58 protein-coding genes and 1 pseudogene (1 of these 59 running past the window's edge) are annotated in these 57,218 nt (G+C 50.7%); 38 read left to right on the top strand and 21 right to left on the bottom strand.

All coding sequences use genetic code 11. The annotated features are described in order from the left end of the window. A protein-coding gene (gene ompR / locus D9T21_RS05310; protein WP_123324054.1) for an osmolarity response regulator transcription factor OmpR crosses the window boundary here: on the top strand, positions 1-696 show its 3' portion. The gene continues 30 nt to the left of window position 1, outside the view; 696 of the gene's 726 nt are visible here — the last part of the coding sequence; its start codon lies off the left edge, out of view; it ends in the stop codon at positions 694-696. An 8-nt stretch (positions 697-704) separates the two neighbouring features. After that, positions 705-2,045: a two-component system sensor histidine kinase EnvZ gene (envZ, locus tag D9T21_RS05305; protein ID WP_123324053.1), complete on the top strand. Its 1,341-nt coding sequence runs from the start codon at positions 705-707 to the stop codon at positions 2,043-2,045. 8 nt (positions 2,046-2,053) lie between these two features. Here the strand turns inward: envZ and D9T21_RS05300 are convergent, their stop codons facing one another. The 4 genes from D9T21_RS05300 to hslR form a co-directional block, all read right to left on the bottom strand. Then, positions 2,054-3,229 (bottom strand): MFS transporter, encoded by a 1,176-nt coding sequence (locus tag D9T21_RS05300; RefSeq protein ID WP_123324052.1) that lies wholly within the window; start codon positions 3,227-3,229, stop codon positions 2,054-2,056. Positions 3,230-3,417: 188 nt separating this feature from the next. Beyond that, positions 3,418-3,660, bottom strand: coding sequence for a hypothetical protein (locus D9T21_RS05295; protein ID WP_123324051.1), 243 nt, complete (start codon positions 3,658-3,660; stop codon positions 3,418-3,420). Positions 3,661-3,671: 11 nt separating this feature from the next. Then, the gene (gene hslO, locus D9T21_RS05290) at positions 3,672-4,571 is read right to left on the bottom strand and encodes an Hsp33 family molecular chaperone HslO (protein ID WP_123324050.1); all 900 of its coding nucleotides are present in this window, start codon (positions 4,569-4,571) and stop codon (positions 3,672-3,674) included. Positions 4,572-4,598: 27 nt separating this feature from the next. Beyond that, positions 4,599-4,997, bottom strand: a complete 399-nt coding sequence (gene hslR, locus D9T21_RS05285; RefSeq protein WP_123324049.1) for a ribosome-associated heat shock protein Hsp15 — start codon at positions 4,995-4,997, stop codon at positions 4,599-4,601. A gap of 139 nt (positions 4,998-5,136) precedes the next feature. Between hslR and gspC the strand changes: the two genes are divergently transcribed. The 13 genes from gspC to D9T21_RS05220 are packed head-to-tail and all read left to right on the top strand — an operon-like array spanning position 5,137 to position 17,506. After that, positions 5,137-6,105 carry a type II secretion system protein GspC gene (gene gspC / locus D9T21_RS05280; RefSeq protein WP_123324048.1) on the top strand — a complete coding sequence of 323 codons (969 nt, stop codon included), beginning with the start codon at positions 5,137-5,139 and terminating at the stop codon, positions 6,103-6,105. A gap of 34 nt (positions 6,106-6,139) precedes the next feature. After that, on the top strand, positions 6,140-8,200 hold the full coding sequence (gene gspD, locus D9T21_RS05275) for a type II secretion system secretin GspD (protein ID WP_123324047.1): 2,061 nt from the start codon (positions 6,140-6,142) through the stop codon (positions 8,198-8,200). Beyond that, complete coding sequence (gene gspE / locus D9T21_RS05270) at positions 8,197-9,756, top strand: type II secretion system ATPase GspE (protein WP_123324046.1); 1,560 nt, start codon at positions 8,197-8,199, stop codon at positions 9,754-9,756. The genes gspD and gspE overlap by 4 nt, the downstream gene beginning before the upstream one ends. Next, complete coding sequence (gene gspF, locus D9T21_RS05265) at positions 9,756-10,979, top strand: type II secretion system inner membrane protein GspF (RefSeq protein WP_123324045.1); 1,224 nt, start codon at positions 9,756-9,758, stop codon at positions 10,977-10,979. The genes gspE and gspF overlap by 1 nt, the downstream gene beginning before the upstream one ends. Next, positions 10,979-11,416: a type II secretion system major pseudopilin GspG gene (gspG, locus tag D9T21_RS05260; RefSeq protein WP_105933058.1), complete on the top strand. Its 438-nt coding sequence runs from the start codon at positions 10,979-10,981 to the stop codon at positions 11,414-11,416. The genes gspF and gspG overlap by 1 nt, the downstream gene beginning before the upstream one ends. A 15-nt stretch (positions 11,417-11,431) precedes the next feature. Continuing rightward, positions 11,432-12,094, top strand: coding sequence for a type II secretion system minor pseudopilin GspH (gspH, locus tag D9T21_RS05255; RefSeq protein WP_123324044.1), 663 nt, complete (start codon positions 11,432-11,434; stop codon positions 12,092-12,094). Then, complete coding sequence (gspI, locus tag D9T21_RS05250) at positions 12,085-12,471, top strand: type II secretion system minor pseudopilin GspI (protein WP_123324043.1); 387 nt, start codon at positions 12,085-12,087, stop codon at positions 12,469-12,471. The genes gspH and gspI overlap by 10 nt, the downstream gene beginning before the upstream one ends. Then, a complete protein-coding gene (gene gspJ, locus D9T21_RS05245; RefSeq protein ID WP_123324042.1) occupies positions 12,471-13,085 on the top strand; it encodes a type II secretion system minor pseudopilin GspJ in 615 nt (204 codons plus the stop codon). Before gspI ends, gspJ begins: the two co-directional genes overlap by 1 nt. Continuing rightward, the gene (gspK, locus tag D9T21_RS05240; RefSeq protein ID WP_123324041.1) at positions 13,082-14,065 is read left to right on the top strand and encodes a type II secretion system minor pseudopilin GspK; all 984 of its coding nucleotides are present in this window, start codon (positions 13,082-13,084) and stop codon (positions 14,063-14,065) included. The genes gspJ and gspK overlap by 4 nt, the downstream gene beginning before the upstream one ends. Then, complete coding sequence (gene gspL / locus D9T21_RS05235) at positions 14,065-15,270, top strand: type II secretion system protein GspL (protein WP_123324040.1); 1,206 nt, start codon at positions 14,065-14,067, stop codon at positions 15,268-15,270. Before gspK ends, gspL begins: the two co-directional genes overlap by 1 nt. Continuing rightward, positions 15,267-15,743 (top strand): type II secretion system protein GspM, encoded by a 477-nt coding sequence (gene gspM, locus D9T21_RS05230; RefSeq protein ID WP_123324039.1) that lies wholly within the window; start codon positions 15,267-15,269, stop codon positions 15,741-15,743. The genes gspL and gspM overlap by 4 nt, the downstream gene beginning before the upstream one ends. Next, positions 15,740-16,501 (top strand): type II secretion system protein N, encoded by a 762-nt coding sequence (locus D9T21_RS05225; RefSeq protein WP_241155631.1) that lies wholly within the window; start codon positions 15,740-15,742, stop codon positions 16,499-16,501. Before gspM ends, D9T21_RS05225 begins: the two co-directional genes overlap by 4 nt. Before the next feature lie 57 nt (positions 16,502-16,558). Next, positions 16,559-17,506, top strand: a complete 948-nt coding sequence (locus tag D9T21_RS05220; protein ID WP_164464583.1) for a sulfotransferase — start codon at positions 16,559-16,561, stop codon at positions 17,504-17,506. Here the strand turns inward: D9T21_RS05220 and yjjX are convergent. Then, positions 17,478-18,008: an inosine/xanthosine triphosphatase gene (gene yjjX / locus D9T21_RS05215; protein WP_123324037.1), complete on the bottom strand. Its 531-nt coding sequence runs from the start codon at positions 18,006-18,008 to the stop codon at positions 17,478-17,480. The two genes, D9T21_RS05220 and yjjX, sit on opposite strands and share 29 nt — an antisense overlap. Before the next feature lie 14 nt (positions 18,009-18,022). Further along, positions 18,023-18,709: a GMP/IMP nucleotidase gene (gene yrfG / locus D9T21_RS05210; RefSeq protein ID WP_123324036.1), complete on the bottom strand. Its 687-nt coding sequence runs from the start codon at positions 18,707-18,709 to the stop codon at positions 18,023-18,025. Positions 18,710-18,777: 68 nt separating this feature from the next. Here yrfG and nudE point away from each other — a divergent pair, with 68 nt between their 5' ends. Genes nudE through D9T21_RS05195 form a run of 3 tightly spaced genes read left to right on the top strand, consistent with a single transcriptional unit; the run spans position 18,778 to position 20,749 of the window. Continuing rightward, positions 18,778-19,350 carry an ADP compounds hydrolase NudE gene (gene nudE, locus D9T21_RS05205; RefSeq protein WP_123324035.1) on the top strand — a complete coding sequence of 191 codons (573 nt, stop codon included), beginning with the start codon at positions 18,778-18,780 and terminating at the stop codon, positions 19,348-19,350. Further along, positions 19,343-20,161, top strand: coding sequence for a 3'(2'),5'-bisphosphate nucleotidase CysQ (gene cysQ, locus D9T21_RS05200; RefSeq protein ID WP_123324034.1), 819 nt, complete (start codon positions 19,343-19,345; stop codon positions 20,159-20,161). The genes nudE and cysQ overlap by 8 nt, the downstream gene beginning before the upstream one ends. Positions 20,162-20,176: 15 nt before the next feature. After that, a complete protein-coding gene (locus D9T21_RS05195; protein WP_123324033.1) occupies positions 20,177-20,749 on the top strand; it encodes a YceI family protein in 573 nt (190 codons plus the stop codon). A gap of 52 nt (positions 20,750-20,801) precedes the next feature. Here D9T21_RS05195 and D9T21_RS05190 read toward each other — a convergent pair whose 3' ends face one another. Continuing rightward, entirely contained in the window at positions 20,802-23,999 is a 3,198-nt protein-coding gene (locus D9T21_RS05190; RefSeq protein ID WP_123324032.1) for a M1 family aminopeptidase, read from the bottom strand. After that, positions 23,999-24,850, bottom strand: coding sequence for an ABC transporter ATP-binding protein (locus D9T21_RS05185; protein WP_123324031.1), 852 nt, complete (start codon positions 24,848-24,850; stop codon positions 23,999-24,001). Before D9T21_RS05185 ends, D9T21_RS05190 begins: the two co-directional genes overlap by 1 nt. Before the next feature lie 303 nt (positions 24,851-25,153). Here D9T21_RS05185 and D9T21_RS05180 point away from each other — a divergent pair, with 303 nt between their 5' ends. From D9T21_RS05180 to D9T21_RS05170, 3 genes are all read left to right on the top strand, one after another. Beyond that, complete coding sequence (locus D9T21_RS05180) at positions 25,154-26,644, top strand: sensor histidine kinase (protein ID WP_164464582.1); 1,491 nt, start codon at positions 25,154-25,156, stop codon at positions 26,642-26,644. Further along, positions 26,638-27,333, top strand: a complete 696-nt coding sequence (locus D9T21_RS05175) for a LytR/AlgR family response regulator transcription factor (RefSeq protein WP_123324029.1) — start codon at positions 26,638-26,640, stop codon at positions 27,331-27,333. The genes D9T21_RS05180 and D9T21_RS05175 overlap by 7 nt, the downstream gene beginning before the upstream one ends. Before the next feature lie 65 nt (positions 27,334-27,398). Continuing rightward, entirely contained in the window at positions 27,399-27,620 is a 222-nt protein-coding gene (locus D9T21_RS05170; protein ID WP_123324028.1) for a VF530 family protein, read from the top strand. A gap of 53 nt (positions 27,621-27,673) precedes the next feature. Here the strand turns inward: D9T21_RS05170 and nhaC are convergent. The 3 genes and pseudogenes from nhaC to D9T21_RS05155 form a co-directional block, all read right to left on the bottom strand. After that, positions 27,674-29,161: pseudogene (gene nhaC, locus D9T21_RS05165) on the bottom strand (Na+/H+ antiporter NhaC). A gap of 228 nt (positions 29,162-29,389) precedes the next feature. Beyond that, the gene (gene mdoH / locus D9T21_RS05160) at positions 29,390-31,357 is read right to left on the bottom strand and encodes a glucans biosynthesis glucosyltransferase MdoH (protein WP_123324027.1); all 1,968 of its coding nucleotides are present in this window, start codon (positions 31,355-31,357) and stop codon (positions 29,390-29,392) included. Further along, positions 31,338-32,969, bottom strand: coding sequence for an OpgD/OpgG family glucan biosynthesis protein (locus D9T21_RS05155; protein WP_241155629.1), 1,632 nt, complete (start codon positions 32,967-32,969; stop codon positions 31,338-31,340). The genes mdoH and D9T21_RS05155 overlap by 20 nt, the downstream gene beginning before the upstream one ends. 408 nt (positions 32,970-33,377) lie before the next feature. Here D9T21_RS05155 and D9T21_RS05150 point away from each other — a divergent pair, with 408 nt between their 5' ends. Then, complete coding sequence (locus D9T21_RS05150) at positions 33,378-33,926, top strand: outer membrane beta-barrel protein (RefSeq protein WP_123324026.1); 549 nt, start codon at positions 33,378-33,380, stop codon at positions 33,924-33,926. Between the two features lie 120 nt (positions 33,927-34,046). On the opposite strand, the gene D9T21_RS05145 is transcribed toward D9T21_RS05150, so the two are convergent. The 6 genes from D9T21_RS05145 to D9T21_RS05120 form a co-directional block, all read right to left on the bottom strand. Next, a complete protein-coding gene (locus D9T21_RS05145; protein WP_123324025.1) occupies positions 34,047-35,432 on the bottom strand; it encodes a M16 family metallopeptidase in 1,386 nt (461 codons plus the stop codon). 2 nt (positions 35,433-35,434) lie between these two features. Further along, positions 35,435-36,907 (bottom strand): M16 family metallopeptidase, encoded by a 1,473-nt coding sequence (locus D9T21_RS05140; RefSeq protein WP_206427236.1) that lies wholly within the window; start codon positions 36,905-36,907, stop codon positions 35,435-35,437. Positions 36,908-37,075: 168 nt separating this feature from the next. After that, positions 37,076-37,306, bottom strand: a complete 231-nt coding sequence (locus D9T21_RS05135) for a YheU family protein (RefSeq protein ID WP_123324023.1) — start codon at positions 37,304-37,306, stop codon at positions 37,076-37,078. Further along, a complete protein-coding gene (locus D9T21_RS05130; RefSeq protein ID WP_123324022.1) occupies positions 37,303-38,328 on the bottom strand; it encodes a hydrolase in 1,026 nt (341 codons plus the stop codon). The genes D9T21_RS05135 and D9T21_RS05130 overlap by 4 nt, the downstream gene beginning before the upstream one ends. After that, positions 38,325-38,798 carry a TIGR02444 family protein gene (locus D9T21_RS05125; RefSeq protein ID WP_164464581.1) on the bottom strand — a complete coding sequence of 158 codons (474 nt, stop codon included), beginning with the start codon at positions 38,796-38,798 and terminating at the stop codon, positions 38,325-38,327. Before D9T21_RS05125 ends, D9T21_RS05130 begins: the two co-directional genes overlap by 4 nt. After that, complete coding sequence (locus D9T21_RS05120; protein ID WP_123324020.1) at positions 38,782-40,695, bottom strand: ATP-binding cassette domain-containing protein; 1,914 nt, start codon at positions 40,693-40,695, stop codon at positions 38,782-38,784. Before D9T21_RS05120 ends, D9T21_RS05125 begins: the two co-directional genes overlap by 17 nt. A gap of 119 nt (positions 40,696-40,814) precedes the next feature. Here D9T21_RS05120 and D9T21_RS05115 point away from each other — a divergent pair, with 119 nt between their 5' ends. The 5 genes from D9T21_RS05115 to D9T21_RS05095 all read left to right on the top strand — a co-directional run bounded on the left by D9T21_RS05115 (position 40,815) and on the right by D9T21_RS05095 (position 44,671). After that, entirely contained in the window at positions 40,815-41,018 is a 204-nt protein-coding gene (locus D9T21_RS05115; protein ID WP_123324019.1) for a YheV family putative zinc ribbon protein, read from the top strand. Positions 41,019-41,045: 27 nt separating this feature from the next. Then, positions 41,046-41,570 (top strand): YgjV family protein, encoded by a 525-nt coding sequence (locus D9T21_RS05110; protein ID WP_206427235.1) that lies wholly within the window; start codon positions 41,046-41,048, stop codon positions 41,568-41,570. 98 nt (positions 41,571-41,668) lie between these two features. Further along, complete coding sequence (locus D9T21_RS05105) at positions 41,669-42,298, top strand: OB-fold-containig protein (protein ID WP_123324017.1); 630 nt, start codon at positions 41,669-41,671, stop codon at positions 42,296-42,298. 24 nt (positions 42,299-42,322) lie between these two features. Next, the gene (locus tag D9T21_RS05100) at positions 42,323-44,095 is read left to right on the top strand and encodes a flotillin family protein (RefSeq protein ID WP_123324016.1); all 1,773 of its coding nucleotides are present in this window, start codon (positions 42,323-42,325) and stop codon (positions 44,093-44,095) included. A 63-nt stretch (positions 44,096-44,158) separates the two neighbouring features. Then, positions 44,159-44,671: a DUF1294 domain-containing protein gene (locus D9T21_RS05095; RefSeq protein WP_123324015.1), complete on the top strand. Its 513-nt coding sequence runs from the start codon at positions 44,159-44,161 to the stop codon at positions 44,669-44,671. Between the two features lie 18 nt (positions 44,672-44,689). Here the strand turns inward: D9T21_RS05095 and D9T21_RS23215 are convergent, their stop codons facing one another. Both D9T21_RS23215 and D9T21_RS05090 read right to left on the bottom strand, forming a co-directional pair. Continuing rightward, positions 44,690-44,890, bottom strand: a complete 201-nt coding sequence (locus D9T21_RS23215) for a Tn3 family transposase (RefSeq protein WP_338134010.1) — start codon at positions 44,888-44,890, stop codon at positions 44,690-44,692. A gap of 82 nt (positions 44,891-44,972) precedes the next feature. Next, positions 44,973-47,492, bottom strand: coding sequence for a Tn3 family transposase (locus D9T21_RS05090; protein ID WP_206427234.1), 2,520 nt, complete (start codon positions 47,490-47,492; stop codon positions 44,973-44,975). A 180-nt stretch (positions 47,493-47,672) separates the two neighbouring features. Here D9T21_RS05090 and D9T21_RS05085 point away from each other — a divergent pair, with 180 nt between their 5' ends. The 6 genes from D9T21_RS05085 to D9T21_RS05055 all read left to right on the top strand — a co-directional run bounded on the left by D9T21_RS05085 (position 47,673) and on the right by D9T21_RS05055 (position 52,505). Beyond that, positions 47,673-48,911 carry an ATP-binding protein gene (locus D9T21_RS05085; protein ID WP_123324014.1) on the top strand — a complete coding sequence of 413 codons (1,239 nt, stop codon included), beginning with the start codon at positions 47,673-47,675 and terminating at the stop codon, positions 48,909-48,911. Next, positions 48,908-49,312 (top strand): Hg(II)-responsive transcriptional regulator, encoded by a 405-nt coding sequence (merR, locus tag D9T21_RS05080; RefSeq protein ID WP_123324013.1) that lies wholly within the window; start codon positions 48,908-48,910, stop codon positions 49,310-49,312. Before D9T21_RS05085 ends, merR begins: the two co-directional genes overlap by 4 nt. A gap of 76 nt (positions 49,313-49,388) precedes the next feature. Beyond that, entirely contained in the window at positions 49,389-49,748 is a 360-nt protein-coding gene (locus tag D9T21_RS05075; protein ID WP_015485718.1) for a mercuric transporter MerT family protein, read from the top strand. 17 nt (positions 49,749-49,765) lie between these two features. Continuing rightward, positions 49,766-50,053 (top strand): mercury resistance system periplasmic binding protein MerP, encoded by a 288-nt coding sequence (merP, locus tag D9T21_RS05070; RefSeq protein ID WP_050660120.1) that lies wholly within the window; start codon positions 49,766-49,768, stop codon positions 50,051-50,053. After that, on the top strand, positions 50,050-50,286 hold the full coding sequence (locus D9T21_RS22925; RefSeq protein ID WP_427616048.1) for a GDCCVxC domain-containing (seleno)protein: 237 nt from the start codon (positions 50,050-50,052) through the stop codon (positions 50,284-50,286). The genes merP and D9T21_RS22925 overlap by 4 nt, the downstream gene beginning before the upstream one ends. Positions 50,287-50,516: 230 nt before the next feature. Then, the gene (locus D9T21_RS05055; protein ID WP_105935173.1) at positions 50,517-52,505 is read left to right on the top strand and encodes a cytochrome c/FTR1 family iron permease; all 1,989 of its coding nucleotides are present in this window, start codon (positions 50,517-50,519) and stop codon (positions 52,503-52,505) included. Here D9T21_RS05055 and cadR read toward each other — a convergent pair. Continuing rightward, complete coding sequence (gene cadR, locus D9T21_RS05050; RefSeq protein WP_105935174.1) at positions 52,483-52,890, bottom strand: Cd(II)/Pb(II)-responsive transcriptional regulator; 408 nt, start codon at positions 52,888-52,890, stop codon at positions 52,483-52,485. The genes D9T21_RS05055 and cadR overlap by 23 nt on opposite strands. Positions 52,891-52,967: 77 nt before the next feature. On the opposite strand from cadR, the gene D9T21_RS05045 reads away from it, so the two are divergent. From D9T21_RS05045 to D9T21_RS05025, 5 genes are all read left to right on the top strand, one after another. Continuing rightward, positions 52,968-53,867 (top strand): cation efflux transmembrane domain-containing protein, encoded by a 900-nt coding sequence (locus D9T21_RS05045; RefSeq protein ID WP_105935175.1) that lies wholly within the window; start codon positions 52,968-52,970, stop codon positions 53,865-53,867. Between the two features lie 81 nt (positions 53,868-53,948). Next, entirely contained in the window at positions 53,949-54,521 is a 573-nt protein-coding gene (locus D9T21_RS05040) for a Spy/CpxP family protein refolding chaperone (protein ID WP_105935176.1), read from the top strand. A 10-nt stretch (positions 54,522-54,531) separates the two neighbouring features. After that, positions 54,532-54,813, top strand: a complete 282-nt coding sequence (locus D9T21_RS05035) for an SHOCT domain-containing protein (RefSeq protein WP_105935177.1) — start codon at positions 54,532-54,534, stop codon at positions 54,811-54,813. Between the two features lie 210 nt (positions 54,814-55,023). After that, positions 55,024-55,380 (top strand): hypothetical protein, encoded by a 357-nt coding sequence (locus tag D9T21_RS05030; protein WP_037431561.1) that lies wholly within the window; start codon positions 55,024-55,026, stop codon positions 55,378-55,380. Between the two features lie 83 nt (positions 55,381-55,463). Then, complete coding sequence (locus D9T21_RS05025; RefSeq protein WP_241155628.1) at positions 55,464-56,249, top strand: TolC family protein; 786 nt, start codon at positions 55,464-55,466, stop codon at positions 56,247-56,249. Here D9T21_RS05025 and D9T21_RS05020 read toward each other — a convergent pair. Further along, on the bottom strand, positions 56,163-57,215 hold the full coding sequence (locus D9T21_RS05020) for an ISAs1 family transposase (RefSeq protein WP_105933364.1): 1,053 nt from the start codon (positions 57,213-57,215) through the stop codon (positions 56,163-56,165). The genes D9T21_RS05025 and D9T21_RS05020 overlap by 87 nt on opposite strands. Positions 57,216-57,218 lie beyond the last annotated feature (3 nt).

The following is a 57,218-nucleotide window of genomic DNA, read 5'->3' as shown; positions in this document are numbered from 1 at the left end:
GTCGATGACGATATGCGGTTACGTAGCTTGCTTGAGCGCTACCTGGTGGAGCAGGGCTTTCAGGTAAGAAGCGCGGCGAATGCCGAGCAGATGGACCGCCTGTTAGAACGTGAAAACTTTCATTTGATGGTCCTTGATCTGATGCTGCCCGGTGAGGATGGCCTGTCTATCTGCCGCCGTATGCGTCAGGCAGAAAGCAAGATGCCAATTATTATGTTAACCGCTAAAGGCGATGAGGTAGACCGCATTATCGGGCTGGAAATGGGCGCCGACGACTACCTGCCAAAGCCATTTAATCCGCGGGAGTTGCTTGCCCGGGCGAAAGCTGTGCTGCGTCGTCAGACACATGAGGCTCCCGGCGCGCCATCTATGGAAGAGCAAATTGTCGAGTTTGGCACTTACCGGTTAAACCTGGCTACCCGCGAGATGACCGACGACGGCAAATCCCTGTCACTCACCAGCGGCGAATTTGCGGTATTAAAATCACTGGTTACTCACCCCCGAGAGCCGTTGTCCCGCGATAAGCTGATGAATCTGGCCAGGGGCCGTGACTATAGCGCCCTGGAACGCAGCATCGACGTTCAGGTATCACGCCTGCGCCGCATGCTGGAGGAAGATCCGGCCAATCCACGTTACATCCAGACGGTATGGGGTTTAGGATATGTGTTCGTGCCGGACGGCGCGGTTGCCCAGTAACTTAACCAGTGCGATTACTCCCTAAAAGCGCCTTTGGCCAAACCGTACTGCTGATTGGCGTTTTGTTGTTGATCAATCAGGTAGTCTCTTACCTGTCGGTCACCATGTATTTTATCCGGCCCAGTTACGAGCAAATTAACAGCCTGATTGCCACTCAGACTGCCACACTCAAAACCCACGTGGACGAACTCGACGACCCGGAGTACCTGCGTACCTTAAAAGCACAAACCGGCATTCGCATTTTTACTGATACCGAGGCCAAGGCTGCCAGACTGGGGCAGGCTACCTTTTATCAGTTTATGTCTGCCCAGGTTACCGAGCAGCTGGACGAAAAAGCCGAAGTACGCATTAGTGCGCCCCAGCTTGATCAGCAATCCACGCCCTATTATGTCTGGATCAAAATCGCCAGCCTGCCAGACAATTGGATCCGCGTGCCGGTGTACGGCTTAAGTGAAGCCAATATCTTCCCGTTAACCCTGTATTTGTTGCTGATTGGTATTTTAAGTGTGGGTGGTGGCTGGCTGTTTGTATTTCGCCTCAACCGGCCATTGAGCGCACTGCAACGCGCCGCAATCAAAGTGGGCCGGGGGCAGTTCCCGCCGCCGCTGAAAGAAGATGGCACCAGCGAAATGATTGAGGTAACCAAAGCGTTTAACCGCATGAACCAGGGGATAAAGCAGTTAGAGCATGATCGCATGGTAATGACGGCGGGGATATCCCATGACCTGCGCACCCCACTTACCCGTATTCGCCTGGCCACCGAAATGCTGCCCGAGGATCAGGATTGGGTGAAAGAAGGCATCGTCAGCGATATCGAAGACATGAATGCGATTATTGATCAGTTCATCGAGTACGCCCGGCAGGAGCAGCAAGAACGTCAGACCATTGCCAACCTGAACCCGTTAATTACCGAATTAACCGATGCTCGTAATACCAATCAGCAGTTTAATCCTTCCGCGGAAGACCGTCAGTCCATTCACCTGGAGCTCAACCCACTGCCGAATATTCCATTGCGTAAAGTCGCCCTCAAACGGGTGCTGGATAATCTGATTGAAAACGCCTTCCGCTACGGCAGTAACCATATAGAAATCACCACCTATTTTGACAAGAAGCAAAACCGGGTGGTCTGTAAAGTTCGGGACTTTGGTCAGGGCATTCCTGAGGATAGTCTGGAAAACGTCTTCCGCCCATTCTCTCAGGGCGACTCAGCGCGCAATTCCGGTGGTTCAGGACTAGGACTGGCCATCACCAAGCGTATTATCGAGATGCATGGCGGGCAGATTAACCTGCGCAATCACCCCGAAGAAGGTCTGATTGCTGAGTTCTGGCTGCCCAGCGAGGGGCTGTAATATACGGCCTAGCCTCGCTTAATAATGCGGCTGTAAAACCAGGTGGCACTCCAGAGTAGCACCGCCGCCATCGGCACAGCCCAGTAAGCCACTTCAATAGAAGCGATCCCGGCCCAGGCACCGGTACCAAGCGACACCAGTTGCACCCCCATGGCATTCCCTAGAATGGTTATTCCTGATAACAGCGGGCCTTTTTCGCTGTCGATATTCATGGCGGCAGAGAGGATTAACGGAAAGAGCCCGCCAAGTCCCAGACCTAACAGGAAGTTACCCAGCATTATCGGCATAAAGGTATCGCCCAGCTTGGCAATAATGGCACCGGCCAGAAGCATGGTGACCAACACCACCATTAACCGGTGCACGCTAAACCAGCGCAAAAAATACGCAAAGGTCAAACGACTCAACGCCATTCCACCGGTAAAACCAGCTAGCAGCAAGCGGGCGGCATCACCATCAAAGCCCAGGCCCTGCTGTGCGTAACTCACAAACCAGTTAACCGTACCAAATTCCACCGCTCCATAGCCAAAACTGGCAACCGCCAACAATAAAAACACCGGCTGACGCACGATAGTGGCAAACGCCAGGGTTTGTTTAGGCGCCGACTCCTGCTGTTTCTCAACCGGTAATTTTGCATTGGCATTGCGCACACTTAGAAAAGTAAACAGCGCCAGAATAACCCACAAACCGGCCAGAAAGTGCAGCGGCAAGCGCCAGTTAGCCTGCCACAAGAAGATAAGCGACACATAGAAAGACGCCACCAGCGTGCCCAGGCTAAACATAAAGTCCATAATGCCCATCATGGCAAAGCGCTTTTCCACATAAAGCTGAGCGATAACGGTATGACCAATGGTAATTTTACAGGAACTCAGTACGCCAACAATAAACACAATCACCAGCAATCCCAGCCAGTTTGGCATTAAGCCGGCGATAACGATGAACAGGGCATTCACCAGCGACAAACCGGCAAACAACGGCAAGAACTCAAATCGCGACGCATATTTGCCACCAATAATCGCGCCCATCATCATGCCCAGTGAAAACAACGTAAACAATGCTCCGCTGACAAAACTGCTCATAGTCAGCTCTGCCGCCATTCGAGGCAACAGGATCCCCCACATCAGCAACAGGATGCCGAGCAGAAAAAAGCCGCTGAATATTACGGTGGTGGCCAGGGTTCGATTCATTGTTTCTCCGTAAGACGCATCAGTCCGGCTCTCAGGGACGAGCCGGCTACGCTAGCAATAACATCGAAACTGTGGGCACATCAACAAGAATTCGTATGCAGCGAGTGATTTCGTTAATGTACTTAACAAATCTGGTAATCACCGCCGCATGCAAAAGAAAGTATGAGAAAAGGGTTAACTACGCTCGGCTAGCCGTTGCCGCGCACCAGGCTTTCCAGGCGCGCCAACTCTTGTTCCAGTGAATTCGCCGGCATTGTAGTGCCAGCCCGGGTATACCAATAACGGGCATTAAACTCATCCCCCTCAACCCGGTGCAGGTAGCCGTGGATCAGGCAGGAAAATTCATCGTTATAGTCCTGAACCAGATCGTGAGAGCCATCCCAGTCACCGGCTCTGGCCAGCTCAAGCGCTCTAATGTGAAAATCAGCCATCAATAAACCGCTTACTGTGAGGCTTCTGGTGCACTGTTATAGCCGCTCTTTAACGCTTCCACGTCAATTTCATCAAAGCAATACTCTGTATGGCAGTACTGACAGTTCATGTTAATCGAACCTTCTTCTTTGATAATCGCCAGCAGTTCGGCTTTGTCGATGTTGCGCAATGCTTCGGCGCTACGTTCACGTGAGCAGGTACAGGCAAAGGTCACCGCTTCCGGCGCATACACTTCAACGGTTTGTTCATGGTACAAACGGTGCAATACATCCTGTGCAGGCAAAGCAAACAACTCTTCGGGTGTCATGGTTTCAGTTAAGGTGCAGAGATGCTCAAATTCACTGTCAGCGGTCACGTTAGTGGCTTCACTGCTGGTTGGCACTACCTGCAAAAACATCCCGGCCACTTTAGGCGCGTTTTTGTCTGCTAAGTCAGTGTGAATAAACACGCGGGTTGCCAATTGTTCTGAGCGTTCAAAGTAATCTTCAATACAGCCGGCCAACGAGCCTTTATCAAGCGCTACAACGCCCTGATAACGCTCTCCTTCGGTAGGCGTAATGGTAATAACCAGCACAGCGTTAGCCACCAGATCGGCAAAGCTGGCAGTCGATAAATCGGCTTCCTCGTCCCAGCGTGCCACGCCCCGTAATGTCTGTTCGTGGGTGGCATTGACCACGGCATAACGCACTTTACCCTGACTTTGAATTTGTAACCCCACTTCGCCCTCAAATTTGAGGGTAGCGGTTAACAAACTGGCAGCTGCGGCCATCTCGGCCAGCAGTTGCTGTATCGCCAGCGGGTAGTCGGTGCTATGTACGATTGGCTTTAAAGTGTCCTGCAATCTAACCAATTCACCGCGCACGCTGGCATCAGTGAATAAATAACGATGTAACTGATCAAACTGATTCATGGTTTTTCCTGTCTTTCATCAGTGTTATCACTGATGTTTAAATTTAATAAGTTCGCGACGCTGCTTTTTGTCGGGGCGGCTTTCCGGTCGCGGATTATGAAAGCTTTGCGATTTTCGGGCGGCCTGATTCTCTTCCCTTTTAGCGATGCTTTCCGGCGTCTCTTCATATAATAGCTGAGCGTCTTTCGCCGGCAGGCGTTTTTCAGAAACGTCCTGAATTATGAGCTCTTTTACATCCCAGCCGGCGGGCACCCGAATGGCCGCGCCGGGCTCAACAATTTTACCCGGCTTGCTTTTTTGCCCGTTGTAGTGAACTTTTCCGGCCTGAATCAGGTCTCTTGCCAGTGCACGGGTTTTGGTTAACCTCGCTGCCCAGAGCCATTTGTCCAGCCGGACCTTTAGTTCATTGGTTGCATCATTAGCCATTGGTTTTTCTCATGCGTTTAATTACTAAACTGTAATATAATTTTAACCTGATCGGATTAATGTTGTTGCCCCCGCGCAGACTAGGCTATGATGGGAACGTTTTTTCGCGGTTATTTGTTCACCAATTAGTTGTTTTCAGATGATATTAAATCACACCAGCTTACAAAATTTACCGGCCTTTTTTAGCGCCCACCAACCACGCATTCGACTCGCGGTGGTGGTGTTATTGTGCCTGTATCTCATCGCTTTCGCTGCTGAAATCACCTGGAAACTGATCCCCGAGCCAGGCAACAATGCCAGTTTATCAGGGCTTAACACTGCTGGAGCCCGCCCCACAGGTACGTCGTCAAACTCCCAACGTGGGGTCGATATTAATCAAATACAACGCCTGAATTTATTTGGCGAAGTAAATAAAGCCGCACCACCACCGGTACAGGAAACCATTACCGATGCACCGGAAACCCAGCTTAATCTGGTGCTCTCCGGTGTCGTATCAACCAGCGCTGAAGATCAAGGTACCGCCATCATAGAAAACCGCGGTAAACAAGCCACCTACGCCATTGGCGAAAAAATTGACGGTACCAATGCTACGCTTTCTCAGGTTCATACCGACCGCGTGATTATTAAAAATGGCGGCCGTCACGAAACCCTGATGCTCGATGGTCTGGATTTTACCAAGCGCCGCGCTGCACAACAATCAGCGGCGACCGGCAGAATTACCCGCGGCAATAGTCAGAACAGTACGACCATGGGCAGAATTGATAACAGTCCGCAGCCGGCTCGCGAGTTAAGTGACGAAGCCGTGGCAGCCACCGAGACGCTGCGTGAGAGCCCATCCAGCTTTATTGATTTTATTACCGTGACCCCGGCACTCGAAGGCGGCCAGATGGCCGGCTATAAAGTGAAGCCGGGTAAGAACCCCAGCTTGTTTGAGTCGGTGGGGTTACAAAACGGCGATATTGTGATCCAGATAAACGGATTGGACTTAACCGATCCGGCTCAGGCCAGAGATGCCATGGGCGAATTAAGAACAGCGCAGTCCATCGAGCTGACGGTGGCCCGCGAAGGCGAGTACATTACACTGTATCTGGACATGCCAGAGCAATAATTTAAGCAAGTAAAATACTAAACAGGAATAAAACATGAGGCGAGTTGGTCGAACCTGGTTGACCCGAATGAGCGTAGCAATCTGCACCACACTATTATGTGTGCAGGCAGCGGCAATCGATCGTATGCCCAAATTTCAGGATACGGATATCAACGAATTTATTACGATTGTTGGTAAAAATCTGCAAAAAACCATCATTGTAGACCCCAATGTAAGAGGCAAAATCAGCGTCATCAGCTACGACATGCTGAATGAGGAACAGTATTATCAGTTCTTCTTAAACGTGCTGCAGGTGTACGATTTTGCCGTGGTTGAAATGCCCAACGGTATTTTAAAGGTAGTCCGCTCCAAAGACGCCAAAACCTCCAATATTCCGGTGGTGGAAAACGCGAATCTCGACGGCGACGAAATGATCACCCGCGTAATCCCGGTGTATAACGTGCCAGTACGTCAGCTTGCACCGATTTTACGCCAGCTCAACGATCAGGCCGGTGGTGGTAACGTGGTGAGCCACGACCCGTCGAATGTAATGATGCTGACCGGCCGTGCAGCCGTAGTAAACCGTCTGGTTGAAATCATTGAACGGGTTGACCGCGCCGGTGACGAAGAAGTCGACATTGTGAAGCTGCAATTTGCCTCAGCCTCAGAAATGGTGCGCATCATTGAAAGCATCAACAAATCCCAGGGTAAGCAAGCTGCGGGCGGTAAAAGTGAACCCCGCGTAGTAGCCGATGACCGCACCAACAGCATTATCGTAAGCGGCGACTCCAAAGCCCGCAAACGCCTGATTAACCTGGTACAGCGCATGGACCAGGAACTCGAAACCAACGGCAATACCCGGGTTATTTTCCTCAATTACGCCAAAGCCGAAGATCTGGTGAAAGTGTTGCAGGGCGTAAGTGACAGTATACAGGCAGAAGAAACCGCCGGCGCCGGCAATGCCAGACGTACTTCCTCTAATCGTAATGTCAGTATCGATTCACACGAAGACTCCAATGCACTGGTGATCACCGCAGAGCCGGATATGATGCGCTCACTAGAAGAGGTGATTCGCCAGCTGGATATTCGCCGTGCTCAGGTACAGGTTGAAGCCATTATTGTTGAAATGTACGAAGGCGACGGTACGTCTCTGGGCATGCAATTTGTGTCAGAAGCCGGAGGCGGTACGCAGTTTAATAACGGCGTGGTACCGGTAGGCGCGCTGGGTGTAGCCTTGCGTCAGGCAGAAGATCAGACAACTCAGTCAACCTATGTCACCGCAAACGGTGAGGTAGTAACAACTCAGGATACCACCCAGGGCGATTTCACCACCCTCGCCAACCTGCTTGGCGGTGCTAACGGTTTGATCGCCGGGATTGTGGAAAATGGCTGGGGCGCAGTGGTGCAGGCCGTTAGTAACGATACCAACTCAAACGTTCTGGCGACCCCGCATTTAACCACCATGGATAACGAAGAGGCATTCTTTATTGTGGGTCAGGAAGTACCGGTGATCACCGGCCAGACTACCGGCGACAACAACTCTAACCCGTTCCAGACCGTCGATCGTCAGGAAGTGGGTATTAAGCTGCAGGTTACCCCGCAAATCAACGAAGGTAACGCCATTCAGCTAACCATCGAGCAAGAAGTCTCGAGCGTATCCGGTGCCACTTCGGTGGATATTTCAATTAACAAACGTCAAATCAAAACCACGGTTATCGTGGATGACGGCGGCACCATCGTGCTGGGTGGTCTGATTGACGAAGATATTCAGGAAAGTGAGTCCAAGGTACCGTTACTGGGTGACATTCCGATTCTTGGCCACCTGTTTAAATCTACCAGCAGCAGCAAGCGCAAAACCAACCTGATGGTATTTTTACGCCCCAAAATCATTCGTGACGGCGTCACCATGAATGAAATCAGCAAGCGTAAATACAATTATATCCGTGCTGAGCAGCTTGAGCGTCAGTCGCGTGGGGTTGCGTTGATGCCTCGTACCGAAACACCGGTATTGCCAAAGTGGGACGACAGTCTGGCGCTGCCGCCTACCTATGAAGATTACCTGAAGCGTCGCGAAGAGGAAGAAGCTCAGCAAAAAGCCCAGGATGGCAACGAATGAGCACCGAAACCAGGCAGCCCGAACTTACCGAATCAGTAGCCAGTGTGGCTGCTGAATCGGCAGAAGAGCTGTTACCGGAAGAAGCGGTAGACGATCAGCAGTTGCCCTTTGGCTTTGCCAAGCGGCATAAGGTACTGCTGGAGCTCAATCAGGAGCCCGCGTTGCTCTATCACACCAGCGACACGCCATTGGAAATCTTCAGCGAAGTCCGTCGTTATCATGCCGGAGCACTGGTACTTAAGGAGCTCCCGCAAGACCAGTTTGAGCCCCTGCTAACCCAGGCGTATCAGCGGGATTCATCGGCAGCCAAGCAGTTAATGGAAGATCTGGGTAACGAGAGTGACTTATTCTCTCTCGCTGAAGAACTGCCGGACACCGAAGATCTGCTCGACAGCGAAGACGACGCGCCCATTATTAAACTCATTAATGCCATGCTCGGCGAAGCCATTAAAGAAGGCGCGTCGGATATCCATATTGAGACCTTTGAAAATCAGTTAGTAGTGCGATTCCGGGTGGATGGCGTACTGCGCGAAATTCTGCGCCCAAACCGCAAACTGTCTTCCATGCTGGTTTCTCGGATCAAGGTCATGGCGAAACTGGATATCGCTGAGAAACGCGTACCCCAGGATGGCCGTATCACGCTGCGTATTGCCGGTCGCGCGGTTGACGTGCGGGTATCTACCTTGCCTTCCAGCCATGGCGAGCGGGTAGTGCTGCGTTTGCTCGACAAAAATAATGCCCGGTTAAATTTAACTGATTTGGGTATGACCCAGGTTAACCGCGATCACTTCTCTACCTTAATTCGTAAACCGCACGGTATTATTCTGGTCACCGGGCCAACCGGCTCTGGTAAAAGCACCACGCTCTACGCCGGCCTCAGCGAAATTAATTCCAAAGACCGTAACATCATGACGGTGGAAGACCCCATCGAATTTGATTTGCAGGGGATTGGTCAGACCCAGGTGAACCCGCGGGTAGAAATGACCTTTGCCCGGGGCCTGCGCGCCATTCTGCGTCAGGATCCGGATGTGGTCATGGTGGGGGAAATTCGAGATATCGAAACCGGCCAGATTGCCGTCCAGGCCAGTTTAACCGGCCACCTGGTGTTATCGACCCTGCACACCAATACCGCAGCCGGTGCTATAACCCGCCTCGAAGATATGGGGGTCGAACCGTTTCTGCTGTCCTCCAGTTTACTGGCCGTGCTGTCACAACGCCTGGTCCGTACACTGTGCCCGGAATGCAAAACACCGCATTCACCCGGCGAGCAGGAAGCGCAGATACTGGGCATCAATGATGCTGCCGATGTAGTGATCTATTCTCCAAAAGGGTGTGCGGCCTGTAATCAAACCGGCTATCGTGGCCGTACTGGTATTCATGAACTGCTTATTGTTGATGAAGCGGTACGCACCATGATGCATGAAGGCAAGGGTGAGCAGGCTATCGAAAAATATATTCGCCAGACCACGCCGAGTATTCGTGAAGACGGTTGCCATAAAGTACTCAGCGGACAAACGTCGCTGGAAGAAGTGCTGCGGGTTACCCGGGAGGATTAATGGCCGCTTTTGCATACAAAGCCATTGCCGCCAACGGGCGCAATAAAAGTGGCGTTCTGGAGGGCGATAACGCCCGGCAAATCCGCCAGCAACTGCGCGAAAAAGGCATGGTGCCACTGGAAGTGGAGCAGGTCGCCGAAAAAAGCGCTAAGCAGACACCTTCAGGGTTTCAGCTGTTTCGTCCGCGAATCTCCGCCAGTGATTTATCACTGCTTACCCGTCAGCTTGCCACCCTGGTTGAATCAGCGTTACCCATTGAGGAAGCGCTACTGGCCGTTGCCGAGCAAAGTGAAAAGCCGCGCCATAAAAATATGATGATGGCGGTTCGCAGCCGCGTGGTTGAAGGTTACACTCTGGCCGACGCACTCAGCGAATTTCCCAGCGTATTTGATGATTTATACCGCGCTATGGTCGCCGCCGGCGAAAAGTCAGGGCATCTGGATACGGTGTTAAACCGCCTGGCCGACTACACCGAACGTCGCCAGCAAACCCGCAGCCAGGTGATTCAGGCCTTAATTTATCCTGCCATTATGATGTTTTTCGCTATGATGATTGTGGTGGTGTTACTTACCGTAGTGGTCCCCAAAATCGTCGGGCAGTTTGATCATATGGGTCAGGACCTGCCCACCATCACCACGGTGCTTATCGCCATCAGTGAGTGGATGCAAAATTACGGGCTGTATTTGCTGGTCGTTATCATGCTGCTTGTCATTATGTTTCAACGTCTTATTCAGAAGCCCGCTATACGTCTGCGCTATCATCGGGTTCTGCTGAAGGTGCCCATGATTGGCAAAGTTTCCAGAGGGCTTAACACCGCGCGCTTTGCCAGAACCTTAAGTATTCTTACCGCCAGTGCCGTGCCACTGCTTGAGTCCATGCGTATTTCAACCGATGTACTGCAAAACCTGTATATTAAAGAACGTATTGCCGAAGCGGCAGTGCACGTAAAAGAAGGGTCCAGCCTGCGAGCCGCACTGGATAATACCCGGATATTTCCGCCGATGATGATGCATATGATTGCCTCGGGTGAGCGCTCAGGTGAGCTACAACAAATGCTTGGCAGGGCTGCCGATAATCAGGACAGGGAATTTGAGTCGCTAATCAGTGTCTCACTAAAGGTGTTTGAACCTTTGCTCATTGTAACGATGGCTGGCGTGGTGTTATTTATCGTCATGGCCATTATCCAACCAATTCTGGCATTAAATAATATGGTGAATGTGTAATGAAAATGCTTAAACGACAGTCGGGATTCAGCTTAATTGAAATCATGGTGGTGCTGCTGATCATTGGTATCCTCGCTTCGATGGTCGCTCCACAAATCCTGGGCAATCAGGAAGAAGCACAGCTTAAAAAAGCGGCCGTGGATATTCAGCAACTGGAAAGTGCGCTGGAAATGTACAAGCTTAAAAGCAACCGTTTTCCTACCACCGAACAAGGGCTTGATGCCCTGGTAAGTGCGCCGACTCTGGACCCTATTCCGCGTAATTATCCTGCAGATGGTTACATCAAGCGTTTACCGGACGATCCATGGGGTAATCCTTACGTGCTTATCAGCCCGGGAGAAATGGGCACCATTGATATCTTTTCTAATGGCCCGGATGGTGAACCCGGCACTGATGACGATATTGGTAACTGGAACATCAACGACTACCTGAATTAAGGCATTACGCTGTTTATGCGTGCACCAGGCCGTCACCGGTACAGCTTCGCTTTAGCATCGTTGGCGGCCAGCCGCCAGCGCGGCTTTACGCTGCTCGAAGTCATGCTGGTGTTACTGCTAATGGGTCTGGCTGCCGGCTATGTCATCTTTAATGCCTTTTCCACCGATCCATCCGAGCAACTCGAGCGGGAAGCCCGGCGCCTGCAGGTGGTCATCGACATGGCCAGTGATTATGCGGTACTTAACCAGCAGCAACTGGGTATTTTTATTGATCAGGAAAATCGTACCTACAGCTTCATGCAACTCAGTGCGGAAGACGAGTGGCAATTCATAGAAGGTAATCCGCTGTATGAGCCGGTGACGCTCAGTGAGCCGTACTTTTTCACCCTCAATCTGGATGATTTACCCTGGCAAACCGAAGATCGGTTATTTGACCGCGAAATGTTCGACAGCTCGCTGAGTGTGAATGAACAGGATATTGAAATTGGTGAGGAAGAGGCGCCGCCACCGCCACCACAAATCCTTATAATGTCCAGTGGTGAGATTACGCCTTTCAGCCTGGTGTTTCATTATGAGCCTGAATTTACTAACGATTTACCCGCCTACTACGTATTAAACTGCCAGGATATGCCGCCGCTGGAGTTACTCGGCCCAATGGAGCGACCAGAATGGGATTGATCAGTAAACAGCGCGGCATGACCTTACTTGAAGTAATGGTGGCATTGTTCATCTTTGCCATGACCGGCGGCGCCATTATGAAAGCCGCGTCAGAACACCTCAACGGCGTGGGGCAGATTGAAGAAATCACCATTGCTACCTGGGTGGCTAACAACCAGTTAAATGAAATTCAGTTAGAACGCCCCTGGCCACTGAAAAACAACCTTAAAGGCCAGGCCGAAATGGCCGAACGCACCTGGTACTGGAAACAGGTTGTCAGGGATACCGGCGACAGCGACTTTAAAGCGGTAGAAGTGAGCGTCAGCCTCGATGCAGACTTCAACGATACCATCACCACGGTGATCACCTACTTTGCCAAACCAGCGGAGAACGGCTGATGCGTAACCGCGGTTTTACCCTGATTGAAATTTTAATCGCCATGGCAATCTTCGCTATGCTGGGTTTGGCTTCTACTGCGCTGCTTTCCACCGTTATCGACAGCGACGAAATTTCCAGCGAAAAATTTGCCCGATTACAGCAACTGCAACGCTTTATGCTAATTCTCGAACGGGACGTACAGCAGGCCATGCCACGGGCAGTCCGAATGGAAGGCCAGCAAAACAGTATCGTAATGCGAGGCGGGGAAGAAACCGACGACAGCGACGCTGGCGGACTGGCTTTTGTGCGCGGCGGCTGGCATAACCCGAAACTGGCGCTGCCGCGCAGCACCTTACAGGGCGTAGCCTACCGCCTGCGGGAAGAAAAACTCGAACGTCTTAATACTGTGTATGTGGATAGCGTGCTGGGCACAGAGCCTAAAGTCAGGGAAATCCTCGACAATGTGACAAACTTTACCGTTGAATTTAATACCGGCGGCAGTGAATCCGGCGAAGCGGCCTGGCATGACAATTACATTGGCGAAACCCTGCCGCGGGGGATTCGAATTACCATTACCCTTGCTGATATGGGCGAAATTCAGCGCGTCTTCGCGCTAACGGAGCAAGCGTCATGAGGTTGGATAAACAACGCGGCGCGGCCCTGTTAATTGTCTTGATGGTAGTCGCCCTGGTGGCCATCCTCGCTACAGAGATGGGTGCCAGACTGCAACTTCAGGTACAGCGCGCCAGTAATATCAAAAGCAGCAACCAGGCCTACTGGTATGCCAAAAGCGCCGAAGAATATGCCCGCATATCGCTGGTAACGCTGATGGAAGAAACCGGCAATAAAATCACCCTGAACCAGCCCTGGGCGCAGGAGTTTGAATATCCCATGGAAGAAGGCGGTATCAGTGTGACCCTGGAAGACATGCAAAGCTGCTTTAATATCAACGCACTGCCCAACGCCAATCAGACCAATGTAAACGACCAGCAACCCACCGAAGCCATGAATGCGTTTGCCCGTTTGCTGCAGTTGACCAACGAAGAAATACCCAGCTTTACGGTGGATACGGTACGGGATTCGCTGGCAGACTGGCTCGACAGTGACGACCGCATGCGCATTTATGGCGCTGAAGACAGCGAATATGCCTCGCGCGCATTCCCTTACCTCGCCGCCAACGGACAGATGAGCAGTCAGTCTGAGTTACGCCTGATCAACGGCGTGGAAGCCAAGTGGCTGGAAGATTTGCTGCCGCAGGTATGTGTTATTCCCGATAATGATCAGTTAGTGATTAATGTAAACACGCTGAGCGAGGAGCGCGCGCCGGTTCTGGCTGCCTTAACCGGGTTGAGCCTGTCACAGGCATCCTCGATTATCGCAGCGCGACCACTGGACGGCTGGGATGACGTTAACACCTTTTTAGCCGAACCGGATATTGCAGCGTTAAATCTGCAGCCGGAACAAACTCAATGGTTTAGTGTGACCACAGAGTATTTTATTTTACATACCAAGAGCCGTTACAATGAAGCAACGTTTGCCATGACAACCGTGTTAAATGCCGCTTCATCAGGCAAAATAGCGGTGTTGCGCCGCGAATTTGGAGTCATAAAGTAATGGAACAGTTAGTTGTTAGGCTGGGTACTAACCTGCACGATCCCGTGCATTGGGTAGTCTGGTCTGCCCAAAGCCAGGACGTTATCGCCAGTGGCGAATTAGCCGGTGCCGATGCACTGATAAGCCTCGGCGAGCGCACCAGTTTGCGCAGAGCAATCGTGCTGGTTCCCGGCGCGGATGTGCGGCTGTGCAATGTTACCCTCCCTGGCAAGGTCAATCGCAAACTACAAAATGCGATTCCGTTTATGCTGGAAGACGAACTGGCTGAAGATATCGGCGAACTGTTTTTTGCTATGGGCCCTTCCCGGGGCACGGAACAATCCGTGGCCATCGTCAGCCACCGCCAGATGGCAAAGTGGCAGGGCTGGCTGGAAGATGCCGGCTTTACAGCTGATGTGATCCTGCCTGATATCCTGGCGCTTCCGCAACAGGCAGATAACCAATGGGTAGCACTGGCAATCGGTGAACAATTAATTGTTCGTCAGGGGCCATGGCAGGGCATGCAGGGAGAACGGGCGTTTCTTACCGGGGTACTTGCCTTACAGGCCAAAGCCCAGCCAGAACCGGTTAATTTAAGCGCCCTCACCGACATCGATCTTCACGCGGTACCTAATATTCATCAGGAAGCACATAACGACGACGTGCCAGCCATTGGCGTACTGGCCAAACACGTTGGTAATGCATCGTTCAATTTACTACAGGGGCAATACAAGCCTAAAAAGCAGCACAATCAGGTGTGGCAGGTCTGGCGCGTGCCGCTTATTTTGCTCGCTTTGGTGATCGTTTTAACCATTGGCGATAAAACGCTCAGGCTCAATCAACTGCAACAACAAAATGCCGACCTGACCGCACAAATCGACGCTCTGGTAAAACAAGGATTTCCGGATATCGGAACCTATCGCAACGTCCGTCTGAAAGTGCAACAGGAGATGCAACGACTGGAGCAGTCCGGTGACGGCAGTTCACTACTGGTGATGCTTTCGCAATTAAATACCGCATTCGCCGCGTCGAATATCACGCCACAAACATTGCGCTTTGATGCTAACCGCACCGAGATCCGCATGCAGGCTCAGGGGAAAGATTTTAACGCGCTGGATACGTTTAAGCGCAGTGCCGAAGCCGCCGGCTTTACTGTAGAGCAGGGCGCCATTAACAATCGCGACGACGCTGTGATTGGCACAATGAATATCCGGGGAGCCTCATGAACGCGTTAAAACAAAAATTTACCGCTCTCACAGAACGTGAACAGCGCCTGGTGGTGCTATCAGGGCTGGTCATATTACTGGGTATTTTTTACTGGGGGTTATGGGCACCGCTTAATCAGAGTATCAGTCAGCAAAGTCAGTTACTGGAAAGTAATAAGAAACTGGTTAGCTGGGTTGAAGAGCAGGGCCAAAAGGCCGCGCAGCTACGCCGTACTCAGTCGTCGCCCAGACGGGTTACCGGTTCGCTGCCACAGTTGGTTACCAGTACAAGTAGTAACCACTCACTATCTATATCACGCATGCAACCACAAGGTGATGAAATTCAGGTATGGATAGATGAAGCGCCTTTCAACAGTCTGGTGGGCTGGCTGAATGAATTAGAAACGCGAGGTATTGTGATTGAGCAACTCGATGTTGCTGAAGCCAATGCGCCGGGAATGATAAAAGTCAGACGGTTGGTACTTACAAAATGATGGGCATTAACTGGCGCTGGCTGTTAGCCGGCCTTTTTCTTTATTTGTGTTTACTGGTTGCTTACCTGCCAGCATCGCAGGTGGTTAGCCGAATCAGCCTGCCAGACAACGTTAAGGTTGGCAATGTGCAGGGTACGCTGTGGCAGGGCGAAGTTGACAGGGTTATCGTTAATAATATCCCGGTTAATCAGTTAAGCTGGGACGTATCCCCCTGGGCCTTATTCACCGGCCAGCTCGCTGTGGAGCTCGACGCCGGTAACATGCGTGATGCAGCGTCAATCGCCTTTAACGGGCCGGTTAGCGTGAGCTTGTTTGATTTCCAGGCGGTGTCTGCTGAAGACTTTTTACTGTACCTGCCGGTTGATCGGGTGCTGTCTGAAGTACAGTTACCGCTGCCGGTAAATGCCGGCGGCCGGTTTCGGGTCAATATCGAAAACCTGACCTATTCCGCTCAGGGGTGCGACCAGATGATGGCCTATGGCGACTGGCTAAACGCTCGCGTTGCCGGTACGCAGGGACCCATCGAGCTGGGCACCTTTTCGGCGCAAATTCGTTGTCAGGATGAGCAAATTGTGATTAATGTAGAAGAGCCCAACGCCTTCGGACTGAGCATGCAGGCCTCAGCCCGTCAGGATTTTTCCGGTTTATCGGTAAAAGGGCAGTTCAAACCCGATCCATCACTGCCGCAGGAAGTACACGAGGCAGCGCTATTTTTTGGTCGCCCGGATGCCAATGGCTACACCCAGTTTGAACTTTAGTCAGTTGTATTATTTGGATAAAAATTACATCAATTTTTCATGGAAGGTTTGGATAAAATGGCCCGTAATAAACCTATTCTGGTTACAGGCTCCCATCGCTCGGGGACAACATGGGTAGGCAGGACACTGGCTAGAGCCGATGGTGTTTATTATGTGAATGAGCCGTTCAATGTCGATTTTCCACTCGACGGCACAAAACTCAAGGTAGACACATGGTTCGCCCATTTCGCGTCCTCTCATCAACAAAGCGCTATTAATGATGCAGTACACACAACAATGACATGGCCAGCCTGGCGATACGCATGGCAGGTTTGCCTTGATAACGGTCTGGATATCAAAACGCCTGGTCGTTTTGCCAAATATTTTTCCATGCGACTTTTCAAAAATAAAATGCTGTTTAAAGATCCCCTGGCATTGCTATCTGCAGACTGGTTCCACGAGCAGTGGGGCGCTGATGTCGTCGTTATGATCCGTAATCCGTTTGCATTTGCGGCTAGTCTGAAAACAGCCATATGGGCCTTCGACTTTAACAATTTCGCTCGCCAGACGCCGCTCATCGAAACCCGATTTAAAGAGTATAAAAGTACAATACAAGCTTTGGCTGAACAGCCGGACAATTTTTCATTTATGCAGAAATCAGCCTGGCTATGGGTATTGCTACATGAAATTATTCGCCAGTACCAACAAGAATATCCACATTGGCAATTTTGTTATCATGAAGAGATCAGCCTGGAACCGGCAGGCGGTTTTTCTCAATTGTTCAACGCTTTGGATTTACCCTTTACCGCTGAAACCAGAGCATACATTGAGAAAACGACCAGTTCAGGCAACCCATCGGAAGCCAAAGGCACCAATTTTCAGGCTCGTGATGCCAAAGCGAGTCTGGATACCTGGAAAAAACGTTTGACTGGTGATGAAATCGCAATCGTGTCCGAGATTACCAAACCGTTAGGTGAACATTTTTATCCCAAAATGTTTACTGAGAATACAGCGGCAAAAAGTTAAATTTGGCCATGGTCAGAATAATAGCCAGCTCATAAACACTCTGGCGGGTGGCCAGGTGATTGGTTAATAAACCAATAGCGCCACCTTTTTGTTTGATATTGTGAGTATCAAACAGTTTATCCATCACATCGCCAAGTTCCTCGCCGGCAGTCAGAGACGCGTAAACCGCCTCAGGCAGCGGCAGGTTAGCGCTGCGGCCCACAGACCAATGCTCACCATTACAAATGGCGACGTAGGCAAAAGTTGCGGGGCCGTCGGAAAAATTATCCACACCGCCTTCAATGGCTACATACCAGTTGGCCTGATGTTCAGCCATACAGGCTTTAACCCGATTAACCGCGCCTAACCGCGTTTCTGCTTCCGTCATGGGCTGATCGGCCACCAGGCTTGGCGCGTCGACGCCAACCACCACAATATCATCCCCCGTCCCTAAGACCTGCTTGAGGGCTACGCGAGTAGCATTCACTTTTACCGGATTTTTAGAACCAACAACTACTTTCATTACACCATTTCCGTTTATGCGTTTTCAAAGGGATGGTTAGTAATATCATCAATGAGGGTGCGGTAATCGCTAATCGCCGGGTAGCCCTCTATTTCCCGATGGGGTTGCTTGCTATCGGGATTTTTTACAGCCAGCACGTGCTTAATACCGAAGGTTTTTGCTGCCTCAAGGATATTGAGGCTGTCATCAACAAATAACGTGGTGGCCGGGTCGAAACCCAAACGTGCCTGCAAGGCCCGCCACAAGTCCTGCGACTCTTTGGTGACGCCAAATTCATGGGTAGAAATGAGGGTATCGATATGTGAGTCCAGTTTGGTGTGCTCCACCTTTAATGAAAGACTCCCCGGGTGGGCATTGGTTACCAGTACCACCTCACGGCCGCTGTTATGCAAGGCGTCCAAAAATGGCAGGGTATCGTCTCGCATAGCAATGAGGTGCTCAATTTCGCGCTTGGCCGCCACAATATCCATATCCAGGTGCTTAGCCCAGTAGTCCAGGCAGTACCACTCAATGCGGCCACTTACCCGTGAATAGTGCTCATGCATTTCTTCGCGGCACTCTGCCAGCGAACGGCCACTTTTCTCAGCCAGCTTTTTAGGCAGGTGCTCCAACCAGAACTGATTATCGAAGTGCAGGTCCAGTAAGGTGCCGTCCATATCCAGTAAGACGGTATTGATTTCGTTCCAGGGCAGAAATGGCAAGCGCTTTTCCTCTAAATACGTTAACCTTAAGTTTGATAATATGATAACGAAAGACTGACCCAAACAACATGAGCAATATCGATAAGGACAAAACGCTTCCGCAGATCCACCAGCGCGAAATTGTGGCCGAAAGTCGCTTTTTCAGGGTTGAGCGTGTGGACCTCGAATTTACTAATGGCGCAACCCGTCAGTTTGAGCGTATGGCAGGCTACAGCCGCGGAGCAGTAATGATCGTTGCGGTACAGGATGGCGACTTTCTGTTGGTAAGAGAGTATGCGGCCGGTACCCACACATACGAACTGGGTTTTCCTAAAGGCCTTATCGATCAGGGTGAAAGTATTTTAGAAGCGGCCAACCGTGAGCTAAAAGAAGAGGCAGGCTTTGGTGCCAGAGAGCTTAAAGCCATCCATAAAGTGAATATGGCGCCAACGTTCTTTAACGCCCAGATGAATATTGTTATCGCTCACGATCTCTACCCCGAAACTCTGCCTGGCGACGAGCCAGAGCCGCTTGAGCTGGTTCGCTGGCCCATTGACCGGGCCGACGAGCTGCTGGCTCGCGAAGACTTTATTGAAGCACGCTGTATCGCTGCACTGTTTCTTGCTCAAAAGTGGTTAAAGGAGCATCCGGACTATGCCTGATAATACTGATCATGATTTGCTACAGATAGCCAAAGACGCCGCTCTGAAAGCTGGCGAAGCCATTATGCGGTTGTATGATGTCGGCGATTTTGAAAGCTACCAGAAAGCCGATGAATCACCGGTCACCAGCGCCGATTACAAAGCCAACGAAATTATCACCGACATACTCACCCTAATGTCACCGGATATTCCGATCCTTTCGGAAGAAACCAAACATGCCAGTCTGGAAGAACGCAAAACCTGGAAGCGTTACTGGTTAATCGATCCGATTGACGGCACCCAGGAATTTATCGCACGCAGCGGCGACTTTGCCGTGAATATCGCGCTGATCGAAGACAACAAGCCTAAGATAGGGGTGATTTTCTGGCCGCCCGGACAAAGCCTGTATTACGCTCTGACCGGACATGGCGCTTTTAAAGACTCGCCTGAAGCCAGTGGCCCCATTAGCGTACGTAAGCTGGACGACCCACACAACAGTGTGGTGATCCTGGCCATTAGCCGTCGTCAACCGCGGGAACGGGTGATCTCTAAATTATGTGCCAAGCGGGTATATCAGACCCTGCCTTTAGGCAGTTGCTCGTTGAAATCCTGCTTTATTGCCGAGGGTAAAGCCGACGCCTTTATGCGTCTGGGTGTCACCGGCGAGTGGGACACCGGCGCATCTCAGTGCATTGTTTCGGAAGCAGGCGGTGCCATCTATGCCGCTGATTTTGAGCCACTTAGCTACAATCAGCGTAATACGTTAGAGAACCCGGACTTTATTGTGCTGGGCGATCAAAATGTGCCGTGGCGGGACATTATTCAATATTAGGGAGTAAGTGTTTTTATGCTTAAGCAATCATTAGTTCTTCTCAGCAGTTTACTGCTAGCACCGGCGTTTGCCGACTGGACAGTTGCACCAGAGCAATCCAGCCTGCACTTTATGTCGACCAAAAACGCCCAGGTAACCGAGGTGCATGCCTTTGAGGAGCTTTCCGGCTCAGTGTCAGACAGCGGTAAACTGATGATTGAGGTTCCACTTAGCTCAGTGAATACCAACATACCTATTCGCAATACGCGGATGCAGGAAAAGCTGTTTAACGTGGCGAAGTTTCCGGCCGCCACCTTTACCGCCGATGTCCCCGCAGACTTAATGAAACTGCAACCGGGTAGCAGCACTACGGCAAAAGTGGATGGCACCCTGTCGCTGCACGGTGTGGAAGCACCTGTCAGCTTTAACGTGAGCGTGAGCAAGGTGTCTGCCGATACCATGGTAGTAAACACGGTATCGCCCACCCTGATTGGTGCCGAAACCTTTGGTTTAACGGCTGGCCTCGACATGCTGCAAAACATTGCAGGCTTAAAGAGTATTACTCAGACGTCCCCGGTAACCTTTTCGGTGACCTTTGAAATGGAATAAGCCTTTGGCTTAACCCCACAAAAAGGAGCAGCCATCTGCTCCTTTTTCGTTTCTACAGCAACCCCTTTACCTCTGGCCCCAGCAGCAGTTGCCTTATTTCGTCGTGATATTGAGCATCAGTCGAGGCCAGCAGTCGGATCACAAAATCCATCGAGGTAACACTTTTCTTACCCGGCGCGTTCTGCTCGAGCAACTGTTTCAATACGCTGACAATGGGCTCGTCGCCTACCAGCTCCCGAAGCCTGGCAAACACCAGCGTTGCTCTGGCATACACATCAGGCGAACTGGAGGCATCAATAATGGCTCTGGTGGCTGTTAACCGGCCCCGTAAAGCGTGCTGATAACGCTGCCGTTCATAGTCCACCAGCGATTGCATGGCCTCTTTACCGTAGCGCTGCTCAATCAGCACCAGCTCGGCATATTTCGCCAGTGACTCTATTAAAAAAGAACCATCAGCCTCCACACCATAGCCAATCTGATGCCCGAACCACTGATGGGCCGCTTCATGCGCCGTTCGCCGATAACGCTGGTCAAACCCAGCGTCTGTCGCAGGGCGCGCCCGAACCGCCAGACGATGCGACATTAAAATAACCTGTGGCAGCGCATAACCACTGGGACCGAATTCTGGCGTAAACAGTAAGGATAACTGCTTGTAAGGATAGGGGGTAAGTTGAGCCGAAAACCATTCGAGGGTATCAGTAACTGCCTGGAGATGAACCTGCAGTGCGCTGGTCTCTGAGCCACTCGTGAGATCGCGGGTTAAGCCGGTCAAACTGATATCCACAGAGCGCTCACCCGCCGTCACGCTATGGGTGGTACTCGTTTGCATTGTAGCCAGCCAGACCGGAATATTTCGAACAGGCTCAGCAGTGGCAAATTCCATGTAGCGACGACCAGCAGCCAGCCATTGGTTAACTACTTGCCCCTGAGCGTGCACGGTATGCGAAGCCGGCGAAGAGACAACGCTGTGAAGGGTAGCCGGGGTCGATTGCAATGTTGTGACCGGGGCCTTATCCACAAAAGAACTAGGCAACGGCATATCCAGCGCCGCGAGGCCAAGTTCTTCCCTGAGCACTTCATCACGTAGCGTGTACTGCCGGTTAAAACCAATATTGGGCAGCAATGGAATACCGCGTAAATAACTGAATTCAGGTAACAGAATTTGATGTCCTGAAGGTAACCATCTGCGCGCGCCGGTTACCACCATTGCTGCCTGTAAGGTCAGAATCTGACCGGGCAGTAATGGCGAGTCCAGTTGATACACAAACTGCTGTAACCGCTCGTTATGAGACGTTAGTTGTCCACCGCTGAGGGTTAGCACTTCGAGTTTAAAGCCGGGGTAACTGCCCACTAACACCTCATTAATCGCCTCATCACTGCGGTTTTTAAGGTGCAGTGTGAGATTAAGCATTACCCGGCGCTTCTGGGGAAAAAAATCCACCAGCGCATCAATGTGCGTAACTACCGGCTGAACCCGCGCATGCCAATGAGCATATTGGTTTTCGTAGTCGGCGCGCAGGGCATATCGCGCGTCGGGTGTCATGTAAGGCCGTTCTTGTTGTAAAGCCAGATTAAAACCTGCTAGCACCACAACTACCACACCAACAGCAAGGCAGCCAGAGCGAGACAAGGAACGCCAGGGTCGCAGCGCAAAGCCTGCCCCGCGGTGCGTTTTGTTTACCGCCAGCACCAGTGCGCAAACCGCGACTGCCGACCACGTAATAAGGTACGGCCAAAACGTATGCTCACTGCGGGAGAAGCCGATTAAATAGTCGGCAGGCTGTAACGGCGTACCGGCGATATCGAGTAAAGGGTGGGAAATGCCCGCCAGGGAAAGGAGTGGTGTAAACTTAACCATCAGCAACAGCAGGCAAAGCCCGCCTGCCATCAACGCACTTCGCATAACATGATGAAGTGCCAGGCAAAGCCAGCCAAACAGCAATACAGGCAGGCCGGTCATTGTAAGCATACGGGCATAGATAACTACTTTTATCTGGCTGCCCGAAAGTAACTGGGCAACTGCAACGGCAATAGCTGTTATACCCAGCAAAACAAGGCCGGCGAAGAACAACGCACCGGCCTGCGCCACAACCAACTGTGTGTTAGTTACTGGCGTAGCGGCGATCATTTCTGCACTGCCATTACGCTGATTTTGCCAGCCCAGTTGCCAGCTCCAGAGCGCCATAAGTACGCAGCCGGCAAAGGGTAACATGTCCCACACAACGCGATTGAGTGCATCAATACTCAGCGGCGTGATGACTGAGTGGGGTTCTGCATAATCAATGGCTGCCAGCACTTCGGAGCAAACCGCGCCAGCGTAAAGTGCCAGTACTAACAGCATCACCCGATTAACCAGTAATGCTTTGGTTGCGCTCACAAGCAACGTGGCAAAGGGATGATGAGTAATGGCCGCAGGGATTTTACTTTGGCTATCAGGCAGGGCTGTTTTCCTTAAACGCCACCCGGGTGCGCGTTTAACGCTTTCATTTAACACACTTCGAGCGCTCAACGCTAACCACACCAGCAGTGCGCTAAGCGCCAGCCAGGCCAGACGATTCAGAACAATGCTCGGGTTAACTGACCAGTCAGTCTGATCACCCGTGAACTGGGCAAAAATCGCCGTAAAACCCAAAGGGTCAGCTACCAGCATCGCCTCGTAAAGCGATGGATGGATAATGCTACTCCCCGCCAAAACAGGCGAGCCAGTCACGGACGCCAACATGACATAAGCTATCCACACCAGGGCGAAAAAGGCATACACCGGCAGCGCACTTCTGACTCGCTGAGCAATCAGTAACGCGGCAGCGCAATACCAAAAACACGCCGGAGCGACTATAAACAAGCCGTTTTTCAGCGCCGTGTGAATAACACCGGCGTCGAATAGCGGATGCTGACTAAGCATTAATAGCTGCAGCACCGAGCCGCATAAACAGATCACCGCCACCAGACTCAAAAAGGCCACAAACCGGTTCAGCCGCCGGGTAAACTGACTCGTTCTGGCCGCACCAACGAGTTCCTGCATAGTGTAGAGCCTGTCACGCTGCAGCAAGGGAGGCGTTAACGCGGCCACCACCACAGGCAGCGCCAGCATGACCACCGTAATATTTAGCATGGTAAGGCGTTTTGCCAACTGTAAATCGGCAACGGTCAGGCCCTGCACCAACAATACCGACAATCCGGGGAGACCCAGTGCACCTAACCACACCAGAGGCTGACGCACATATAAACGCCATTCATTGATGATCAGCATCAGTTCGCCTCCCGCCTGGCCAGTTCAAGAAAGTAGCGGTCCTGCAAGGTTGCCCGGCAGGCTACGGCATCAGCACCAGGCGGTTCATGATGGCACACCCGCCATACTGGCTGGCCGAAGTGATAACGCTCACCCAATAATATGCCTTCTGCGGGTTTTGCTGAGGTTTCCCACACGTTGTTTTGCATTGGCGCAATGAGCGCGGGAATAGCACCGCTGTCGACGATGGCGCCCTGCATCATAATGGCGGCATGAGGACACAGGTGCTCAATGTCTTCCACAATATGAGTGGAAAGCAATACCAGCTTATTCTGGCTCAGGCGGATGAGCACGCTGTGCAATCGCTGGCGCTCCTGCGGGTCGAGCCCTGCCGTGGGCTCATCCATGATCAATAACTTTGGGTCGCCCAACAGTGCCTGAGCAATGCCAAAACGTTGTCGCATGCCGCCGGAAAAGGTGCTTACGCGCTTACCGGCAAATGCTGTCAGATTGGTTAGCGTTAGTAATTCCTCTATTTGCTGTTTAGCCTGCTTACGCGGAATTTTTTTAAGTGCGGCAATGTGCTCAAGTAGCGCCACGCAACTCATGTGTGGATACACCCCGAAAGACTGGGGTAAGTAGCCAAGCTGTTCACGCAAACGCTGCGGTGATTGCTGAATATCCGTATTGTTAAAGCTAATCTGCCCGCTGTCTGGTGCCTGTAAACAAGCCAGAGTGCGCATTAAGCTGGATTTGCCTGCACCATTGGGGCCTAAAAGGCCTACCATGCCCGCCGGCAAGGTTAAGGAAATATCATTCAGCGCTTTGGTGCCGTCTGGATAGGTTTTAGACACGTCGGTCATGGTAAGCATGTGGTCATCATCCTGAATGTGAAACGAGAATGGCCTTAACCTACCAAGCTGATTAACGGCTAAACAGCAAGGGATGACAAAGCATGAGTTTGCGATGACAAACGGCAATAGTGTGATTTTGTTAAGCGCCGGGCCGGGTTGCAGCTTTTGAATTTACCGGGGTGATAAGTGCCAGAGCGTTACGCCGGCTGCAACAGGTTTTACTTTCATCATTAAATTGCGTAGGTTCATCATTCACAACGTGAGCAGGCCGCGCCTTTCAGGCAGGCTTTGGCAGCATTATTTATTCAAGGGTTCAGCAACATGGTGGTTAATTTGCGCAAAATCAGTTTGGTACTGCTACCGATTTTTGCCGCCCTGTTGCTGGAAGCCGCGATTCGCTTTCTTTCTTACCAACAACCCGATGCCACCACTTATCTGGCGGCACACGGCCAACTATTGCTAGAGATGCTGCCGTTTTTTGTGTGCCATTATCTGGCCTCAACACGCTCCGGAAGACCGGCGCTGCTCATCTGGTTAGGCGGGTTTATCGGTTATCCGCTGTTAAGCAATATTCTGGCGCATACCATTCCCGCCTACGGTCAGTGGCGGTTGCTGGAAATACAAGGCGTAGTGTTTGCCATGGTAGCCAGTGTGCTGTGGTTTATTCACCACTTCTACGGGCGGGTTAAGCAGGGCCCCCGAAGCTGGATTGCACACCTGTTATCATTAGACTTCATGGTGGCCCTAAGCTTGTTTTTATGGGCCTTTACCGTGGCAGGCGTTTTTCTGTACACAGACAACCCCATGGTCAATCAGCCATTACAGATGATCATCGACTTTGCCCTGATTACAGAAAAACTACCGCTATTTATGCACTATTTCTGGCAGTTCAGTTTGATGGCACTGGTGCTATTCGGCGTATATTGGTTTAACCGTTATGTGCTGATCCGCCGCTTGCTGGCAGTACATGGTTTAATACCGTTCCTGGCCGGTGGACTCATCTTTATTCTGCTGTTCAGCACACCGATAAGCGCGCTGCTGTTATTGATGCCGCTGAATAATGTGACAGACTTCACCTTACTTCCCTCGGAAAACCATAACCCGTTTGACCCCTTTAACAGTCAGATGACCTTTTGGTTGTTGATGTTCAGCACCCCTATTATTCTGGCGTTTGAGCGCAAATCTCAGGATGCCAGAGTAGCGGATATTGCCCGCCGACAAACCCGCACCGAATTGCAAATGCTGCAACAACAGGTAAACCCTCACTTTCTGTTTAATACCCTGAATAATTTGTATGCGCTGTGTCTGGAGCGTTCACCACAGGCGCCGGACATGGTAGAAAAACTCGCAGGGCTGTTACGCTACACCGTTTATCAGGGCCAGAAAGAACAAGTATCCCTGGTTGATGACGTGCGTTATTTGCAGGACTACCTGGCACTGCAGTCTATGCGCTATACCGATGACTGTCACTTTCAGTGCACCTGGCCAACCCAGGCTGAACGCTGGCAGCTGTCACCGCTGTTACTGATCATTGTGCTGGAAAATGCTTTTAAACATGGCGTCGAAAAAGCCAGCAAGCCCTGCGAACTTAGGTTAGCCCTCTCACTGGATGATAATCGTCTGGTATTTGAATGCGAAAACCCCATAGGCCAGAACGCACAAGCGCCAGTTGATGAAGACAACAGTGGGCTGGGACTGGAAAACCTGCGGCGCCGCTTAAGCCTGCAGTACGCCAATCGCCACGAGCTGATTAGCGAGCAGCGCGGTACTCACTGGTACACCCGTTTGCAAATGGAGCTTACGCCATGCTAAATGCATTGATTGTGGATGATGAGCCCTTAGCCCATAAAGTGATTCTGCATCATCTTGCCCGTCATCGGGACGTAAAGGTGGTAAAGCAATGCTACAACGCCACCGATGCGCTGGCATGGTTAGCTTCTAACCGTGCTGATTTGATCTTCCTCGATATTAATATGCCGCAGCTAAACGGCATGGATATGCTTAAGGTAATGGCTAACCGGCCCCAGGTGATTATCGTCAGCGCCTACGAGGAATTCGCCCTGCAGGGCTTCGAGCTGGATGTGACCGATTACCTGTTGAAGCCGGTGAGTGAAGCCCGCCTTACTTCAGCCTTAGATAAGGTTCACCAGCGAAGCGCTGCTAACAAACCTGCACAAACACCCAAAGAGATTGTGATTAAAATAGACCGCGAACTACGAAAAGTAAACCTGCGAGACATCACCTATCTGGAAGCCTATGGCAACTACGTAAAAGTGTGGCAGGGCGATACTATGCTACTGGCCAACAGCACTTTAAAGAAGCTACTGGCAGAACTGCCTGCACAGGCCTTCAGCCAAATCCACAAATCCTTTGTGGTACGCAACAACGCAGTAATAGGAAAAGACAGTGACTCTGTGTTACTGGACAATCAAATGCGGCTTAAAGTGGGCAAGTCATTCAAAAGCGTACTAACCCGGCTATTACCCCTACCCGGCCAATAAGAGCTTTTCAGGCCAGCGGCAACACGCGATAATACCTACACAATTATCGCGACAGAGCTCTCACCTTGAACCAACAGCCCAACAATCCATTACACGGCCTGACGCTGGAAAAGATCCTTACCCGCCTGCAGCAACACTATGGTTGGGAAGGGTTGTATCAGCAAATCAGAGTCAATTGCTTTAATAACGATCCGTCGATTAAATCGTCGCTAAAGTTTTTGCGCAAAACACAGTGGGCCAGGGATAAGGTAGAAGCGCTGTACCTGAATACTTTCAGTGAAAGTTAGCTGCGAATCGAAGCTTAAAGTAAGCGTCCCAGCGGCTTAATGCTTTGCTTAACCTAATTCGCCACTGGCGTACCATCGTCATTAAACTTTGCGATGTCAGCGCCTGATGATTCCCATTCTTCGCGTTCCTCGTCTGAGGCTTTGGGTGAGAACCAACCAAGGTAGGCATAAAATATCCCGATCAAAGGCGCTGTCCAGCAAGCGAAGGCCAGAGGGATGTACAGTAAGTTTTCTAAACTATCGCCAGCAATGCCAAGACCAAGCGCTGAGATAACAAACGCGCCACCGGCATTCCAGGGGATCAGGGGCGACATTAATGTTCCCCCTTCCTCAACGCCTCGCGATAGGTTTAACGTTGAATACCCCATGCCGCGGTAGACAGGCGAAAACATCCGGCCTGGTAATGCTACCGATAAATATGGGTCGCCTGCCACCAGATTGGTCGCGAACGCTGTTCCAACTGAAGCCACCTGAGTACCGGCAAAGGTTTTAACCTTGCTCTTAATGGAATTAATAATACTGCGCAGGGAGCCCGTGGTTTCCAGTGCACCGCCAAAGCTTAAGGCAATCAGTACCAGCGATATGGTCCACATCATGGATTGAATACCACCACGATTGAGCAGGTTATCTATCTCACTGATATTGGTTTGAATACTGTAGCCGTTATTCGCATAGTCAAAGACCGACTGTAGGCTTTGCCCCTGAGTCGCCATGGCAAACGCGCCGCCTACAATTACCCCTGCAAATAATGAGGGAAGTGGCGGGAATTTCTTCAGCGCCAGCAGCATGACTACTAAAGCAGGAAGTAAAGCCCAGGCTGAAATATAAAAATTGTCTTCTAACGCTGCTGTAATTCCTTCGATTTTTTCAAACGAAAACACTTTGCGTATCGATAACAAAATACCCGACCCCAATATAAATCAGAAAGGCAATAACCATGGCGGGAATAGTGGTCGCCATCATATTTTGTATATGAGAGAACACATCGGTGCCAGTGACGGCAGGTGCGAGGTTGGTAGTGTCTGAAAGGGGCGAGACCTTATCGCCGAAGAATGCACCCGACACTACCGCACCGGCGGTCCAGTAAAAGGGATATCAAACCCATCGCCGATGCCCATCAGTGCCAGACCAACAGTTCCCACACTTCCCCAACTGGTACCAAGGGAAACGGCTACCACGGCACATATCACCATGCCCGCCGCCAGAAAGATCTCAGGGGAAAGTGTTTTTAAACCGTAATAGATGATGGTTGGTACGGTACCGCTGGCAATCCATATGCCGATCATCATGCCAACCACAATCAGTACACTTACCGATGGCAGGGCCACATGGATAACTTTAAAAATACCAGCTCGAATTTCTTCCCAGTTGAGCCCCTGGTAAATGCCTACTAAGCTCGCCAGCGCTACCCCAATAGCCAGGGGAATATGAGGCTCAAATACACCGAAGTAGAATATCTGAGTGCCCAGAATAATCAGCGTCAATATCACCGGAGTGAGTGCGAGCGATAGCATTGGCGTAACAGGCTGCTTCTGTTCCATACTGCCTCCATTCATTTTAAAGCGGGCGAGCTGAGTGAACCTCCGGGTAAAATTTAAGCTGGGAACACTGGTTACTTAAACTCGATATTTGTGTTTAAGTGTTGAGTTAGCTACGTGGCGTCGCGCTGTATAGATCGGAAAAGACTACGACCACCACCAATAAGAAACATAACGGCCTTAACCAAAAAAGCCGTCATACGACGGCTTTTAATGTTAGTTATCAGGCTATTACGCTGCTTCGGGCGCCAGTGGTGTTCGCGGTTCAGGGTAGGCACTGAAATCCTGAATCACCATAGGCTCCCAGCTACTTTCAGGCAACGCCGGTACCGGAGCTTTCACATTGGCAGCTTCACTGTGTTTAATGTTTGCCATACCAATACGAACCCGTTTTAGTGCGCGGCATTCGTTGATTTCGTCCTGGATCACGAAGATACCGCCGCGCATAGCTGCCCGGCCAAGGTCAAGGCTTGAGGTGATCCGAATCAGCGGCGCTGCCAGAATGAGTCCGATTAATACCGGTAATAGCCAGATAAACAGAGCCGGTGTGTAAATGAACGTGGCTGCGCCCCAGGCTAAAGCGACTATGGTCGCAACCTTTGAACGTTTAAGTGAATCCATCCACGGTACCATACTGCCTTCACGGGCCTGGGCTTCCCATTTCACCGAAATACCGGCAAATACGCTGATCACAAAGTAGCTGTGGTAAAACATCATCAGCGGTGCAATAAGAATCGCCATGGCCAGCTCCATCACGCCGCCTTTTATTAAGCGCCATGCACCACCAAATTCGTCGCGACGCTGGATCAACGCCAGGATCAGGCCCAGCACTTTAGGCATAAATAACAGCGCTGCCGTTCCCCACATAGTGGCCACCATCAACCCCTGTCGGGCAATCTGCCAGTCCGGGAACAACTGATATTCAGCAGTAAAGAATTCCACCGGAGTTAAGGCACGATAGAGCGCATCGGCGGTACCGAATGCCAGTACCAGCAACAGTAACAATGACGAAATATAAGCGAAAGCACCAAACACAAAATGCAGACGGCTGGTCGCTTTTAAGCCTTTAACTCCCAACAAGCCTAAATGCTGGATATTACCCTGTACCCAACGGCGGTCGCGGGTAGCGTATTCAATCATGTTAGACGGTACTTCCTCATAACTGCCGGTAGTATCCGTTAACAAAAAGCACTGCCAGCCAGCGCGACGTAATAAAGCCGCTTCCACAAAGTCATGACTTAAAATGTCACCGCCAAAGGGTTCTTTGCCCTCCAGCGTGGGTAATCCACAGTGTTGCATAAAAGGTTCCACGCGGATAATCGCATTGTGGCCCCAGTAGTTTGCACTGTCGGTTTGCCAGAATGACAAACCGGTAGCCAGCATCGGGCTATACAGGTGCGCAGCAAACTGCACAAAGCGCGCAAAGAACGTATGCTGACGTACAGGCATTGGAATGGTCTGAACGAGCGCGGTATCCGGGTTTTGCTCAATGCGGTAAGCCAGATCGTTCATACGCTCGCCGGACATAATACTGTCGGCATCCAGCACAATCATCGCTTCGTAACGATTCCCCCAGCGCTGACAGAAGTCGGCCAGATTCCCCACCTTACGGCCGGTGTTTTTCTCACGACGACGATAGAACACCTGACTGCTTTTATCGCCTAAACGAGCGGTTAGCGCTTCCCAGGCGGCCAGTTCGGCCTCGGCCATTTCCGGCTTGGTGGTGTCACTGAGCATGTAGAAGTCGTATTGCTTGCCGTTGTCAGTATCCAGCAATTCACGTACGCAGGCTTCGAAGCCCACCATAATACGGCGGGTGTCTTCGTTATACACCGGCATTACCACGGCGTGGCGCTTGGTGAGCGGCGCATCGGTGCGAGGTGCGGGTTGTGCTTTACGCATACTGAGCGGATCGATATTAAACAGCTTTAATACAAAGCCGATCACCGCTGTCCAGAACGACATCGCCAGCCACAAAAACAGCATCATACTTAATGCCAGCTGGGCAATTTCCATTTCGGTTAACACGTTAGGTTTAAAAATTTCGTACAGGCTCCACCCGGCTAATGCTGCGGTGGGAATGGCCAGAATCGCCATTATTGATAATCGTACGCCTGAACCCCACGCCCGCAATACAGGCGTTGCCTTTGGAGTACTTCCTTCAGAGTCAGAGTGAGTATTATTCTGCATGATAGACATAGTTCCATACCTCACTAACACGTTGGTTTTCTTGATGAATGTAAAGACGCATATCCGCTGGCTGACCGGCCTGCGGAGTTAGCAGAAAAGTTGCGCGCAATAATTTACCGCTGTTAACCGGGAACACGCGCGCCTGCTGGATCTGTCCCTGGTTGGTGGTAGCTGTAAGGTTTAGCATTTCAGGCGCAATGCTCATGCCTTCAGGCACCTTAAAATCGATAGAAAAACGGCGGGTTTGCGACTCCTGAGGTTCTTCGCCCGGTAATACGGTAGCGCCCTGACGAGTGCGCACAACCGTAGCTAAGTCGCTGTCGCGGGCACCGGTTACCGTTTCAAGCTGGTAAGCGAAGTAGCGGCTTTCACCGGCCACAAAAGGTGCCTCAGGTACCCAGTAAGCCACAATGTTGTCGTGGGTTTCAGATTTAGTGGGGATTTCCACCACTTCCAGACGGCCTTTTTCAAACCCCGCCTGTGGTGTTACCCATAAACCCGGGCGCTGGTGATAATTCGCTTCGCCATCAAGGTAGCTGGCAAAGTCAGTGTCGCGTTGCATGACACCAAACCCTTTTGGCGCACTGTCACTCATTGACGTAATTTGCAGTTGTGCAGGGTTGGTCAGTACACGCCAGATTTGTTCACCGCTCTCGGTGATCATGTTCACACCATCGCTGTCGTGCACTTCAGGACGATAATCGTCGGGCACTACAGCCGTATTTTCACCGTATAAAAACATGCTGGTAAAAGGGGCAACGCCAAGCTTGGCAACGTCTTCGCGGGCGAACAACCAGCTTTGTACTTTCACGTTGGTCTCGTCACCCGGAGTAATAATAAATTTATAGGCGCCGCTTACCGAAGGACTCTCCAGGCGGGCATAAATCATCATGGGTTGACCCTGACCCGGTTCAATTAACCAGAACTTGGTGAAATGCGGAAACTCTTCTCCTTCCGGCAGGCCGGTATCGATAGCCAGACCACGCGCGGAAATGCCATATACGTGTTCTTTACCAATCAGGCGGAAGTAAGAAGCGCCCAGGAATACGGCAAATTCGTCTTTGTATTGTTGATTTTTAATCGGGAAGTGAACGCGAAAACCGGCATAACCGTTATCGTCAGCGGTTTCCTTTGCCAGTGGTGCGGCATCGCCGTCATAGCGGAACGCTTCACGCTCGAAGGGTAAACGCCTGGGTTGGTTATCTGCGCCAATGGTATACACGGTTACCGGCTGCTGATACAAAAAGCCGGGATGGAAAAACTGTACTTCGTAGGGGTTCTCACCGCGCCATAAGCTCTTGTCGGCTTTAAAACGGATTGCACGGTAAGTCTGGTAATTCATTTCTTTAAGCGCGTCAGACAGTTCATGATCGTCTGTTTCGTAGGCCTGGGTGGCCGACTGACGGGCTTCTTCAATTATGCTATTTAAAATAGGCGCGGATTCGGGTGGCAGATTTTGCGCCGACACTTCTTCGGCCTGAGTCACAGCCGCGCCGCACAGCATAAGAATGACACATGCGAATGCACGTACTGAATAAACGAGTGTGCGGTCACTGAAAACCGGACCGCCGGCTGATAATGCAGCCAGATAATGAGGTAAAAACCGTTTGGTTGGTGGCATTGCTATCTCCATTTGATTCAAAGCAGCCAGAAAAACTACAGTGACTAGAGCAAATGCCGATCCAACCTTGTTACTTTGCACACAAATTAAAATAAAAGTATTATTTATTAGCAGGTTAGAGGCTAAATTAATTCATAATGAGTCTTTCTGTTCAAAAAACACACCGTGAAAATTATACTTTAGGCTAATCGGGTGTAGGCATTTAGCAACACTTTTCACAAAACACTTGTTTAAAAATCAACCTGAACACCACTTAAAGCTTTCCGAAAAAACGTTCTCAAAAATATATAAACACCTGTTTAATAAGCATTAATTTACTTTTATTTAACTTATTTTTACACCTTGGCCCAATGCTTGCGATAGTCCTGACAGCAAAACGCTTTATGTTTTTTCTTAAGGAGTACCACGATGAAAGCATCTTCAATTATCGCCATCACAGCGTTGTCGGCTTCCATGTTTTCGCTATCAGCTGCTGCTGATACGCCCGACTGGCGCTATGCAGAAGGCGGTTACCTCAGCTATGACGGCGATGGTGGCTTCGATCCGGACGGTTTACAGGTTAATGGGAAGTATTTACTCGATCCCAACTTTTACGTGAACGGCGAGTTTGGCTGGGCAGAGACCGGCAACATTGATTTCACCACTGTGACTCTCGGTGGTGGTTATCGCTTAGCTTTAAATAGCACGACCGATGCCTATGTTGGCGCGAACTTCGAACGCATTGATGCGGATTTTTACGATGACAATGGCTACAGCCTGAATGCAGGGGTACGCAGCATGTTAACACCTGAGCTGGAAGTAAACGGTGAGCTGGGCTACCTGGATTTAGACGACGGCGACATTACCCTAAAAGCCGGTGCCTATTACTACTTCAACCCGCAATTTGCGGTAGGTGCCAATTATGAGTTTATGGACGACGCGGATGTATTTCAGCTTTCCGCCCGTTACGCGTTTTAATTAGCAGTTTACGCCCTGCATACAAGGACGAGGCGGGGCTTTTTATTCCTCAATCCCTCAGAAGTAAAATGCCGGATGTGGGTCCGGCATTTTTTTGTTTAGTTCAGCGTTATCTTGCTCCTACTGATAGGCTTGTAGTGCTTTAACTTCTTTTAACTGTGGCGTGACCGTTGCCGTATCGCCCACAATGGTCAGGTGCATACTGGCACTGTCCAGGTATTTCCTCGCAATATTACTCACTTCCTCGGGTGTCACACCATGCACATTCTGCACATAGTCGGTAAGGTATGTTTTATCCAGACCATGCAGCTCTAAAAACGCTAACTGCGAAATAATCGCGCTTCGCGAAGAATTGCGCAGTACAAAGATACCCGCCATGTAATTTTGTACGCCTTTAAGCTCCTCAGCCGTGGGGGCTTCGCTGGCCAGCAATTCAATCTCTTTAAAGATTTCGACCAGGGATGCGCCGGTAGCTTCGGCAGTCACATCTGCCCCTTCATACCATACTGCACTGCCAACCCGGTCGACCACAGCAGAACGCGGCGAATAGGTGTAGCCTTTATCTTCACGAATGTTGGTAGTAATGCGGCTGGAGAATGCGCCACCCAGCAGGGTGTTCATTACGCTGAGTTTGGTATAGTCCGGATGGGTAGCATCTACTGTGGCCAGCCCCAGGCGCAACGTTGACTGTGGTGCGCCTTCTCGCTCAATCAGCTCGAGGGTTGGTCCGGGCTTGGTAAGCACCGTTTTTGCCTTTCGCGCCTCGCCTGCCTGCCAGTCGGCAAACGCCGCTTTAACGGCTTTACTAACGGCCGCCTGATCAAAGACGCCAGACACATATAAATGGCTCCGATTCGGCACCAGGTTAGACGAAATAAAAGTTTTCGTATCATCCACCGTTAACGCCGCCAGACTCTCGGCGGTAGGATACAATCGACCATAGGGATGATTACCATAAATTGACTGATAAAAAGCCTCGGTAGCAATCCCGGAAGGACTGGATTTCTGTACTGCGAGATTACGCTGGCTATCAGTTTTAAGCCGCGCCAGGTCTGCTTCAGCAAAGCTGGCGTTCATCACCATATCTGCCAGTACGCCCACCGCGTCAGGGGTAAACTCGCCAAGTACATCCATGCCAATAAAGCTGGAGTCCATACCTACGCTGGTAGCAATCTCACCACCCATACTGGCAACCGCTTCTGCGAGGGCCTTGGCAGACTGGGTGTCTGTGCCCTGACGCAACATATCGAAGCTCAGGTCGGCTAGCCAGACCTTTTCACCGTCATCAATATTACCTGTATTGGTAACCAGCCTGACAGTGGCTTTAGGGGTACTGCCATAAGGAATAAAGGTCACCTTCAGGCCATTTTCCAATGTTATTTCCTGTGTCGCAGGCACAGTGAAATCGCCCGGCGTACCGCCCGCCGGTGGCATTTCCTTAGCATTCACCGACAATGTCAGCACCGTTAAAAGCGAAGAAGCCAGAAGTGTTTTGACTAATTTCATGGTTATTCTCCCTGTGCCTGTGATTCGTCGGCCGGCGCTTCTCCGGGCGTAACGGTAAGAATGGTGCGATTGGTGGGGCGCAGGTAGTCTTTCACCGTTTGCATAATAAGCTCCGGGGTTACCTGCTTAAAGTTGGCTTCCAGTTCATTGATCTTTTGCGGTTTATCGTCAAACAACGCAAAACTGGCCAGCAGATCGGCGCGGCCGAAACCGTAGAAACCGTCGATGGAATCGAACAGACTGGAACGGATCTTCACGATCGCTCGTGACATCTCTTCTTCGCTGAGAGGTTTTTCAGCTAACTGATTAACCACAGAATCAATAGCAGAGGTAATAGTTTCCTGGCTCACGGTGTCGTCGTGGGTAAAGGAGCTCATCCATAACATGGGGCCGTTGTAGTTAAACATATTGCCAAGCAGGTAGTTAATCCCGCCACCCACACTGCCGGTAATTTGTTTATTTTTTACCAGTTCCTGATACAACAGGCTGTCTTCACCCTGCACCAGGATCTGGTCGATGATGCCCATGGCATAGTATTCAGGGGTATCCCTTGGCGGCATTTTATAGGCAAAGGCATAGGCTGGTTTAGGCGCCAGCTTATCGTATTTATTAAAGACCTTTTCTTTTTCCTGGCGTAGCTCAGATAAATCCGGCTGCGGCGCGATCTCAGCCGCCGGAATATCACCAAAGTACTTTTCGATCATGGCTTTTGCTTCGGCCACATCAATATCGCCTACCACAGCGAGCGCAGCATTATTCGGCGCATAGTACATGTCAAAAAATCCCGCCACATCTTCAAGATTGGCCGCGTCCAGGTCGGCCAAATCACCGTAAAAATTGTGCGCGTTATACCAGTTATTAAAGGCATACTGAGGCATGTCCAGCCATGGGAATCCGCCATAGGGCTGGTTTAGCACATTTACTTTTACCTCGTTTTTCACCACGCCCTGCTGGTTAGTCAGGTTGTCCTGAGTGATGGCCAGCCCTTTCATCCGATCGGCCTCTGCCCATAAGAAGGTTTCCAGGTTATGCGCCGGGACAATCTCAAAATAATTGGTGAAGTCAAAACGGGTTGAGCCATTCAGCACCCCGCCGTTGTCATTTACCAATTTAATGAACTCCATCTTGCCAAGGTTTTCGGAGCCCTGGAACATCATATGCTCAAACAAATGCGCAAAACCGGTACGGTCTTTTGGTTCATTACGAAACCCGATGTTGTAGTACACCGCAACGGTAACCGTAGGGGCGGTATCGTCTTTGGATAAAACCACTTTAAGGCCATTGTCGAGCTTGAAATATTCTACCGGGACATTGTAATCCACGTTCATATCTACGCCGCTGGCAGCATCGGCGATGGTTTTGGCATCCGGCATAGCCGCCGCACTACCGGACTGTGCATCATTCTGCGCTGGCTGACTACAGCCCATCAACCAGACAGACATCACGCCCGCTGCAATTACAGAGAGTGTTCTCATAATGTTCTCTTGTGTCGTTAGAGTAAGGTTTATAAGATTTACCCACAGCCACACAATCGGCTATGAGTATATTGTTAATCCCAGCATGCGCGCTGTTGAAAGATTGGTCAACACTCAGAAATACTTTGAAAAGATTTTATGCCTTTACAGCCCGTTAGCGCTCAAGGCCTATTCTTCACCGGCTGGTTGGTAGCTGTCGGCGGGGCGGATATCTACAGTCTCATGCAGCTCAGAATACACTAGAATTGCCTCGCCGCTTTTGAGTTTGACAATGACTTGCTCAACCTTATCAGCAAACGCCGCCTCAATTTCGCCGTAATCGGTGCCTTCACGCAGCACAAACTCCCGTGCAATATTATTTAGCGTATCCGGTGTAAGTTCATCGATAGGGATAATCATGCAGACTCCGTAGTTGTGGGTAAATAATCGCTAACAAAACGCAGCACTCGTTGATGCAGCCACACCTCTGGCTTCGTTGGTGTGCCCTGCATAAAACCCACGTGGCCGCCGGTTTCACTGAGTTCAACGGTTACGTTATGCGCCAGTTCCTGCTCCCGCGGGATCACCAGATGATTCATAAAGGGGTCGTCCAGCGCATGCAGAATAAGCGTAGGGCAATGAATGGCTTTTAAAAAATAATAGGCGCTGCACTTCTCGTAGTAATCTTTGGCATCGGCATAACCATGCAGCGGAGCGGTGACCAGATTATCAAATTGCCAGAACGTTTGTATGCCTTCAACATCGGCTTCGCTGATTTGCAAAATATCGCGGTAATCAATGCGCTGCATTTTCTTGAGCAGGTTGTTCTTCATGCTGCCAAGCAGGTACTTCTGATACACCTTAGAAAAGCCCTGATTTACGCTGGTAGCACACTCATCGAGTTTTAACGGTGCCGACACTGCTACCGCGGCTTTTAACCCCAGGCTGTCCGGGTGTTCACCGAGCAGTTTAAGCAGCATATTACCACCCAGGGAAAAGCCAATAGCGGCTTTAGGTGTATCAGGGTAGCGTTGCTGCAAAAGATTGATTACCCAAGCCGGATCGCCGGTTTCACCGGAGTGATAAGCCCTGGGCGTTAAGTTGGCTTCGCCACTGCAACCACGAAAATGCATCATCACCACCTGCCAGCCACCCTGGCTGAGGGTGGCCATCATATCGTTGGCGTAATGGGAGTGCATGGAGCCTTCCAGGCCGTGGAACATCACCACCATCCCGGTTAATAGGTGCGGCGCGGGCCCCCAGGCCAAATCCAGAAAATCACCGTCGTCGAGCTTAATGCGCTCCATGGTGTATGTCAGTGGTAAGCGGCGCTGAATAAAGCGCGGCCAGATGGTTTGAATATGCCGGTTACGTGCCCAACGCGGTGCGTTAAAGCTGCTCTTAACAATACTTCCGTGTGATTGATTGGTCCGTATGGTCATGCTTGTAATACTGTTTTGATTAAATCCTGAGTTTCTGAATTATTTGGCAAACCTAACCAGTTAAGCAAGCAAATCAAGGGGTCAGAGTCGTTGAACATCCCATTCAACGACTCTGACCCCTTGATTTTTTGGTAGGTGGCGACCAGCTCTGCTTGCTGCGCTGCTTCCAACTCTAGTTCCTGCTGCTTAAGCGCCTCGTAGTCACTGCTGCCCTTCGCCGCACGCCGCCTGCTACGGTGTTGCCGTATGGCCGGATCGCTTGTAGCTACCGCCTCATCCAGGGCTTTACGCAATGCCCGGGTTACCGGTTGGTTTACCGTATAACACCAATGATAAAACAGCAGTAGGTTAATGTTTACCTGATAGTTATCCTGTAATGCCAGGCAGGCATCCGCCACACCAAGCTGCGCGTAATGCTGCAAGCTGTGTTGCCAGAACAGTTCAGGCGTTAGCTCAGGCGCTGATGTCATAGGCGTCTTTGGCCGCTTCCAGTTGTTCCTGCGCATCCAGCCATTGCATCTCCTCATCCTCTATTTGAGATTTTAGAGTTGCCTGCTGATCTAAGAACTTCATTAACTCGGGCTTATTATCGGCTTCGTAGAGTTCACTGCGACCCAGCTCCTCCTCCACTTTGGCCAGCGAGGCGTTGAGCTTTTCCATTGCTTTTTCAGACTGTTGAATTTGCTTACGCAGGTGCGCGGTAGACTGACGAAACTCAGCTTCGCGGCGTTTTTCGGCTTTGCGATCCACCTTCGGTTTGTCTTCCACCGGTTCAGCATTGGCCGCTTTATCGACATTTTGCTGGGCGAGGATCCAGTCACGATAATCATCCAGGTCGCCACTAAAGGGGGCGACTTCGCCGCTGTCGACCAGGTAAAACTCCTCGCACACTGCAGTTAATAAAAAGCGGTCGTGCGATACCAGCACCATGGCTCCTTCAAAGGCCTGTAAGGCCATATTCAGCGCATGACGCATTTCTAAGTCGAGGTGGTTAGTCGGTTCATCGAGCAGCAACAAGTTAGGCTTTTGATACACAATCAGCGCTAACACTAAGCGGGCTTTCTCGCCGCCGGACATGGGCGCTACCGGGCCGGTGGCCTCATCGCCATGAAAACCAAAGCCGCCAAGGAAGTCGCGGTGCTGTTGCTCGGTAGCTTTACTGTCCAGACGCTGCAAATGCAGTAAAGCGGAAGCCTGGGGATCCAGATACTCCAGCTGATGCTGGGCGAAATACCCCACGTTCAACCCTTTTGCCGTGGTGAATACGCCGGTTTTCGGCTCGTGTACCCCGGCCAGTAATTTAATCAGCGTAGATTTTCCCTGGCCGTTACGGCCCAGTAAGCCAATGCGACTGCCCGGCACCAGATTGAGCTTTACCTGCTCCAGCACGATATGTTCGCCGTAACCCAGCATGACCTTTTCCATCTGAATGAGCGGGTTAGGCAATGCCGTGGGTGCTTTAAATTCAAAACTAAACTGGCTGGCGTGATGGGCTGGCAGCAGCGTTTCCATCCGCTCTAACTGCTTGATGCGGCTTTGCGCCTGCTTGGCTTTACTCGCCTTGGCTTTGAAGCGGGTAATAAAGGATTCTAAATGAGCGATTTTGTCCTGCTGCTTGCGGAATTCGATGTCCTGTAAGCGCAGTCGTTCTGCGCGCTGAGTTTCATAGCTCGAGTAGTTACCGGTGTAGGCAATCAACTGTTGCTGCTCAACACTGATAATCTGCGCCACGGTGTTATCAATAAACGCTTTATCGTGGGAAATCAGTAACAAGGTACCCTGATAACGCTGCAACCAGCGCTCCAGCCAGATAACCGCGTCTAAATCCAAGTGGTTGGTGGGTTCATCGAGCAGCAATAGGTCAGACGGGCACAGCAGCGCCTGAGCCAGGTTTAAACGCATTCGCCAGCCACCGGAAAAATCGGTAACCGGTGCGGTGAGCTGGCTTTGGGCAAAGCCTAAACCGGCGAGGATGGTGGCGGCTCTGGCTTCCACGTCGTAGGCACCGGCCTGAGCGAGTAAATCGTGATACTTGCCTATCTCTTCGCCATGATGCGCCGCTTCTGCTTCACTGAGTTTTTGCTGCAGGCCGCGTAAATAGTTATCGCCGTCAATCACATAATCAATGGCACTACGCTCCACCGCAGGCGTTTCCTGCGCCACGCTCACAATGCGCCAGTCAGCAGGTACCGCACAATCACCAGCATCCACGCTGAGTTCGCCACGTAACAAAGCAAACAGGCTCGACTTACCGCAGCCATTACTGCCTATAAGGGCAACTTTATGGCCGGGAAAAACCTGTGCCGATGCGCCATCGAGCAGTACTTTACTGCCGCGCAACAAGGTGACGTCGGATAACTGGATCATAAAACTGCGAATACCTGTGATAACATAGTCTGGCTGTGTAGTTTACCAGAACCGCTGCAAGCGATCTGCATTTGCGCGCAGTGCGTAAATAACCTTAATTAGTCACAACGGTTTACCCCATGAGTCAACGCCAACGAAAACGCTTTATTGCCGGTGCCACTTGCCCGAAATGCAAGGCCACCGACACCATTATGTTATTTTTCGAAAACAACATCGAAAAACTCACCTGTGTGGAGTGCGGCTATGCCGAATCGCAACCCCAGGAAAAGGTAAAAACCGCCAGCAAAAACGCCAACGTTATTGGCGTGTTTAAACCTGAATAGTCACCAACCATAAGCAACTCATTTATTTTGCTACCCGAATTTAATATCGCCCAGGCGTTTGGCATGCTGAGCTTTGTGCTCGGCATTTTGTGTTTCTATCAGAAAGACGACCAGCGCCTGCGTATAATGATGGTGGTGATGAACTTAAATCACGCTCTGCATTTTGCGTTGCTTGGTGCCACTACTGCCTGTTTGAGCGCGTTGTTGTCGGTGGTCAGAACGGGTTTATCCATAAAAACCCGCTCGCGCGTTATTGCTTATTTCTTTATTGCCATTACATTAGCGCTGGGTATTTATCTGGCCGATGTGTGGTACGACTTGTTTCCTATTCTGGGCACGTGCATAGGGACTTATGCGCTGTATTGTCTGTCAGGCATTAAAATGCGCCTGGCGTTTTTATGCGGCGCTCTTTGCTGGCTCACCAACAATATTATTGTTGGCTCCATCGGCGGTACGTTGCTGGAAACGACGCTGCTAATGGTAAATAGTTATACAATCTGGCGGTTGTATGTGTTGAGAAAGCTTAAACCATATGGCAATGACGTATCCTGAACGTTAGGCCTGAACTACCTATTAAGTGCTTTACCCTCTGGCTATTTTAGGATTACACTAATTCTCTTACTTTTGGATTCACCATCAGGGACGGTGGCATGTTGTCATTCTTATTAGATGATGCCAATTTCTGGTTTAGCTGTGCGCTGGGCATTGTTATAGCGCTTTTCATTCTGGAAATGGCAGGGATGTTTTTTGGGGTTAGTCTGCTAGGGCTAGTCGACGATCAGGCGGCACTGGATGCCGACACTGATACTTCTTCAGGTTTTACCGAGTTTGGTAGCTGGCTGGCGCTCGACAGACTGCCGCTGCTGGTTTGGCTGGTATTACTGCTTACCACTTTTGGCTCTGCCGGTCTGACATTTAACTTTCTTTCTCTCACGCTGCTGGACACCTATTTTGCCCGTTGGCTAATAACGCTTCTGGCTGTTATAGCAGGCCTGTTTTTTACGGCCCGGTTCGGTACCTTTATTGCCCGCCTGCTCCCCAAACAGGAATCATCAGCCACCACAGCCGATGAACTGATTGGCACGGTAGGCCACATCACTGTAGGCGTTGCCCGTCAGAACAGTCCGGCGGAAGGTAAATTTATTGATGCCCATGGCCAGCCTCATTATCTGCTGGTAGAGCCTCTCGAGCCTGATGAGCAATTCAGCCAGGGCGAAAAAATATTATTAATACAAAAGCGGGATTACCGCTGGTTAGCAAGTCGTTATTCCGACCTTTAACCCTTTACGATAGAAGTAGTCATTATGGAAAATTCAGGATTAGGTAACTTACCTTTCATGCTGATAATGATCGGCGCAGCAGTCATCGGCCTGCTCGTTATTGGTTTTATCTTTGCCCGTTTATATACCCGGGCGACCAAAGAAACCGCCTTTGTACGTACCGGCCTTGGCGGCGAAAAAGTCATCAAGGATGGCGGCGCGCTGGTACTGCCAGTGGTTCACGAGGTGATCCCGGTTAATATGAATACCCTGCGCATTGAGGTAGAAAAAACCTCCAAGGATGCGCTGATCACCAAAGACCGTATGCGAGTGGATGTGAAAGCCGACTTTTACCTGCGAGTAGCACCTAATGCAGCCGGCATCTCCATGGCAGCGCAAACCTTGGGCACGCGAACCACCCGTGCCGAAGAAGTGAAAAAGCTCATGGAATCCAAGTTCGTCGACGTACTTCGTGCGGTGGCGGCCGAGATGACCATGACCGAAATGCATGAACAACGCGCCGACTTTGTGCAAAAAGTGCAGCAAAGTGTGGCTAACGATCTTGAAAAGAACGGCCTTGAGCTGGAGTCCGTCAGCTTAACCGGCTTCGATCAGACCGATCTGCAATTCTTTAATGAAAACAACGCGTTCGATGCCGAAGGTCGTGCCCGCTTAGCCAAAATCATCGAAGAAAAACGCAAAGAAACCAACGATATTCAACAGGAAAACCGCATCCAGATTGAACAGCGTAACCTGGAAGCAGAAAAACTGTCGTTAAACATCAAGCGTGATGAAGAAGAAGCCCGCATTCAGCAGGAACAGTCACTGGCCTTTAAACGGCAGGAACAAAAAGCCGAGATTGCCAAGCAACGCGAACAAAAAGAGCAGGAAGAACGCCAGGCTGAAATTGCTAAAGAAAAAGCCATTTCTGCATCGGAAATCGAAAAAGCGCAAACCATTGAAGCCCGCGAGATAGAAAAGCGTAAAGCTATCGACGAAGCACGCATTCTGCAACTGCAGCAAATTGAAGTTGCCGAGCAGAATAAACAAATTGCTATTGCCAATAAGTCTGAAGAAGAATCCGCTGCCCGCGCCAAAGCGGCTGAAGCCGAAAAGCTCAAGGTTGAAAAAGAAGAAGCGGTTATTACTACCCGCCAGGTGGCCGAAGCTAATCGACGCATGGAAATTGAAGTTATCGACGCCCGTAAAGAAGCAGAGCGTGAAGCGGTGAACATTACCGTAGAAGCCGAAGCGAAGCGTGAAGCGGCGATCAATACGTCAGAAGCGATCCTTACCGAAGCCCGGGCCAGCGCTGATGCCAAGAAACTGCAGGCAGAAGCTGACGAGAAAGTGTTTGCCGTGGAAGCAGCCGGTAAGAAAGCCATGTACGAAGCCGAAAACACCCTTAAAGACGAGCAAATTGATCTGCAACGCTCACTGGCCATCCTTAAGATCCTGCCAGACATTATTGCCAATGCGGTTAAACCACTGGAAAACATCGACGGCATTAAAATCTTACAAGGCTATGGCAACAGTCTTGGTGGTGCTGGCGGCAGTGGTGAGAGCGGTGGCGCAGGCCTGGCGGATCAGGTTACCAGCGCGGCACTTAACTACCGCGCCAATGCGCCGTTAGTTGACTCTTTACTGCGTGAAGTGGGATTAGTGGATGCTGAAGATGGCACACTGGAAGATCTGATCCAGGGCAGTGCTGTAATTGATGGCGACCTGGTGACTACCAAAGCGAAAAAGCCGCAATCCGGGCCTGCTAAATCAGCTCAAGGTGAAACGCCGGCAGAAGATGACAAGCCCAACAGCTAATCCTTTTTACCTGCCTTGCTACCGCGCCCCAGGCGCCGGTAGCAGCTTGTCTGGCCTGAACCCATGAAGCTACAGGGCAAGCTGCTCAACTGGGACGATAACCGGGGCTTCGGCTTTGTTGAGCCCAAAGGTGGCGGCCAGCGTGCCTTTGTTCACATTAAGGCGTTTAGTTTTTATTCCCGCCGCCCTCAGAGCGGCGATATGATCCAGTACCAAACCAGTCAGGACCGCAAAGGTAAACTTCGGGCCATTGAGGTTAACCTGGTCAACGACCATCCAACGGGCAATAAGCCTCCGCCGAAGAAAACACCGAAACCACCATCCCGACCATCTAAAAGGCGGGTTCCGCTGCTGCTACCCTTTTTCGCCTTGCTTGGTGGCCTTATCTGGTTTCAACGCATTCCCATTGAAGTGCTTTACGTTTATGGCGTTGCCAGCCTGATTGCATTTGTCATGTATGCCATAGACAAATCCGCAGCGCGCGCTAACCGCTGGCGTACTCCGGAAAGCCATTTAGGACCAGCGGGGGCATTTGAACGAAAACCTACGGTTTTGACTCCCAGGCCCTCCGCGTAACCGTAGGTTTCCGAATAATCACCCCTTCCCCTCATCTTCAATAAAGTACGTACCATTGGGCAACACATGCTTATAGGGCAATAACGAGATATGGGATAAGGTCTTGTCGTCGATATCCTCCCCCTGCTGCCGGAGCTGCTCAACCACGTCATTTATCTTGATCGTGTTCCAGTACAGAATGGCATTGGATACAAAGCTGAGGCTGCTGGCCTTGTTCATGATTTCCTCATAGTCCCCAGTGGTGAATTCACCCTGGTCCGCAAAGAATATCCAGCGCGGCAGTTTGTGCCGGTATTCCCCTTTATTCAGTTGCCGCTGGACGGTTTGGCGCAGTTTTTTGTTTCAGAGAAATGACCACCCGCATCATGTATTCCCATTGCTCCTCAATAATCGCCAAATCAGCTGTTTTCGTGAGTAAATGGTTGAGGTCACCGTAATCGACGGATTTGTCGATACGGTATAGCTGCTGATCCTTCAGATCCCGAATGCGTGGCATAAAGTAGAAGCCGAGCAAATGACAGAGGGCGAAGACGATTTCAGTGTACCCATGCGTATCGGTGGTGTGCTCTCGGATTTTCAGAATTGTGTTGTTTTCCAGCAGACCGTCCAGAACATACAGGGCTTCACGAGGGCTACAGGAAATGATCTTGGTGCTGAACACGGAATATTGATCGGATACGTGGGTGTAGATCCCGATGGCTTTTTCATAGTAGCCGTAATAGCGGGGATAGTATGAAGCCAACAGGCTGTCGGCGCGGATTTTAAAGCGTTGCGCATCTGAAGAGGACAATGTACCGGAGCCATACACCGCACTCAACGGCAGCTCATGGTGTTGATTCACAATTTCAGCACTGGCGTTGATCAGGGTTTCTTCGCGAATATAGTATTGCAGGATATGCCTTAGCATATCGACAGTAACGCCATTGACGCTGTTACTCATGGACACGACGCCCAGGTTTGTGGCTTGTGAAATAATGGCAGCCATCAGGCTTTTGTAAAAGTTTTTGGGCCGTGACTGGTGATGTTGGATAGGGACAAAGTGACGACTGTAATGCGTCATTTGATCCACCTCCATCAGCAATTGCTCGATGCGTATGCTGGGCATATGCGCATCGATCACCTTTTGCAGTTGGTTGACTTTATCCGGTACGTCCAGCTTGTCGTCACGCTTGAGTTTCAGCCGGCCATTGTGTATCTCGGCGAAATTATCCAGTCCAAAACGCTTTTGCGCTGCTGACACCGCTTCGTGGAACTGGGTTGAAATGGCGGAACGCACTTCGTGTTGCAAAGGCTGCTGTAGCTCGGTATAGACGGTGTGTTTGGTTTCATCCCAGTTGGGCTCGTTCAAGGTCAGATCCCAGAACGACACATGCTGTTTGCTCTGTGGTAAATACAAATCGCCGGAACGCAACGCATCTTTCATCGCGAGAGCAAGGCCCATTTCCCAAACATTGCGATTGATGTTGCCGGCTTGATCTTTAAGGCTGCGACGCAGCTCGCGGGGAATGAACGCAGTCGGTGTATTCTCCGGCAGTTTTTTCAGATCGCCGTCATCCAACTGCCGGACGAACTGGATGGCTTTTATCAGTGGCCCAGAACCTTTCGCCACTTCAAACGGTAACCGTATAAAGTCGGAAAAATACTTTCGTAAACTGGGGTAACGGGTCAGCAACAAATCGCAGTAGCCGCATTCTTCCAGGCGTTTAAAAATGTGCAGGTCGTCAATGGAGGCTAGCAAGTGTTTCTCGTCAATACGCTGCCATAAGTCATTCTTGTACAACGGCTGTTCATCCGGCCATTCCAGCAAAACATGCGTGGTATCGAGCACGGCGTCGATAGCTTTCTTCTGGCGTTTGCGGAATTCCTTGTGCTTTTTGTCGTGACTGTTTCTGGTTTGTCGGCACAGTTCCGTCATGTACTGATCGTGCATTTTGACCAGGTTATCCAGCAGAATCTTGCGGGATTCTAACAGGAAGCACACCATCAGGGCATAGCGCTTGTGGTCTTTGAAGCGTTTCATGTCCTTGGCGCTGTAGCGCTTGGTCAGTCGATACAGGTAGTGAAGAAAAGCGGTATCAATGACCTTTTCCTCGAATTCATTAACGCCGGTGGCCACCAGATTGTCATAGCGCTCCAAATAGCGTTTCAGTGATGAGATTTTGGCGGCCGGTGGATACTCTTTGAGTTGGTTGAAGTAGGTTCGCTGATTACCGTCTGTGGTTTGCAACAGAACGTCGATGGCACCGCGCAGTTCAGGGGACATCTGATCAAACACCTGCTCAAAAAGCTGAGTGTGAACCTGGTTACAAATACGGATGATCTGCCGTTCGATGGTCGAGGGCCCGGGTAATACAATACGGTTCAGCAGCAGGTAGCGCTCTGCCCGGTGAAAAAGTTCATCCGGCAGCAGCCCCTGGCGAGCATATTCTTCAATCCAGCGGTCCAGATCCGCTTCCGCTTTGTCATCAAACCGCTGAAAGCCCAGATACTTGAGGATGTTGTTCCGATGCTCCAATAGTGTCGCTTCCCGCTCGGGCACGTCCACGGTTAGCGTGGGCGGGAGGTCGAGTTGACTGCTCAGGTAGCTGATTACCCGGGGGGATAGATCATGGAGTTGGTTAAGAAACCGGCCATAGAGACGCATGGCGCACAGTTGGATAGCAAATCCCAGACGGTATTGCTTACGGTACTTGTTGACCACCTGGCAATCGCGTCGGCTCAGCGTCCAATCGCGAACCATTTCTTCGTCGGAAAATCGTTGTGGCAGCATTAACGGCTGGTTTCGCTGCTGGTTGGTTAAGAACTGCTCTTTGGCTGTCATGAGTTCTCACTTGGGCTCAGTCACGCCAACTATTCCTATAGCGTTGTTTTTATTGATTTTTTACATTCGTGAGTCGCTATTGTCGTATCTAACAATCAGACGGCATTGTAATCACGAATAGACGATAATAAAATAACGAATAGACGAATTTCAACCATCAATTAGCCGAGCGCTTATTTTATGTACCCACGTTATTCTGAAATCAATGTCAAAGAAGCGCTGAGCGACACCCCGGTGGTCTTTGTGATGGGGCCGCGCCAAGTCGGTAAAACCACTCTGGTGAAGGCGCTGATTGGTGAGATGGGCGCTGAAAACTGGGAATACATTACCCTGGACGATCAGGCCCAATTCGAAATTGCACAAGCTGATCCCGTCGGGTTCATCCGTAATCTGCCACCGAAACGAATTGCGCTCGATGAGGTTCAGCGCCTGCCTGAACTGTTCGTCTCCATCAAGCAGGCTGTGGATGAACAACGCACGGCAGGTCGCTTTCTCCTGACGGGTTCTGCCAATGCCTTGTTATTGCCCCGGCTATCGGATTCCCTGGCCGGCCGGATGGAGTCGGTTCGCCTGACAACGCTTTCCGAATGTGAGATCCATGGACGACCCCCCAGCTTTTTAAGCAAACTACTGAACCAGGAAGCGCCTTCGGCTCAGGACATTCGTGTGCGGGATCATCTACTGCAACGGTTGATTACGGGGTGTTTCCCCGAGCCTCTGCAACGTGCCAATGAGCGGGGAAGCACCGCTTGGTATCAACAGTACGTCAGTACATTGATCCAGCGGGATATCCGCGATCTGACCCATATCGATCACCCCGATCTGATGGCCAAGTTACTCAAACTCACCTCCTTTTATGCGGGGAAACTGGTTAACCTGACCGAACTGGGCGCTAAACTTGGGCTGGATCGACTGACCATCAAAAAATACATGGCGTTGTTGGAGCAGTTGTTTTTGGTGGAACAGCTGCCGGCCTGGCATTCCAACGAATATAAGCGCCTGGTGAAAACACCCAAACTGCACTCGGTCGATACCGGCATGATGTGCGCCGTGCGGGGCCTCAATCGGGAGGGCCTGCTGAAACAGCCAGGTGATTTTGGGTTGGTGCTGGAATCCTTCGTCTACAACGAATTGCGCAAACAGGCGGTGTGGATCGAGGAGCCCTTGAACTTCTACCACTACCGTGACAAGGACAAGGTGGAGGTCGATGTGATCATTGAAAACGCCATGGGCGATTGTTTTGCCATTGAAGTCAAAGCGGCGGCAACCTTGAGCACGAAAGATTTTACCGGCTTGAAACGCTTTCAAAGTGTGGCCGGCAAGCGCTTTAAAATCGGTGTCCTGCTCTACGATGGCGATCATACGACGGCTTTTGGTGACAATCTCTTTGCTGTCCCGCTGGGAGCGCTCTGGTCATGAACGAAAACCACACCATTGGCCAGCTGGCCAAGACAGCAGGTGTCAACGTCGAAACCATCCGCTACTACGAACGCCGTGGTTTGATCCGTCAACCACCCAAACCCGCAGAGGGATACCGTACCTACCCAAACGCAACCTTGGCTCGGATTTTATTCATCAAACGCGCCCAGAAACTGGGTTTTACGCTGGAGGAGATCAACAACCTGCTGTCATTGGGCGAGTCGCATTGCTCGGAAGTCCAGGAGCTGGCCGAAGCAAAGCTGGCCAGCGTGCGTGAAAAAATTAACGATCTACACCGCCTGCAACAGGTGTTGGAAGAGCTCGTCACACAGTGCCGGACCAATCCTGACAATGCGGCATGTCCTATTGTTGAATCCCTCCAACCTGCTCCTCGTCAATAAAAGGCATTGGACTTGACTCCGTACCTTGGTACGGGACTTACACTGATTTCACTAGGTCAATAAAGTGGAGTCGGCGATGGCAGGAAAAGAGTCATTCACCAACACAAGGCTACCTATCATCGGTGGCATTACCGCTGCCACCGTCGCCAGCCTGTGTTGTGTTGGGCCTTTTGTGCTCCTGTCACTGGGTATCAGCGGGGCCTGGATCGGTAACCTGACTGTATTGGAGCCCTACCGTCCCGTATTCATCATGCTTGTTATGTTGTTGCTCGGTTGGGCTGGCTGGCAGGTTTATCGACCGGTCGATACCTGTGAACCGGGAACCGTCTGCGCTGTGCCGCAAACTCGGAAACGGCGGCAAATGGTTTTCTGGATCGCTGCAATCGTGGCGCTGGTGCTCGTCACCAGCACCTACTGGATTCCTCTGTTCGCATGAACACTCTGGAGCTAACCATGCAGAAAATCATTCTCGGTCTCGTATTCACCATCGCCAGCTTCTCGGCCTGGGCCAAGCCACAAACCATCACGCTGGATCTGCCAACCATGAACTGTGCCATGTGCCCGATCACGGTCAAAAAGGCACTCACCAAGGTCCAAGGCGTAACAAAAGCCGAGGTCAGTTATGAGCATAAGCAAGCCGTAGTAACCTTTGAGGATTCCCTGACCAACGCTGACAGATTGGTCGAAGCGACCACCCATGCCGGTTATCCATCGACCATCGTGAAAACGGAAACACCATGATGCCAGAGGTGATTTTGCAGTCAGTGCTGACTTGTCCCGAATGCGGCCATAAAAAAACAGAATCCATGCCCACCGACGCGTGTCAGTGGTTCTACGAGTGTGAGCAGTGCCATGTTTTATTGAAGCCGAAGCTCGGTGACTGCTGTGTCTACTGTTCCTATGGCTCGGTACCATGCCCGCCGATACAGTTGTCACAGGGCAATAAAGACACAGGAACCTGTTGCGGCGGTTAAGTGGACCTCGCAAATCTGCATGTCACTCACCCGGTTAAGTCGATGATTTTCCAGTATCAATCCACCTTCAATGATCTCTGTAAGATTAAGGAGCGAGCCTTGGGAAGGCCTCTCTATCAAAACGGTTTCCAACCGACTGTAATTTTTACTTCTCTTGACTCTATAGCGGCTATAGAGTTTACAATTGCGATCAATAATCATTAGCGATTCATGAATAAGAGAACACCGAGATGTTTGATTGCAGATTGCAACGCCTGAAACGAGCCACCCTTCATGCCATCATATTTCTGATGCTGCCACTTTCTCTATCTGCCGGGGCGAATGAAGCTGAGATCCCAGACAACGTTACTCAACTCCGGCAACTGGCACAGCTCGCTGAATACATAGGCGTTGATTATGCCGAAGCGGTGAAAAACGGTCAGGTAATTAATGACAATGAATATCAGGAGATGGTGGAGTTTTCACAACTGATTGTTAGCAAGAGCTCGCTGGCCGCCACTGCTGATGCAGAGTCACTCGCAGTGCAAGCAATGGCATTGCAGAGGGCCATCCATGATAAGAAAGGTGTTGATGAGATCCGTCAAATGAGTGCCAGCCTACGCGGCACATTGTTGGGATTGATGCCACATTTATCCCTGCCGGAACGGATATTACCTCAAGAAAAAATCCGGCCGGTATTTGAGACTAACTGCGGATCTTGCCATGGAGTATCTGGTCAAGGTGACGGAGTGCTGGCAGCACAACTCGATCCCGCACCCACGGACTTTACCGATAAAGAGCGGGCATTAAATCGATCAATTTTGGGTTTATACGACGCCATTACCAATGGCATTGACGACACCGCCATGCCATCTTTTCAACAACTAACGGAGCAAGAGCGTTGGTCAATGGCATTCTATGTCGGTGGACTCGCTTTTCAATCCAGCGAACCTACTCACAATGATTTGAATATTACCAAACTGCAGCTGATTAATCACAACCCACTGCAACTGGCAGCAGCACGCCCTGATATAACCCTACAAGCTTTGGAGAGTTTACGCGCTAACCCCTCGGCATTATTCAAGGCATCCCAAGATCCCTTGGCAATCACATGGAATCGACTTCAAGCCGCCCAAAAAGCGCATCAGAAGGGAGATTTTTCAACCGCAAGTGAACTCGCCGTCAGTGCTTATCTGGACGGTTTTGAACTGATTGAAAACAGCCTCGATGCGCATGACAAAGCACTGCGCCAATCCATCGAGTCCAACATGATGGCACTACGACAATTGACCAGCCGCCCCGACGTAAACGGAGAATTGGGTGCGCTAATGGCGGAGACGCGGCATTTGTTGGATGACGCACAACGTTTGTTATCAGAGTCCACCTTGTCCGAAGGAACTTTATTCACTGCTAGTCTGGTCATATTGTTGCGCGAAGGCCTGGAGGCATTGCTGGTTATCATTGCCTTAACGACGGTTTTGATAAGAACCGGGCGTCGGGATGCGCTTAAATATGTCCACATAGGCTGGATTGCGGCATTACTTGCCGGTGGTGCCACCTGGATCGCCGCTCAATCGTTGATCACGATCAGTGGTGCCAATCGTGAAATCATGGAGGGAATTGCCGCTTTATTGGCCGCGTTGGTACTGCTCTATGTTGGGATCTGGATGCATAGCAAAACCCAGGCTGCACAATGGCAAGCCTACATTCAGCAACATGTCGATACCCAACTTAAGTCTGGCACCTTGTGGGGGCTGGTGGCGTTGGCATTTGTGGCGGTTTACCGGGAGGTGTTTGAAACCGTATTATTTTATCAATCGCTGTTAACGCAGGCGGTATCAACCCAATATTCTTCTGTTGGTGGTGGCTTTGCGCTCGGTTTGTTGCTGTTAGCCATATTGGCGTGGGTGTTGATTCGCTTTTCCGTCAAGCTGCCGATCGCCAAATTCTTTTCAGCCACCACCTACTTGCTGCTAGCGCTGGCATTTGTCCTGATGGGCAAAGCTGTGTCGGCATTACAGGAGGCGGCCATCATCGGTATGACGCCATTACCTGTGAGTTTTGAGATTGACTGGATTGGCGTCAAATCCACCTGGCAAGGCGTGCTTGCGCAACTTTCGGTACTTCTGGTTTACCTGGTATTTTTAATACTATCCAAATCAAAACGCGCAACATCACCGCCGATAACACAGGCGTCCGATTTCAAGCGCGTAAGTGTTACCGCTTCTGATGCTGATTAGTGGTTAACGTTTGCAAGATGCCGCACTGTTCGATCGTCCTTCCACTGGAGCAGCTGCGGCGAAGTACTTTCAAATGCTCGCGCAGCTGAACCAGCTCCTGAATGCGCGTTTCCACTTGTTGAATGTGCGTATCCATCATGCGATTGACTTGATCACATTGCGCACCCGGTGAGCGTTTTAATGTGAGTAGCTGGCGGATCTCGGACAAACTGAGATCCAGGTTACGGCAGAGCTTGATAAATAGCAGCTGTTCGACAGCAGCTTCATCGTAAAGTCGAAAATTGCCGTCACTACGCTGTGTCGTGCACAGCAACTGTTCTTTTTCATAGTAACGGATAGTTTGCACCGAGCAATCCGTCTTTTTTGCCAGCTCGCCAATCTTCATTTATTCAATCTCTGTGCTTGACTCTATAGTAACTATAGAGTTTAAACTGCCCACCTTGGATAGAACAAGGGTTTTTTATGACGACCACATGCGGTGGCAATTGCCAAAATAACGCGACGGAGAACACTCCCCAAATTGCCGAAGTACACGACGCTTCTCATGGCGGCTTTGTTAGTGAGTATCATGTCCCCAAGATGGACTGTCCTTCAGAGGAAGGCATGATCCGTATGGCGTTGGACAGTGTGCATCCTAAAGTCACATTGGAATTCGATACCCCCAAGCGCAAGGTGAGTGTCTACCATGGTGATAACGCTGACCTTATTAAAAAAAGAATGCAATCAGTCGGTCTGGGCGCGAGACTTGTCAGTACAATGCCCGTCGCCAGCGAGTCCATCGCCCGTGCGCAGGCGTCTGCAAAACAGGAGGCAGAAAGAGAAGCTGGCATTCTCAAGTGGCTACTGGCAATCAATGGCATCATGTTTGTCATTGAAATTACTGTCGGCTGGTGGGCCCAATCCACTGGTTTGATTGCGGACTCCCTGGATATGTTCGCTGATGCCGCCGTCTACGGCGTGGCGCTGTATGCCGTAGGGCACAGTGTGCGGATGAAGTTGCGTGCAGCCCATTTTTCCGGTTGGCTTCAGATCATTCTCGCCTTGGGCGCTTTGGGCGAGGTGGTAAGGCGATTAGTATTGGGTAGTGAACCGGTTTCCACTTTGATGATGAGCTTCGGGCTTGTTGCCTTGGCGGCCAATGTGACCTGTCTGCTGTTGATTGCCAAAAGCCGGGATAGCGGCGCCCATATGAAAGCCAGCTGGATTTTCTCCGCCAATGACGTGATTGCCAATCTAGGGGTGATCCTTGCCAGTGGATTGGTGGCCTGGACGGGCTCACGTTATCCAGACTTGGTGATTGGCCTTATCATCGGTTTGATTGTGTTGAATGGTGCGCGCCGTATCTTGCAGCTCAAGTCCTGAGCCGAGCACAATATGAACAACAAGCAATGGTCTTTTTTTGATAACTCGCCAATAAAATTTATTTAAAAAGTGGAGTAAAAGATGAAAACTAACAAATTGACAACAGCAGCCTTAACCCTCGGTCTTACTTTTGGAGCCGCCTCATTAGCACTGGCACATGGCAATATGCAGGGCAACATGATGCAAGGTTGCAGGGGGATGAATGGCAACATGATGGGTGGCAACATGATGGGTGGCAACATGATGGGTGGCAACATGATGGGTGGCAACATGATGGGCGGCAACATGATGGGCGGCAACATGATGATGGGAATGTTCTTCCAGCTGGATCTAAGCACTAAGCAACAGCAAGAGATCCAGGCTATTATGACCCAAGCAATGGCGGGCAGGCAAGTGATGATGGCCAATATGCCAGCATATATGGCGGAATGTCAGGCATTAACCACGGCACCCACCTTTGATGAAGCTAAAGCCAGAGCAATGCTCGCAAAGCGCCAAGGGGTGATGAGCGAAAATATGCTTACTATGTTAAAAGCCCGTCACCAGGCCTATCAGCTATTAACACCGGCACAACAGGAGCAATACTTGATATTGATGCAACAAATGTCTGCCAATATGCAAAATATGATGGGTAGCCAATCACAACATTATTAAGGTGAATAATATGAACGCTATGCACTCTTCCGGCTATTGGGGCAATGGTTGGTGTGATTTTGGGCTTTTTTTTCCGGGACCGTTTGGCATGATATTTTCGTTATTACTATGGACTGTCATCATATTAGCCTTGGTTAAATTAGTTCAGTTGTTACTGAAAAATAAATCCCAACAAATCAACAGTAATAAACCAGTTAACAGCCTTGAGCTTTTAAAGGAGCGTTACGCCAGAGGCGATATTGACGAAGAAACATATCAAAAAATAAAACAAGAGTTGCTCTCACGCTCTTAAACCAAAACGTTCTCTCATTGCTCTGGCGGTGAGGGAATTCATATCAAGGAGATAATTGTGGGAAACAACCTGGGAAATCCTCGACCTGGCTCGCTTTGATAAGCGGATAACAGGTAAACGAAAGGCGCTGGGACAATCGGGGATTGAATCCGTAATCAAGGGTGGACTGCTTCGCAGTTTATTCCATTTCATTGGGGTTATGTTCGGTTTATGAGTCGAAAAGCACTGTCTTATCTGCTGTTACTCTTGATTGCACTGCAATCAGTGACAGCTATGGCTGACGTGCATCCCATTAATTATTCGGATACAGCCCCTTATTCCTCTGATTTCATCGATGGCTCATCATCGGGAGTACTGGATAGCTCGACCGCTACTGATCCCACTGATCAGAATATGTCCACTGACTGCCTGTTTCATTGCCATCACCATGGCTGCCATTGCCATGTCTATTTATCCGGTAACCTGACTCACCCCAACTTTTTGCATAAACATTCGTTGCATAACGACTCTCAAGCCCTCATTCCCGAGGCCCCATCCTCGTCGCTGTACCGCCCTCCAATCGCCTGATTTTACCGATTATGTTTTTTCTGTGTTGCCGTTATCGTTGCAACGCGCGGTTTGAATTATCTTAAATAAGTAGGATCTACCATATGCTATCAATACGTACTGCGCCGGGTTCTGGCGCTTTGGGGCGGAGGAATATCAAAAGCCGATGTATTCTGTTCAGTTTATTATTTTTCATTTCTTCGTCGGGGCTTAGCGCCGAGCCTGGGGACTCAACGATCACGCTGACCAATGCGGTGCAGCGCTCCCTGTCACAAAACCCGTCTTTGAAAGTTTTTCCCTACCGCTACGCAGCCCTTCAAGGGCAGGCCGAAACAGCCGGGTTAAGACCGGCGTATGAGCTGGGATTTGACGCTGAAAATGTCGGGGGCACTGGGGACTTCAGCGGCGCAGGTGGTGCTGAACTCACCATTGCGCTGTCTTCGGTCATCGAAATGGGGGATAAGCGCGCGGCACGGCAAGGCGTAATCTCCCACAGTCGGTCGGTGCTCAATGCCAGCCGACAGGTGGAATCCTTGGCCTTATTGGGCGAAGTCACCCGCCGTTACGTCGATGTGCTAGCGGCACAGGAGCAGGTCACCCTGGCTGGCGAGGCCGCCCAGTTGGCGAGCGAGAGCTTACGCATTGTGAAAAAGCGGGCTACGGCGGGAGCGACACCCGAGGCGGAAGTCAAACGGGCACAGGCCGCTGCCGAGCAAGCGAAGCTCGCTTTGCTTTCGGAGCAGCAACGGCTTGCTTATTTGAAAGTGTCGTTGTCTGCCCTGTGGCAGGGCAACCGCATACTTTTACCCAAAAATAAGCTCTGCTCTGAATTCATCGGCCCAGCCAGCCATTTTGAGTTTGCTTCTCATGCTGGCTTTCTTGGGGTGTAAACGAGCCATATTCAAACAAAACCGCCTAATCACTCCGACATTTTCCGCTCCGTCCTCTTTGCGTATTCGGCTATCATCTTCTTTGAACGTCACGTCTAACACCCAGTGGACTTTATTTTCGACTTCCCAGTGTGCTCGGATAGCCTGGTTGACCGCAACGGGGTCAATATCCAGTGAACTGATGTAATATTGCGTTTCAGTGCTCACCTCTTTGTCTTTAAGGTGGCGCTCTCGCTCTATTTTGATAACACTGCGTATACCTTTCCAGTGCTGTGCTTCACTTATCCACTCACTGACTCTTAGTTGCTGGCACCGGCGTACTTCAATTCGTCCATGGCCAGAATCAGTCTGTTCATTACAGGCAATCCAAGCGGGATTATCCCTCTCTACCTTATGGAAATAGGCGGCAATTTCATCGCGTAGTTGTTTGTGGTTGTTTTTGATGCAGAGCACATAATCTGCGTTCTCCGAGCTGATTTTCTCGACTATCTTTTTCTGAGAGTTCATGGCATCTGCACTGATAAGAGCGCCTTTAATATTAAGCGTGTCGAGTAGGTCCAATACCGAAGCATTCTCATTTTTCTTGCCCGATGACTTCAGTTGCGCAAGCACTAAACCTGCATCTTTGCTCCAGGCGGTAATGCTATGTAATGCCGTTTGCTTATCGCCATCGTAGGAATGACGAAGTGTCTTACCGTCGATGGCAATTTGAGGCTTACCCGTTTCAACACGCACTTCATTCACCCAATTCATAAAGGCTTTATTTAATTGTTCAGGGCATATTACTCGAACAATTCGGGCAATGGTATCGTCAACAGGAATGCCGTTTTCAAAGGGACGGTATTGGCGCAACCAATCAAGTTTATCTCGACCAAACACTTCTATATCGCTCCAACCCTCTGCTCCAGAAAGGACTGCACTCACAGTCAGAAATATCACATCAATAAAGTCATGTTGAACATTAATTTG

It is taken from the genome of Marisediminitalea oceani (genome assembly GCF_003731635.1).
GTDB classification, from domain to species: domain Bacteria; phylum Pseudomonadota; class Gammaproteobacteria; order Enterobacterales; family Alteromonadaceae; genus Alteromonas; species Alteromonas oceani.
The sequence above is the reverse complement of the archived record's forward strand: the minus strand, read 5'-3'. Positions and strand labels throughout refer to the sequence as shown.

Coding starts and splice junctions, on each gene's coding strand:
- D9T21_RS05300 (WP_123324052.1), bottom strand. CDS start 3,229: ATGAATCGAACCCTGGCCACCACCGTAATATTCAGCGGCTTTTTTCTG.
- D9T21_RS05295 (WP_123324051.1), bottom strand. CDS start 3,660: ATGGCTGATTTTCACATTAGAGCGCTTGAGCTGGCCAGAGCCGGTGAC.
- hslO (WP_123324050.1), bottom strand. CDS start 4,571: ATGAATCAGTTTGATCAGTTACATCGTTATTTATTCACTGATGCCAGC.
- hslR (WP_123324049.1), bottom strand. CDS start 4,997: ATGGCTAATGATGCAACCAATGAACTAAAGGTCCGGCTGGACAAATGG.
- gspC (WP_123324048.1), top strand. CDS start 5,137: ATGATATTAAATCACACCAGCTTACAAAATTTACCGGCCTTTTTTAGC.
- gspD (WP_123324047.1), top strand. CDS start 6,140: ATGAGGCGAGTTGGTCGAACCTGGTTGACCCGAATGAGCGTAGCAATC.
- gspE (WP_123324046.1), top strand. CDS start 8,197: ATGAGCACCGAAACCAGGCAGCCCGAACTTACCGAATCAGTAGCCAGT.
- gspF (WP_123324045.1), top strand. CDS start 9,756: ATGGCCGCTTTTGCATACAAAGCCATTGCCGCCAACGGGCGCAATAAA.
- gspG (WP_105933058.1), top strand. CDS start 10,979: ATGAAAATGCTTAAACGACAGTCGGGATTCAGCTTAATTGAAATCATG.
- gspH (WP_123324044.1), top strand. CDS start 11,432: ATGCGTGCACCAGGCCGTCACCGGTACAGCTTCGCTTTAGCATCGTTG.
- gspI (WP_123324043.1), top strand. CDS start 12,085: ATGGGATTGATCAGTAAACAGCGCGGCATGACCTTACTTGAAGTAATG.
- gspJ (WP_123324042.1), top strand. CDS start 12,471: ATGCGTAACCGCGGTTTTACCCTGATTGAAATTTTAATCGCCATGGCA.
- gspK (WP_123324041.1), top strand. CDS start 13,082: ATGAGGTTGGATAAACAACGCGGCGCGGCCCTGTTAATTGTCTTGATG.
- gspL (WP_123324040.1), top strand. CDS start 14,065: ATGGAACAGTTAGTTGTTAGGCTGGGTACTAACCTGCACGATCCCGTG.
- gspM (WP_123324039.1), top strand. CDS start 15,267: ATGAACGCGTTAAAACAAAAATTTACCGCTCTCACAGAACGTGAACAG.
- D9T21_RS05225 (WP_241155631.1), top strand. CDS start 15,740: ATGATGGGCATTAACTGGCGCTGGCTGTTAGCCGGCCTTTTTCTTTAT.
- D9T21_RS05220 (WP_164464583.1), top strand. CDS start 16,559: ATGGCCCGTAATAAACCTATTCTGGTTACAGGCTCCCATCGCTCGGGG.
- yjjX (WP_123324037.1), bottom strand. CDS start 18,008: ATGAAAGTAGTTGTTGGTTCTAAAAATCCGGTAAAAGTGAATGCTACT.
- nudE (WP_123324035.1), top strand. CDS start 18,778: ATGAGCAATATCGATAAGGACAAAACGCTTCCGCAGATCCACCAGCGC.
- cysQ (WP_123324034.1), top strand. CDS start 19,343: ATGCCTGATAATACTGATCATGATTTGCTACAGATAGCCAAAGACGCC.
- D9T21_RS05195 (WP_123324033.1), top strand. CDS start 20,177: ATGCTTAAGCAATCATTAGTTCTTCTCAGCAGTTTACTGCTAGCACCG.
- D9T21_RS05190 (WP_123324032.1), bottom strand. CDS start 23,999: ATGCTGATCATCAATGAATGGCGTTTATATGTGCGTCAGCCTCTGGTG.
- D9T21_RS05185 (WP_123324031.1), bottom strand. CDS start 24,850: ATGCTTACCATGACCGACGTGTCTAAAACCTATCCAGACGGCACCAAA.
- D9T21_RS05180 (WP_164464582.1), top strand. CDS start 25,154: ATGGTGGTTAATTTGCGCAAAATCAGTTTGGTACTGCTACCGATTTTT.
- D9T21_RS05175 (WP_123324029.1), top strand. CDS start 26,638: ATGCTAAATGCATTGATTGTGGATGATGAGCCCTTAGCCCATAAAGTG.
- mdoH (WP_123324027.1), bottom strand. CDS start 31,357: ATGTCTATCATGCAGAATAATACTCACTCTGACTCTGAAGGAAGTACT.
- D9T21_RS05155 (WP_241155629.1), bottom strand. CDS start 32,969: ATGCCACCAACCAAACGGTTTTTACCTCATTATCTGGCTGCATTATCA.
- D9T21_RS05150 (WP_123324026.1), top strand. CDS start 33,378: ATGAAAGCATCTTCAATTATCGCCATCACAGCGTTGTCGGCTTCCATG.
- D9T21_RS05145 (WP_123324025.1), bottom strand. CDS start 35,432: ATGAAATTAGTCAAAACACTTCTGGCTTCTTCGCTTTTAACGGTGCTG.
- D9T21_RS05140 (WP_206427236.1), bottom strand. CDS start 36,907: ATGAGAACACTCTCTGTAATTGCAGCGGGCGTGATGTCTGTCTGGTTG.
- D9T21_RS05135 (WP_123324023.1), bottom strand. CDS start 37,306: ATGATTATCCCTATCGATGAACTTACACCGGATACGCTAAATAATATT.
- D9T21_RS05130 (WP_123324022.1), bottom strand. CDS start 38,328: ATGACCATACGGACCAATCAATCACACGGAAGTATTGTTAAGAGCAGC.
- D9T21_RS05125 (WP_164464581.1), bottom strand. CDS start 38,798: ATGACATCAGCGCCTGAGCTAACGCCTGAACTGTTCTGGCAACACAGC.
- D9T21_RS05120 (WP_123324020.1), bottom strand. CDS start 40,695: ATGATCCAGTTATCCGACGTCACCTTGTTGCGCGGCAGTAAAGTACTG.
- D9T21_RS05115 (WP_123324019.1), top strand. CDS start 40,815: ATGAGTCAACGCCAACGAAAACGCTTTATTGCCGGTGCCACTTGCCCG.
- D9T21_RS05105 (WP_123324017.1), top strand. CDS start 41,669: ATGTTGTCATTCTTATTAGATGATGCCAATTTCTGGTTTAGCTGTGCG.
- D9T21_RS05100 (WP_123324016.1), top strand. CDS start 42,323: ATGGAAAATTCAGGATTAGGTAACTTACCTTTCATGCTGATAATGATC.
- D9T21_RS05095 (WP_123324015.1), top strand. CDS start 44,159: ATGAAGCTACAGGGCAAGCTGCTCAACTGGGACGATAACCGGGGCTTC.
- D9T21_RS23215 (WP_338134010.1), bottom strand. CDS start 44,890: ATGAACAAGGCCAGCAGCCTCAGCTTTGTATCCAATGCCATTCTGTAC.
- D9T21_RS05090 (WP_206427234.1), bottom strand. CDS start 47,492: ATGACAGCCAAAGAGCAGTTCTTAACCAACCAGCAGCGAAACCAGCCG.
- D9T21_RS05085 (WP_123324014.1), top strand. CDS start 47,673: ATGTACCCACGTTATTCTGAAATCAATGTCAAAGAAGCGCTGAGCGAC.
- merR (WP_123324013.1), top strand. CDS start 48,908: ATGAACGAAAACCACACCATTGGCCAGCTGGCCAAGACAGCAGGTGTC.
- D9T21_RS05075 (WP_015485718.1), top strand. CDS start 49,389: ATGGCAGGAAAAGAGTCATTCACCAACACAAGGCTACCTATCATCGGT.
- merP (WP_050660120.1), top strand. CDS start 49,766: ATGCAGAAAATCATTCTCGGTCTCGTATTCACCATCGCCAGCTTCTCG.
- D9T21_RS22925 (WP_427616048.1), top strand. CDS start 50,050: ATGATGCCAGAGGTGATTTTGCAGTCAGTGCTGACTTGTCCCGAATGC.
- D9T21_RS05055 (WP_105935173.1), top strand. CDS start 50,517: ATGTTTGATTGCAGATTGCAACGCCTGAAACGAGCCACCCTTCATGCC.
- cadR (WP_105935174.1), bottom strand. CDS start 52,890: ATGAAGATTGGCGAGCTGGCAAAAAAGACGGATTGCTCGGTGCAAACT.
- D9T21_RS05045 (WP_105935175.1), top strand. CDS start 52,968: ATGACGACCACATGCGGTGGCAATTGCCAAAATAACGCGACGGAGAAC.
- D9T21_RS05040 (WP_105935176.1), top strand. CDS start 53,949: ATGAAAACTAACAAATTGACAACAGCAGCCTTAACCCTCGGTCTTACT.
- D9T21_RS05035 (WP_105935177.1), top strand. CDS start 54,532: ATGAACGCTATGCACTCTTCCGGCTATTGGGGCAATGGTTGGTGTGAT.
- D9T21_RS05030 (WP_037431561.1), top strand. CDS start 55,024: ATGAGTCGAAAAGCACTGTCTTATCTGCTGTTACTCTTGATTGCACTG.
- D9T21_RS05025 (WP_241155628.1), top strand. CDS start 55,464: ATGCTATCAATACGTACTGCGCCGGGTTCTGGCGCTTTGGGGCGGAGG.